This window comes from Stenotrophomonas sp. STEN063 (assembly GCF_056854515.1).
Genome location: NZ_JBXFWF010000027.1, coordinates 1 through 54,286 on the forward strand (window position 1 = coordinate 1; position 54,286 = coordinate 54,286).

Sequence of the window (54,286 nt, forward strand, 5' to 3'; positions counted from 1 at the left end):
CGGCTTGTCACTGCGCGCGCCTACCCCCTTCCCCTCACCCCACCCCCGCCCCCGCCGGGGGGAGAGGGGCCTATCCAATAGCAATAGCAATAGCCAAAGCCAAAGCCACAGCCACAGCCACAGCCACAGCCACAGCCACAGCCACAGCAAGTTCCAAGCGAAAGCAATCGCGCCATCTTCGCTGTCGGCGTGGTGTCATATGCAGCTAAAGGAGAATGCAATGAAGCTCTACCTGGTAATGGCAATGCGCAAGCCGTCGTTCGACGACGCAGTGATTGCCCCACACATAGCTTTCCTCAACGCACTCGTTGCGAAAGACCAGCTGCACCTGACAGGCGGCTTCAGCGACGGCACCGGCGGCGCCTACGTGCTGAAGAATGTCGACACCCTCGACGCCGCCAAAGCCATCGTCGCCAGCGACCCCCTGGCCATCCGCGGCAGCTCCGAGCTGACCATCCATGAGTGGAATACCCGCTGATCCCATGATCCAGACATCGTTCTCGCCGTTCACCGAACAAGCGCTGCCGCAGTGGCGCCGCGCCGTCCTCAAGGTCGGCAGCAGCCTGCTGGCGGCCGATGGTGGTGGCTTGACCCCGCGCTTCGCGCTTGGACTGGCGCAGTTCGTGTCGGCCAATGTGCTGGCCGGGCGCGAAGTGGTGATCGTCTCTTCCGGCGCAGTGGCCGCTGGCCGCGCCATCGTACCCAAGGCCGCCGAAGCCGGCGCGGCCATGGCGGCCAGGCAGGCCTTGGCTGCACTGGGCCAGGCGCAGTTGATCGGGCTGTGGCAGCGCTTCTTCGAACGCCCGGTGGCGCAGGTGCTGCTCACCCATGACGACCTGCGCAACCGCCGCCGCTACCTCAATGCGCGCGCGACGCTCAACGAGTTGCTGGCGCTCGGTGCGCTTCCGGTCATCAACGAGAACGACACCGTGTCGGTGGATGAACTCAAGCTCGGCGACAACGACAATCTCGCCGCCATCGTTGCGGCGTTGGTCGATGCCGATGCCTTGTTCATCGCTACCGACATCGACGGCCTCTACACCGCCGATCCGCGCAGCAATCCTGATGCAGAACCGATCAATGAGGTCACCGAGCTGACGCCGGAGGTCCTTGCCATGGCCGGCGGCAGTGGCAGTGCGGTCGGTACTGGAGGCATGCATACCAAGCTGCAGGCTGCTGCCAAAGCTGGAGCCGCGGGGATCGACACCTTCCTGTTCAATGGCCGCAGCGGCGATGTCGTGCGCGGGCTGGCGCAGGGGAGGTTGCATGGCACGCGCCTGCATGCCGGGCAGTCACGTATCGCCGCGCGCAAGTATTGGCTGAAGCACGCACCGCTTGAACCGGGCGCGATCCTGATCGACGCCGGCGCTGCACGTGCGCTGCGCGACAAGGGCGCCTCGCTGTTGCCCGGTGGCGTGGTGGGCGCGGAAGGTGAGTTCCGCCGTGGCGACATGGTGGAAGTGCGGTTGTTCGATCCGCACGGCCAGCAGCGCGTGGCACGTGGCGTCAGCCAGTATTCCGCCGTCGATATCCGCCGCATCAGCCAGCACCACACCAGCGAGATCGAATCCATCCTCGGCTACAACTACGGCGACAACGTGGTCCATCGTGACGACCTGGTGTTGCTGTGAGTTTTCCTTTGATCATCGGCAGGACAGAACATGAGTGATATCCGCACCCTTGCATTGCAGTGCCGCGATGCCGCACAGCAACTGGGCCTGCTTTCCAGCCAAGCCCGCAGCACGCTGCTGAAGTCGATGGCCGCTGCGTTGGAAGCCGATGCAGGCAGCATCCTCGCCGCGAATGCGCGTGACCTGCAGGCGGCGCGCGACAAGGGTGTGGGTTCGGCGATGCTGGACCGTTTAGCTCTGAATCCAGAGCGCCTGCGTGGCGTGGCCGATGCGCTGCGTGAAGTGGCCGCCTTGCCGGATCCGGTGGGCGAGGTGACCCGCGACTACGACCGCCCCAATGGTATCCGTGTGCAGAAGGTGCGGGTGCCGTTGGGGGTGATCGCGATGATCTACGAGGCGCGGCCGAATGTGACGGCTGACGCAGCAGCGCTGTGCATCAAGGCCGGCAATGGCGTGATCCTGCGCGGTGGCTCCGAGGCCATCCATTCCAATACGGCGATTGCCGCCAGCCTCAAGCGCGCATTGCGCGAGGCGGGCTTGCCGGATGCCGCACTTACGCTGGTCGAAGACCTGCGCCGCGAAATCATGCTGGAGCTGCTGCAGCTCAACGACATCATCGATCTGGCGATTCCGCGCGGTGGCGAGGGCCTGATCCGCTTCGTCGCCGAGCATGCACGGGTGCCGGTGATCAAACATTACAAGGGCGTCTGCCATCTATTCGTCGATGACAGTGCCGACCTGCAGTTGGCAGTGGATCTGTTGATTGATGGCAAGACCTCGCGTCCGGCGGCCTGCAATTCGTTGGAGACCTTGCTGGTGCATGGGGGCATCGCAGCTGAGTTCCTGCCATTGGCAGCGGTGGCGTTGCGCGAACGTGGTGTCGAGCTGCGGGGTGATGCAGCAACCCAAGCGCTGGTTGCCGATATCGTCCCGGCAAGCGAAGACGACTATGCCGCCGAATACCTCGACCTGATCCTCGCCATCCGCGTGGTGCCGGACCTGGCTGCCGCCGTTGCCCATATCCAGACCCATACCTCGGATCACACCGAAGTCATTGCCACCGGCAATCCGGCGCATGCCGAAACCTTCGTGCGCGCGTTGCGTTCGGCGGTGGTGATGGTCAATGCCTCCTCGCGCTTCTCCGATGGCGGCGAGCTGGGCCTAGGCGCGGAGATTGGCATCTCGACCACACGCCTGCATTCCTACGGCCCGATGGGTCTGGAGGCGCTCACGGTAGAGCGCTTCGTGGTGCGCGGTGAAGGCCAGGTCAGGCATCCGCTGAAGTAAGCCACTGCCGTAACCCGGGTAAGCGCAGCGCACCCGGGGTACGTAGCATTCGTTGACGCGTTGTTTCGATCCTTGCATTCCCCGGGTGCGCTGCGCTTACCCGGGCTACAACGGTCGGGATCGCTCTTTGTTTTCTGCAGTAAGCGTAAGCCGCGCAGTCTCCGCAGCTTCAGCGTGTACAGAGTTTCAATGCTTCCAACACCGTCAGCTTCGCGGCTTACGCCGCTCCCACAACGACCGGTCAGCCCCGGTGCTGGTGCGCGAGCACGAAAAAGCCGCCGAATCACTTCGGCGGCTTTCGTGTATCAGCAACAACTCATTTCCAGTGATCTTCCAGCTGCTGCGGTTTGCAGGCAAACCACGCACCGGTCAGCAGTACGCCGGAACAGCAGGCGAGGAAGGCAAACGACCATGCCCAGCCATCGCTCATGCCATGCAGCCAGCCGAACAACAGCGGACCCAGGCTGGCCAGGCTGTAACCCACACCCTGCATGAAGCCGGACAGCGCTGCCGAGCCGGCCTGGCTGCGGGTGCGCAGGTTGATCAAGGTCAGCCCCAGCGGGAAGGTTGATGGGCCAAGGCCAGCGATGACAGCCCATAGCAGCGGTGCGCTCATCGGCGCCCATAGCAGGCCGGCGAAAGCGATCATGTTCAATACGAACACCATCACCGCGATCGGGAAGGGGTTGCGCATGCGCACCGCCAATGCGGGCACCAGCAGCGAGGGCAGCAGGCCGATGGCCGAATACACCGCCACCATCACGCCGCCGAAGGATTCACTGGCACCGGCTTCCACCATTACCTTCGGCAACCAGGTGAATAGCGAGTAAGTGCCCAGCGAGGTCATGCCGAACATCAGTGCCATGCCCCAGCCGAGTTGCGTCTTCCAGACGCGACCAGCGGCGTGCTCGGTGCTGGTGGTGGTTGCTTCCGCGCGTGGGGCGCTGCGTGCCAGCAGGATCCAAGGCAGCAACGCGGCCAGCGACAGCAGTGACCACATGCCCAGCGAGATGCGCCAATCGAATTGATCAGCCACCGGCACTGCCAGCAGTGCCGGCACCATCGTGCCAGCCTGCAGCACGGTGATGTAGATCGTGCTCAGTGTGCCCACGCGGTCGGCGAAATACCGTTTCACCAGCGGTGGCACCACCACGTTGCCCATGCCCATGCCGGCCAGGGCGATCGCCGAGCCCAGCAACAGCATGCCGACGTTGCCGGAGAAGGCGCGCAGCAGCAGGCCGATGGTGGCCAGCACCATGGTCAGCATCGCAGTGCGCTCCAGGCCGATGGCGCGGGTGATACGTGGCGTGGCCAGGCCAAACACGGCGAAGGCGGCGGTCGGCATCATGCCGAGCACACCGGTCATGGTGCTGCCGAAATCGAAGATGTGGCCAAGCCGGTCCAGCAGTGGCGTCAGCGAGGTGACCGCACTGCGCAGGTTGGCCGAGACCAGCACGATGGCGATGAATGCCAGCAGGCGGCCCTTGAGCAGGGGGTGCCGGGGAAGGGGCTGGGCGGACGTGGACATTGCTTACTCCGACGCGGTGGGTGCCGTCGTTTGAAACCCACCAAAAACAAAAGCCGACCAGAGGCCGGCTTTTGTCAAATTGGTCGGGGAGACAGGATTCGAACCTGCGACCTCTACGTCCCGAACGTAGCGCTCTACCAGACTGAGCTACACCCCGAAGGAGCCGCCTATGATAGCGGTGAACCTCGTGCCCTGCAAGTTCTTTTGTTCAGCCAGCGCTGCCTGCAAGGCGTGGTGCGTTGGCTGCCGGTAATCATGTACCGGCGAATAAAAAGCCTGGACAACGTTGCCGTTGTTCCAGGCTAGTTTCGACCCTTTGGTCGGGGAGACAGGATTCGAACCTGCGACCTCTACGTCCCGAACGTAGCGCTCTACCAGACTGAGCTACACCCCGCGAAGGGAGCCGGAAAGATACGCTCAGTCCGGCGTTTTGGCAATACCTTCACGCAGTTTTTCAGCGCTTTGCATCGATCTTGTTTGCTTCGCGCGCTTCAAACCACATGCCGTTGAGGATGGCGACCGTCGCAGCGAGGCCAGCACCCAGAATCCAAGCGAAGTACCACATGAGTTGTCTCCTTAGTGTTGTCGTTGCGGATCAGTAGGCGTTCGGGTTTTCACCCATTTCTTCCAGCGTGGTCTTGCCCTTCAGTACGCGGTACACCCAGGTGGTGTAGGCGATGATGATCGGCAGGAAGATCACGGTGGCCAGCAGCATCACCCACAGGGTCAGGTGGCTGGAGGAACCGTCCCACACCGTCAGGCTGGAGCCTGGCTGGGTGGAGGAGGGCAGCAGGAACGGGAAGATCGCAAAGCCAACGGTGAAGATGATGCCGGCAATGGAGGCACCGGAGGCAATGAAGGCCAGGCCGCCACGACGCTTGCGCAACAACACCGCACTGGCCAGTGCACCCAGCAGGCCCACCACCGGCGCCAGGATCGTGGCCGGCATGGTGCTGTAGTTGTGCAGCCAGCCACCGGCCTGCGAGAACTCAGCCGTCTTCAACAGCGGGTTGCTGGCACCGTCGGTCACCACCTGCGAGGTGATCTGGTAACCCGGGAGGCCGAAGGCAACCCAGGCACCGGCAAGGGCGAACAGTACGAACGAGGCGATGGCGGCGATGCTGCCGATCTTTGCCGAACGCTCAGCGACCGGGCCGTTGGTCTTGAGCACCAGCATGGCCGCACCGTGCGACACCAGCATCGCCACGCTGACCAGGCCAGCCAGCAGGGCGAACGGGGTCAACAGGCCGAGCAGGTTGCCGGTATAGAACACGCGCTGGGTGTCATCGAAGTGGTACGGCACGCCAAGCAGTACGTTGCCAACCGCCACGCCCATGATCAGCGCCGGGATGAAGCCGCCGATGAACAGCGCCTTGTCCCAGTTGTTGCGCCAGCGCTGGCTGGGCATCTTGCCGCGGTACTTGAAGCCGACCGGGCGCAGGATCAGGGCGAACAGGATCAGGAACATCGCCAGGTAGAAGCCGGAGAAGCTCACCGCATACAGCGGCGGCCAGGCGGCGAAGATCGCGCCGCCACCGAGCACCAGCCACACCTGGTTGCCTTCCCATACCGGGCCGATGGTGTTGATCACCAGGCGGCGCTCTTCATCGGTCTTGGCCACGAACGGCAGCAAGGTGCCAACGCCCAGGTCGAAACCGTCCATCACCGCGAAGCCGATCAGCAGCACGCCAAGCAGCAGCCACCAGATCACGCGTAGCGTCGTGTAGTCCAGAAGAATGAATTCCATGTGTGTTCTCCTGCCTTATGCCTGGCCGTTGCCGGCGGCATTGGCGTGGTTGTTTGCGACGGCCGACTGCTGCAGCGAGGGCAGGATGTCGTCCGGGCCCTTGCGGATGGCCTTGAGCATCAGCTTGACTTCGATGACCAGCAGCACCGTGTACAGCGCGGTGAAGCCGACCAGCGTTGCCAGGATTTCGTAGACGGCCAGGCCCGAAGCGGCATAGAACGTCGGCAGCACACCATCAACAGCCCACGGCTGGCGGCCGTACTCGGCGATGAACCAACCACATTCGATGGCGATCCACGGTGCCGGCAGCGACCACAGGGCAACCCGCAGGAAGGTGCGCTTGTCCTCGAAGTTGTTGCGGCAGGAGTAGTAGAAGGCCAGGGCGAAGAAACCAATCATGTAGATGCCGAGGCCGACCATGACGCGGAAGGTCCAGAACAGCGGGCTTACCGTCGGCACCGTATCCAGCGCAGCCTGTGCAATCTGCTCGGGGGTGGCGTTCTCGATGTCGTCGCGGTAACGCTTCAGCAACAGGCCGTGGCCCAGATCCTGCCAATGACGGTCAAAGACCTCGCGGGCTTCAACGTCGTTCTTGTCGGCGCGGATGCGTTCCAGTGCGGCGTAGGCGATCTGGCCACCCTTGACGCGACCTTCGGCCTGCTTGACCAGGTCCAGGATGCCCGGGATCTCCTCATCCAGCGAACGGGTGGCGATCAGGCCCATCACGTACGGGATCTGCACTTCGAAGTCATTGCGCTGTTCCTGCTGGTTCGGGATGCCGAATGCAGTGAACGGTGCCGGAGCCGGATGGGTATGCCACATGCCTTCGATGGCAGCCAGCTTCATCTTCTGGTTTTCGGCCGTGGCGTAGCCGGACTCATCACCCAGCACGGCAACCGAGATGGACGCCAGCAGGCCGAACGCCGAAGCCACTGCGAACGAGCGGCGGGCAATGTCACGGTGCTTGCCGCGCAGCATGAAGAAGGCCGAGATCGACATCACGAACATCGCGCCGGCCACATAACCGGCCGATACGGTATGCACGAACTTGGCCTGGGCCACCGGGTTCAGCAGCACGGCGGCGAAGTCCACCACTTCCATGCGCATCGTTTCCGGGTTGAACACCGCACCCACCGGGTACTGCATCCAGCCGTTGGCGATCAGGATCCACAGCGCCGACAGGTTGGTGCCCAGCGCCATCAGCCAGGTCACGGTCAAGTGCTGCACCTTGGACAGGCGGCCCCAGCCGAAGAAGAACAGACCGATGAAGGTCGCCTCCAGGAAGAACGCCATCAGGCCCTCAATGGCCAGCGGTGCGCCGAAGATGTCACCCACATAGTGGCTGTAGTAGGACCAGTTCATGCCGAACTGGAACTCCATCACGATGCCGGTACCCACACCCATGGCGAAGTTGATGCCGAACAGAACGCCCCAGAACAGGGTCATCCGGCGCCAGACATCCTTGCCGGTCATCACATAGACGCTCTCCATGATCGCGATCATGAAAGAGAGCCCCAGCGTGAGCGGGACGAAAATGAAGTGATACATCGCGGTCAGCGCGAACTGTAGACGTGACAGTTCTACGACTGTTGAGTCGATCATGGCCTGGCTACCTCGTGGGAATTGGGCGTCATGGAGTGGCTGGGAGGGGTTCTATGGCAGCGATACTCCCCGTTCAGGCCTGCCAATGCCTTGATCTGGATCAATGTGGGCTGGCTGTCCAACGCCGATCGTGCAGGGCCGGCAGGCTGGGTACGGCTTGCTTACAATCACGTAGATCTCCTTCACCTGAGTTGTCAGTCTTGAGCGAAGTTCCACATTCCAACGCGGTGCAACAGCAACGCCGCGTACAGCAGCAGTGGCTGGCGGCTCTGGCGTCCGGGGCCCGGTCACAGCAGCGTTTGGCGGCCTTGGCCGTCTGTACTTCAGGTGCGCTGCTGATCGTGCAGGCTGGCGCCATTGCCTGGTTGATCCAGAGCATAGTCGTGGAAGGGCTGAATTGGGTACAGGTAGTTCACGGTTTCTGGATACTGGCGGCCGTGTTGGTGCTGCGCAGCCTGCTCGGTGGGGTCGCCCAGACCGCCGCCGGCAAGGTCGCCGACAGTGCCAAACTGGCGCTGCGTGAGCAGGTCTACCGGCGTCTGCTGGCACGCGGACCGCTGTGGCTGCGGCGCCAGCGCACGGGCGAGCTGGGCGAGCTGCTGCTGTCGCATGGCGATGCCATCGAGGGCTATTACGCCGGATTCCAGCCGGTGCGGGTGGAAGTGGTGGTGGTGCCGCTGCTGATTGCCGCCGCCGTGGCCTATGTCGACTGGGTGGTGGCGCTGATCTTCATCTTCACCGCGCCGCTGGTGCCGTTCTTCATGATGCTGGTGGGCTGGGGTGCCGAGGCCGCCGGTCGGGCACAGCTGGGCGAGCTGGCACGCATGAGCGGCCACTTTGCCGATCGCATCAAGGGCTTGGGCCTGTTGCGCCTGTACGGGCGCGGTGAGGCCGAGCTGGAAGGGGTTGCCGCCGCCGCTGATGGCGTGCGCGAGCGCACCATGAAGGTGCTGCGCATTGCCTTCCTGTCCTCCACGGTGCTGGAATTCTTCGCCTCGGTCAGCGTGGCGATGGTGGCCCTGTACCTGGGGTTGAGCTATCTGGGCCTGATGTCCTTGCACTCGGTGGTGCCGACCCTGGGCACCGGCATGTTCTGCCTGCTGCTGGCGCCGGAGTTCTACGCGCCGCTGCGCCGGCTGGCCGCGCATTACCACGACCGTGCCAATGCGTTGGCGGCAGCGGCCGAAGTCGAGCGCCTGCTGGCTGACGATCAGGATGCTGCTGCGGCAACTTCCGTCGCTGCGTCCCTGGTAGCGCCGGAGCCGGCGCAGTTGCACGCGCCGCTGGTGTCGGTGTGCAATGTCGTGCTGCGCCCGCAAGGCGCCACCCACGATGTGTTGAAGGATTTCTCGCTGGAGATCGGCGACGGTCAGCGCCTGGCCCTGATCGGCCCCAGTGGCAGCGGCAAGAGCACCTTGCTGGAAGCCCTGGCCGGCTGGCTGCCGCCGCGCGAAGGCCGCATTGTTGTCCGCGACGGCGTGCGCATCGGCTACGCCGGCCAGCGTCCCTATCTGTTCCATGGCTCGATTGCCGACAACCTGCGCATGGCCGACCCGGCAGTAAGCGCTGCGCGCCTGCAGGCGGTGGCTGAAGTGGCCCAGGTGATGCGCTTTGCCCAGCATCTGCCCTTGGGCTTGAACACGGTGATCGGTGAGCGCGGCTTTGGCCTGTCCGGTGGCGAAGCGCGGCGGATTGGACTGGCGCGGCTATTGCTGCTGGAGCCGGATCTGTTCCTGCTTGACGAACCGACCGCCTTCCTCGATCCGCAGACCGAAGCGGATCTATTGCAGGCCCTGGCGGCGCATACGCGTGGTCGCACGGTGCTGATGGCCACCCATAGCGAGGCGGCGATGCACTGGGCCGACAAGATCATCGATCTGCAGGACAGCGTGCTGGTTGCAGTGCAGGGAGCGCGCGCATGAGCCCGCAGAGGATGCGTGATGTATTCAAGCGCCACCGCTGGCGGCTGGCGTTGGCGACGGCGCTGCTGTTCACCACCATGCTGGCGGGGGTTGGCCTGCTGGGTTTGTCTGGTGGCTTCCTCACCGCCGCAGCGTTGGCCGGTGCCTTGGGCATGGGCGGCACTTTCAATTTCTTTTCACCGTCGGCCGGCATTCGTGCATTGACGATGGCGCGCATCGTGTCGCGCTATTTCGAAAAGCTGGTCGGCCACGATGCGACCTTGCGGATTGCGCGTGACCTGCGCGTGTGGTTTTTCCAGCGTGCACTGCCGTTGGCGCCTGCCCGACTGGGCAGCAGTCGTACCGGTGAGTTGCTGGCGCGGTTGATCACCGATATCGGCGAAGTCGATGGTTTGATGGTGCGGGCGATCAGTCCCTTGCTGGCCCTGGCGGGGGCCGCCGTGGCGAGCGTGGTCGCGGCCGGACTCATTTACTGGCCGGCGGCACTGTTGCTGCTGGTGCTCGCGGTGCTGGTTGGAATCGGCGTTCCGGTGTTCGCGGTGCGCCGTGGCGATGCGGTCGAGGCCGAGCGCGCGCAGCAGCGCGCCAGCCTGCGTACGTTGGCGTTTGAAGGTTTGGAAGGTGCCGCTGATCTCACCGCACTGGATGCCCGCGATGATTGGGCGTTGCGTGTGGATGCAGCCGCGCAGCAGTTGTCGCGCAGCGATCAACGACGGCGTGGCCGTCTGATCGGTGGCAACGTGCTGCATTCGGCGCTGGCGGGTCTTGGCCTGTTGGCGATGCTGTGGCTGGCGTTGACGGCGTTCCAGACAGGCAAGGTGGAGGCGCCGTTTGCTGCAACGCTGGTGTTCCTGACCGTTGCGCTGCTGGAGGTCGCAGCAGGCAGCGGCATTGCCTGGCAGGCCCTGCAGTCGGCGCGGGTGGCCGGCAAGCGTCTGCGGCAGATTGTTGATCAGGCGCCAGCCGTGCAGGACCCGGCCCAGCCCCGCGCCGTGGCTGCGGATGCGGCCGCGGTTGTGTTTGAGCAGGTGGTGTTTTCCTGGCCGGGCGAGACGCGGCGTCTGCTGGATGGCGTGGATCTGCAGCTGGCGCCGGGCGAGCGCATCGCCATCCGTGGCGACAGCGGCTGCGGCAAGACGACCTTGTCCGCCCTGCTGCTGCGGCTATGGGACCCGCAGCAGGGGGCAGTGCGCTTCGGTGGTGTCGATCTGCGTGAGTTCGCCCAGGATGATTGGTATCGGCAGATTGCCTGGTTGCCACAAGGGGCGCCGGTGTTTGCCGGCAGCATTGCGGACAATCTGCGCTTGGGTGATCCACAGGCCGGCGACGACGCGTTGTGGGCGGTACTGGCGCAGGTGCGCTTGAGCGATTGGGCGCAGCAACAAGGCGGGCTCGCCGCATGGGTGGGTGAGAACGGTGCCACCATGTCGGCGGGTCAGGCGCGGCGTTTGGCCTTGGCGCGTGCCTTGCTGCGCAACGCGCCGATCATGGTGCTGGATGAGCCGACCGAAGGCCTGGACGTGGATACCGCGCATGCGCTGCTACTCGATCTGGCGGCGGCGCTGGGGCAGCGCAGCCTGTTGATGATCACCCACGATCGACTGCCGGAAGGTGTGGTGCAGCGCGAGTACCGGTTGCAGCAGGGGCGTTTGAGCCTGCAGTAGCAAGCGTTGAGCCGGGTTGTGCCCGGCTTTGTAGACCTATGGGTTGCGATGCGCAGGCGTGCGTCGTCAGCTGCGTTTGTTTCTACGCAAGCGTTTGAAAGCGTAGGCGACAATGCTGGCTGTCGGTACGGTGATCATCGGCCCGAACAGGAAGGCCAGCCCATCCTGTGCATCGCGATGGCCGGTCACATCCCATACAAAGCGCAGGCCAAGATAGGGGGCGAGCAGGCCGCCGAGCAGGGCGGCAAGCAGCACCGCAATCCAGGTGCGGCGACACATGGCGCCAGCCGCCAAGCCAAGGCCGACGCTGACTACTATTGCGACCAGCCAGAAGGTCATGATGGGTTCCTGCTATGCGGAGTGTTGGTCGGATTGGTCATCATTGCGACTCACTGCATGGGCTGGCGGATGATGGTTTTCCACTTCTCCGGCGCGGCCCTTCTGATGTCACTCAGGTAGATTTCATGGTGCTTGCCGCGCAATACGGATCGCTCGCCGATGAACGCATGCAGGCGAGCGATCGCTGGTCCCTCATCGGCGAAGGGACCAACATGCAGCAGCTGCGCACATCGTCCTTCGTGAAACGTCTCGAAGCGCAGCTTTGACAGGCTGGCAAGTGACTTCCTCTGCAAGGCGGCGATCGCGGATTCCACGTCCTGCACGCACACGTCCTGCGGTTGCATGATCATCATGGTCCACAGCCAATGCTGCTTCTCATCGCGCTGGAAGGCCGCCATGTCATCGGCCCACCACAGCCCCTCCAGCGGCATCACGGCGTAGTCCAGTCGCCCGGCTTTCTTGAGTGCGAACTTGATGGTGTAGGCGACGGAGAACAGCGTCTCCACGGCATCCCTGTAATCCTGCGAGGTATTCGGATTGCCAGCGCCGTCGATCATCAGGAAGTTGAAGGCAGGCACGTCGACCTCGGCAATGGCCTTGGCCGAGGGCTGGTAGAGGTGCTTCAGCTGGCGCTTGAGATCGATCTTGTCCATGAGCACGTCCGGATCGGCTGGTACTGGGCGATGGAGAGGATGGGGCGGTCCCTAGCGGCTGCTTCCATCCACGTAGGGGCGCGATTGCAGGATGAGTATGTCATCGCCAACCACTGCCCATTCGATGTCCTGGTCGACTCCGCCCAATGCCTGTTTGGTACGGTTGCCTACGGCTGCCAGCCTCGCGATCAAGGCGTCGGTCAACACCTGGCGGGAGCCTGTCAACGCCACCTCGCGGACACCGCCGCTGGCATTGGCGACCAGTTGAGTGTCCTCCGCGGAGCGGCTGAGTACCTGCACGGCCTTGGACCAGTTCGAATACATCACCTGCTCGGCCTGTCGCTTGCCTTCCACCACGCGGATGCCGAGGCCGCGCTTGGCCGAGATATAGGTGATGTGGCGACGTCCTGCATCAAATGGGTCGCGGGTGATCATCACCCCGGAACTGTCCGAGGGCGCGGCCAGCTGCACCAGTACCGCCATCGCCACTGCATCCTGGCCCAAACCAGCAGCGCGGCGTGCTTCGTAGGCCTCGAAGTTGTAGACCGACGCCCATACCGTCTGCACTGCGCGCACCAGCGCATCGGCAGCGATCACGTTGGGCACGGTCGTATACAGGCCGGCGCCGCTGAAATTCGGCAGGTCCTCCGAGTTGGAAGAGCTGCGCACGAACACGCCGCGGCCCCGCAATTGGCCCTGCCACTGCGATTGCAGGCTGCGGACCAGTGCCGGGTCCGGGGTGGCGCCGCTGATCTGCGCCCGCAGCGCGGCCAGCGCCTCGCGGCGGACCTTGGCATCGCTGGCGAAGCCTGGCTGCTGCTGCAGTGCGGCCAGCCGTTCGCTGATGCGCAGTCTCTGCATTTCAGATTGATAATGCGAGAAGGGGACACAGAATCCATCCGGGACCCGCGCGGAGGGCGGCAATGCGGATTTCAATGTGCCCAGATTGGCCGCCTTGACCCCGCAATGGCTGCTGTCCCTGGCGCGAAGCGCCGAAAGCGGCTTCAGTGCGGTTATCGATGCGTCGGGCCGTGGCAGATTGCGCACGGCTGCCTGCGTGGTTGTGGAGGACGTGTTGGCCGGGCGAAGGGCTGGCCGCACCTTGTAGTCATTGTTCGTGACTTCCAGCTCGATCCATTGACCGTCGTAGACGCGCAATGCAGCCTGCGCGTCGCGAACATAGACGTTGGGGATACGCCACCCCTTGGCCAGCAGGTTGACGTGCGACAACAGCGTCGATGGGCGTTGGGTGACAAGGCCGGCTACCGGCGACAGCGAGATCGGAACTTCGTCCAGTACCACGATGTCCTGCGGCGACAGGTCGCTTGCCTGTTCGATCGAGCGGACGATGCGCAGGCGGCCCCGTGCGATACCCGTGTTCAAGGGCAGGAAGGACTGCTCGCGCAGCAGTGCTTCCTGGGTGATGAAGGGCAGGCCAGCGGAGCGGGCGGTTTGCTCGTGCAGCGTGGAATTGGTCTTGAAACGGATCGCCTCGTAGAACGATCCCCGCACCAGCTGATCGGTCTGCCTGAGCAGTGCGGATGTCAGCTGGTCGCCTTCCCAGAACTCGTAGGTATAGCCAGGCAGGTCGCGCTGCCAGCTAACCGTGCCGAACAGGAAGCGCCGCTGCGGGTCCTTGTACTGCGCGTTGAGCGTGGCCTTGTCCAGGTGCGGCAGCAACCGTTCGCGCCGCACGAAGTTCTCGTGCAGCTCGTAGCGCGGCGTATTGATGTAATGGATACGGGCCGGATCACGACGGTCGATGGTGAATATCAGGTGGGGCATCTCCAACGGCGTGCCCGGGTTGTAAACCCGGGCCAGACGCATGAAATCTTCACGGTTGGCAATGCGCGGAAGTTGCGCAGGGGCCTGGGCGTTGTCGACGGAGGATGCGGTGGTGCCCTGCCTGGCCTCGTAAGGCGAGGGCTTGCGTGCGGTTTGCGCCAGTGCGGTCGGCATCGTAGCGAGGAGGACGGCGCCGAGGGCGACAAGATGCAGGCAGGCGAGGCGGAGTGCGGACTTCATACGGGCTCGATCCATGATGCCGTGTTGGAGCTGGGGAGCGCAGATGATAAGCGACCGGTATCTGCACGGCGCGGCTGCACAGTCAGGCGATGATCGGTCTTTGGGCTGGAAGTCGCAGAATCCATTGGCATGGTCGGCGACTCCTGGCCCGGAGAAAGCGTTGCACCTGCAAGCCTGAAGATGCGGTGGCTGCTTTGGGTGCCCTGCCGGAGTTCCCGGGTGCGCTGCGCTTACTCGGGCTACGCTGGCATTGCGGCTGCGTGCTTAGTGGGGAAGGCTCAGTCTGCCGCTGGCAAGGAGCCAGATTGCGGTGACATTGAGCACGACCGTCAGCCAGAACATGACCTGGAAACTGGACTTGCTGGTCTTGTGGCGGAACAGCCCCTGGCCGATCAGCGCGCCCGGCCAGCCACCGAGCAGGGAGATCAGGTGCAAGGTGTTTTCGGGCGTGCGCTGCTCACCGCGGGCAGCTGCGCCCTTGTCGTAGAGATAGAAGCCCAGCGCTACGACGCTCATCCCGCCAATCACCGGCAAGGTCCAATCGGGTATCAACTTGGCAATCCATAGTCCCAGTACGCAGAGCAGGGCACATACGCCCAGCAGGACATGCGGCAGGCGGGCGGTGAACGGAGGACGCTTTGGCTTGGAAGTGACGGTTTGGGTGGCGCTTGCCGAGCGCACCGCGATGGCATTGAAACGGCCGCGTTCATCCTTGCGCAGCGCATAGCTGATCAGCATGCCGTCAGTCGGGCGTTGCGTACGCTGCTCGAAGGCCTTGATATGGACGAAGGCGCGGTCACCACCGCCGTTCGGAACCACGAATCCGAAGCCCTTGTCATCGTTCCAATCCTGCAGCCGACCTTGATAGCGCACTGAGCTTGCCCCTGCTTGTCGCCGCTATTGCAGCGCAAACATGGGTGGCTGTGAAGCCCTGTGCCTACACAGGGTCTGCTTTGTGGGAGCGGCGTAAGCCGCGAAGCTGGTGTTGCTGAGGCCCCAATGTGTCTGCGCCATCTGATGATGTGTCTGCTTCGCGGCTTACGCCGCTCCCACATGCAATGATTGCTTTGATCAGCGATCATCTCGAACCCGCAGGAAGCGCGGAAAGCGGGGCAGGCCGTGCACGGTCAGGCCGTTGTAGCGATAGGTCACCTGACTGCCGATCGGCGGTGGATCGGCACGCTGCGCATCACTCAGACCGCTGCCGAGGCGGAACTGTGCACCGCTGTCGGCACGCACCAGCAGCGCACCGACCATGCCGGCGTACTTGCCCTTGCCAGGTACATGGCCGATCACCCGCGCTTCGGCATCGTCATACAGTTTGAGTTTGAACAAACCAGCGCTGCGACCATCGCTGTAGCGATTGTCCTGATGATGCAGCATCAAGCCTTCGCCGCCGGCCTGGACGACGCTGCGCAGGTGTCGGTGCAGGCTCTCGGTATCGGGCAGGCGGCGTTGCTCTATGGCGAGCAGGTAGGGGTTGGATTGATTGGCGATGATCCGGCTGAGCTGGGCGTGGCGGCGGGCAAAGCCATCGGTTGCACTGGGCAGGTCAAAGGCCATGAAGCGCAGCTTGCGCCACTGTGCCTCGTCGGCCGGGCTGCTGCGGATGAGCGCACTGGTGGCTTCGAACTGGCCGCGCGCCATCCACAATTCGCCGTCGATCGCCTGCTTGGGCCAGCCCTCGGTAAACCATGCCGGCGTCGGGATGCGGTGACCGGCGCGGGTCCAGAGCGCGTGACCGTCCCAGCGTGCGCGTACGCCGTCGAGTTTCTCGCTGACCAGATAGAGGGATACATCCGGCCCGTCCTGCCAGCTGCTGGCCAGCATCAAGGGTGGCGCGGCAGCGAGCGCCGTGTTGAGCGAACTGGCCAGCAAGAAAAAAAGAATCAGGAGGAAACGTTGCATGCTCGGCCCCCGGTTGTCGGAAGCTCAAGCGTGCGTTGCAGTCAGTGCAGGCGACCATCAGCGGCCACCTGCATCCAAGGTCGGTGTGCTGGCTATGCGTTCGTCGGCAGTGCCTGCAGAAACTGCGCTACCGCCGGCCCGAAGCGGTCGTAGTCCACCAGGAAGGCGTCATGGCCCTGTGGCGAATCCATGCCGATGAACTGCGCGTCGGCGCCGCCTGCGCGCAGGCCGTCGGCGATCTGTTGCTGCTGTTCCACCGGGAACAGGATGTCGGTATTGGCGCCGATGGCAAGTGCGCGCTCAACGCGGATCTTCGCCAGCCCGGCCAGTACGTCGCCATCGGCGTATTCGGCCAGGTCGAACCAGTCCATGGATCGACCGAGGTAGAGATAGCAGTTCGGGTCGAAGTGGCGCACAAAGCGGCGGGCGTGGCCTTCCAGATAGCTCTCGACCTGGAATTCCAGGCCGAACGGGTCTTCGTCGGTCTGGTCCGAGTCCAGTCGCACGCGGCCGAAGCGGCCATCCCATTCCAGCGCCGAGCGATAGGTGATGACGCCGAGTTTTCGCGCCATGCGCATGCCCGATTCCGGGTAGTGCACGTCGTCGTAATCGCCGTTGTTCCATGCCGGATCGAGGCGGATTGCTTCGCGCTGCAGCGAACGGATGGCGATCGAGAACGGCAGGGCGCGGGCGCTGCCGGAGATGTTGATGTGGCTGCGGGCGATGCCCGGGTGTTGCAGCAACACCGCCAGTGCGGTCATGCCGCCCATCGAGTTGCCGATCAGGCAGGCCAGCTGGGTGATGCCAAGTGCGCGCACGACTTCGGCGGCGGCGTTGGCCACGTCTTCAATCGACAACTCGGGGAAAGACAGCCGGTAGGTCTTGCCGGTGGCTGGGTCCAACGAGGCTGGGCCGGTTGAGCCCTTGCAGCTGCCCAGCGAGTTCACGCAGATGACGAACCAGCGGTCGGTATCAATTGGCTTGCCGGGACCAAGCATCGGCTCCCACCAGCCGTTGGCGGGGTTGTCGGCATTGCTGGCGGCGTGTGCGTCCGGCGACAGGCCGGTGACGATCAGGATGGCGTTGCTGGCATCGGCGGCCAGCTTGCCCCAGGTTTCGTAGGCGACATGGGCGCCGACAAGGCTGCCCCCGCGCTTCATCGGGAATGGGGAAGACAGCGCATGGAAGCGGCTGCCGACAGGGGTGAATTCAGTCATCTGCCAATTTTAACGGGGATGCCGGCCGCATCTTCGCATGGATGATAACCAGTGGTTATCTGGGTATTGCTGGCGCGCTGCGACCGGGGGGCGCGCTCGGGAAGCAATGTTCCAATGTTGATTCCTGCCATCCCGCATGACACTGATGTCGCGAGCGGGCGTCTGCCTTTTGTGGGAGTGGCGTGAGCCGCGAAGCTGGCATTGCCTGAGCACATCGCAGCGCTGCCATCTGCTGGATGTGTTCGCTTCGCGGCTTACACCGCTCCCACAAAACAGCTTGCAGCGGGTTATTGACCCAGCATGATCGCCAAGGGCTTGTCAGTTGGCAGTTTGACCTTGACCGGTATCGACTCGACGTCGCCTTCGCCGCGCATCGCATTGCCACTGGCGGACAGCCGGGCGAATACCTCCACTTCCTGCAGCGCCGACAGCTTCTGCGTGGGCATCGGGCTGTCGCCGTCGTCGAGGGCGACGGTCAGCGGCGCTGCCTGTGCAGGGTGGCGCTCGACGGCGACCGGCATTGGCGGGCCGCCGGGGATGCGGGCGATGACGAACACGGTTTCCTTGCCGGAGGCGGCGCGCTCGGCCAAGGCCGGGGCCAGGGTTACCGTTATGGTGATGCCACCGCCAGCAGCGCTTGCTGGAGTCGCTGTTGTTGCCGCTGTGCCAGTCTGCGCGGTGGCCGGTGCCTTGCCACGGGCGATGTCGATCTGTGCCTGCAGCGCATTTGCGGCGGCGGGCTCCAGCCGAGGCAGCAGGCTTTCCCAGGTCTGCGCGGCCTGTTCGTTCTGGCCTTGCTGGCGCTGCACGATGCCGGTGAGCCAGATCACCCGCTCATTGTCCGGTGCGATCTGGCGGGCGCGGGCAAGCCACTGCTGGGCGGTATCGTCGAACAGGAATTTGGGATCGGCCTGGGCGCGGGTCTGTGCGGCTTCGAGCAGCAGGCCTGGTTCGTCCGGCGCCAGTTGTACGGCGCGCTGGTAGGCCGCGGCGGCATCGGCCACCTTGCCGATCTCCAGCTGCGAGCGGGCCAGCAGCACCCAGCCGTCAACGCGCTTGGGGTTCTGCTTCAAGGCGTCCTGCAGCTGGGCGATGCCTTCTTCGATGGTCTGCGGCGCGGCAGCGGCTTCAGGTTGCGGCTGCATTGCCGCCGGGGTTCCCAGCAACTGGTAAAGGCCCAGCGTGACGACCATCGCCATCGCAACCAGGCTGCCCCAGATCCGCCGTTTGCCGGCGCGCCATAGTGGCCACAAGGTGACGCCGCTTGCCACTACCGCCAGCACTGCAGCGCCTGCCATGAACCCGGTATTCACCATTCGCGTTCTTCCTGGCTGGCGTCGTCATTGCTGGCAACAGGGACGGTGCGGCCACGTCGCCGTACATGCACGATCAACAGCACGGCGCCGGCCAGCAACAACAGGCCGGGACCGAACCAGAGCAGGGCGGTGCTGGCTTCCAGTTGCGGGCGGTACAGCACGAACTCGCCGTAACGGTCGACCAGGAACTGCTTGATCTCGGCATCGCTGCGGCCTTCGTGCATCAGTTTGAGCACTTCGCGGCGCAGGTCGTGGGCAATCTGCGCGTTGGAATCGGCCAGCGATTGGTTCTGGCATTGCACGCAGCGCAGCTCGGCGGTGAGTGCGTGGAAGCGTACTTCCTCGGCGCGGTCGCGGTATTGCAGTGGGCTGGGGTCGCCGGCTGGCTGCGCGCTGACGGCGAACGCCAGGCACAGCCATAACAGGACCACAGCCCAGGCTCTCATCGGGCGGCCCCGAGGTCCGGTGCACCGTGTTTGCCACCGGCGGCGGCTTCGACTTTTTCCAGTGCCGGAATCAGCTGCTCATCCATGACCTGTTGGGTGATGGCGCCGCTGTACTTCCAGCGCACGATGCCGCTGCCGTCGACCAGGAAGGTTTCCGGTGCAGCGGCAATGCCCCAGTCCAGCGCGGCGCGGCCTTCCTGGTCGGCCAGCACCACCATGTAGGGGTTGCCCAACTGCTCCAGCCAGCGCAGTGCTTCGCTGGGCTCGTCCTTCCAGTTGTAGCCGATCACGCGCACGCGCTTGGTTTCGGCGAAGCGGGTGAGGATGGGGTGTTCATCGCGGCAGGTCGGGCACCAGCTGCCCCAGACATTGAGTAGATAGGGCGCACCACGCAGCTGCTTGTCGGTGACATGCACGCTGGGGTCGTGCAGCACGGGCAAGGAAAACGCGGGCGCCGGTTTGTCGATCAGCGCCGAGGGCAGGCTGTCGCGGTCAGGCTTGCCGGAGCGGCTGACGCCATACAGCATCAAACCCATCAGGCCGAGGAAGAACAGCGCGCCGAGCACGATGGCGACTGGTGGCAGGCGATGCTTGGTTTTGGATTCGGGTGCAGGATTATTCATTTCGATTTCTCAGGCAGCCTGCGGAAGCGGCGGTCGACGACGGTGATGAAACCGCCCAGCGCCATCAGCGCCGCGCCCAGCCAGATCCAGCGGACAAAAGGTTTGATCTGTACACGCACGGCCCAGGAGCCGTCGCCCAGTGATTCTCCCAGTGCGACATAGATATCGCCACCCAGCGTGCGGTGTATGCCGGCCTCGGTCATCGGCTGGCCGCCACTGGCGTACATGCGCTTTTCCGGGTGCAGGCGGGTAATCAGCGTGTCGCCGCGCAATACCTGCAGGTGCCCGCGGTCGGAGTGATAGTTCGGTCCATCGCTGGCATCCACGCCTTCGAACAGCAGCGTATAACCGCCGGCGTCGATGGAGTTGCCGGGTGCCAGCGCAACTTCATGCTGTACATGCAGCGCCTCCACCAACAAGGCGCCGACCAGGAACACGGCCACACCGAAGTGGGCGATCAGCATGCCCCAGGTTTCGGCATTGGGCCGGCCACTTTTGCGCAGACGCATCCACAGGTAATAGCCGGTGCCGCCAGCGACCCAGGCGGCGCTGGCAATGCCCATTGCAGTTTTGAACTTGCCTTGCGGGGCCATCCACCAGCCGATGATGCCCAGCACTACCGCCAATCCCGCCCACGGTGCGAGCAGCGCCAGGGTGCGAAGGCCTTGCTCGCGTTGCCAGCGGCTGAGCGGGCCGAATGGCAGCAGCACGATCATCGGTGCCATCAACAGCACGAACAGGGTGCCGAAGTACGGTGGTCCCACCGAGACCTTGCCCAGATCCAGCGCATCGGCCAACAACGGATACAAGGTGCCGAGCAGGACCATCGCGCAGGCGCAGCTGAGCAGCAGGTTGTTGGCCAGCAGCAGGCTTTCGCGCGAGTTGAGCGCGAACGCGCGGCGCGGGTCGTTGCTGTTGCCACCCATGCCGGGTGCACGTAGCGCATAGAGCAGCAGCGAGCCGCCCACCACGATGCCGAGGAAAATGAGGATGAACAGGCCGCGCGAGGGATCGGCGGCAAACGAGTGCACGCTGGTCAACACGCCCGAACGCACCAGGAAAGTGCCGAGCAGGGAAAGCGCAAACGCGGCGATCGCCAGCAGCAGGGTCCAGCCGACAAACACACCGCGTTTTTCGGTGGCCGCCTGCGAATGCAGCAGGGCCGCGCCAACCAGCCACGGCATGAAGCTGGCGTTCTCCACCGGGTCCCAGAACCACCAGCCGCCCCAGCCCAGCTCGTAATACGCCCACCAGCTGCCCAGCGCGATGCCGATGGTCAGGAAGCCCCAGGCTGCATTGGTCCACGGTCGGGTCCAGCGCAGCCAGCGCACGTCGATGCGGCCGTCGATCAATGCTGCAATGGCGAAGGCGAACGGCACCGCGAAGCCAACGTAACCGAGATAGAGCAGGGGGGGGTGGATGATCAGCCCGGGGTCCTGCAGCAGCGGATTGAGGTCGTGGCCTTCACCCGGTGCTGGCAGCAGGCGTGCGAACGGATTGGAGGTGAACAGCAGGAAGGCGAGGAAGCCGACGCTGATCATGCCCATCACCGACAGCACACGCGCCATCACCTCGGGTGGCAGCTGCCGCGAGAACGCGGCCACCGCGGCGGTCCACAGCGCCAGCACCAGCGACCACATCAGCAGCGAGCCTTCGTGTGCTCCCCATACCGCCGAATAGCGGTAGATCATCGGCAGCAGGGTGTTGGAGTTGTCGGCGACGTAGCGCAGCGAGAAATCCTGGCGCACGAAGGCAATCGTCAGCACCACGAAGGCGGCCAGCACCGTGCTCAGCTGCAGCATCGCTGCCGGGCGGGCGATCGCGGTGAGTGCGGGGATGTCGCGTTGGGCGCCGACAAGTGGCAGGACGCTTTGCAGCAGGGCTGCCAGCAGGGCGAGGATCAGCAATACCTGTCCGATTTCACCGAGCACTCAGGGCGTTTCCGTCGTTGGGGTGGTGGCCGGAACCTGGTGCTTGTCGTGCGCCACACCCATCTTGTCGGCCAGCTCCTTGGGCATATAGGTCTCGTCGTGTTTGGCCAGCACGTCTTCGGCGACGAATACGCCGTTGACCATGCGCCCGGTAGCGACCACCGCCTGTCCTTCGCGGAACAGGTCGGGCAGGATGCGGTCGTAGGTGACGGGCAGCATCGCGTCACCGTCGGTGACCTCGAAGCGCGCCAGCAGCGCACCGGGTTCGCGTTTGAACGAGCCTTTGGCCACCATGCCGCCAAGCCGGAAACGTGCATCCGGGGCAACCTGGCCGGCGTTGACCTCGGCTGGCGTGTAGAGATAGGCGATGTTACGTTGCAGGGCAGTGCTGACCAGGGCGACCGCTGCGCCTGCAACCAGCAGGACCAGCAACACCAGCAACAGGCGGCGGCGCTGGGTTGGGCTCATCGGCTCAGTTCCTCGTCAACGGCTGCTGCGCTGCCGCGGCTGGCACGAGTGATGCGCGAACGTGCCTCGCGCAGCTGCTGGCGGATCTGCAGGCGCGGCACGATGAAGTCCCAGGCCAATACGATGAAGAACACGGCGTAGGCCAGTGCCACGTATTTGAAATAGGTCATGCCGACTTCTCCAGCCGTTCGCGCAGCCAGGCCTTGCCGACTTCTCGGCGCAGGTTGTCGGCGCGGGCGCGCGACAGCAGCGAACCGACGAACCAGAATTTGGTGGCCAGCACCATGATCCACAGCGGCAGGATCATGCTGCTGTCCATGCTGGAGTCGCCGAACACGCGGATGGTCTGGCCCTGGTGCAGCGAGTTCCACCACACCACCGAGTAGCGGATGATCGGCAACATCACCACGCCGACGATGGCCAGCAGGCCGGCGGCGCGGGCGGCCGCGCGGCGGTCATCGATGGCGCCGTACAGCCCCATCACGCCCAGATACATGAACAATAGGATCAGTTCGGTGGTCAGCCGCGGGTCCCAATCCCACCAGGTACCCCACATCGGCTTGCCCCAGATGCTGCCGGTGAGCAGGGTGATCAGGGTGAACGCTGCACCGATGGGAGCGCAGGCCATGGCCAGGATCTCGCAGAGCTTGATCCGCCAGATCAGCGCGATTGCGCTGTAGAGGGCCATCAGCCCGAACACGAACAGGCTCATCCATGCCGATGGCACGTGGATATACAGGATGCGGAAGCTGTCGCCCTGCTGGTAGTCAGCCGGGACCACCGCCAAGGCCTGCCAGAGGCCGAAACCGAACAGAGGCAGCGCGGCGATATAGCACCAGGTGGACCAACGGGCGGCGAAGGTGTCGAAGTAGGGCGGTGAGCCCAGCTTGTGAAACCAACCAACTAAACCTTTGAACATCCGCTCGCTCGCTGAGGAAGACGATGACCGGGCCGCGATCAGCGGCCCAACCGGCTGGGCGGTGCGGGCTGCACCACCGTTGCTGTTTTCAGACTAGCGCAAGATACCGCAAATTCAGAAAACCGGCGGGTCGTGGCCGACGTGCGTCAGGCTGATCCGGTGCCTGCGGCGCGCCGCTGATCAGCAGCGTCGCAGGTGGGTGCATCTACACGGCAGGGTCATGCCTCGTGTCATGCGGCTCAAGGTGCTCACGCATGCCGTATCGATTCTGTTTTGATGCTTTGCACAAAAGGGGCGGGTGAGGATCGAGTCCCGCCCGCCCATCTTCCAATTGCTGCAGGTGCGTCGTTTGCTGGCGCGAGTGAAGCCGGCTTGGCATCAGTTTCGCGGCAGCGCACCGGCCATGAACAGACGGACTGCGTCTCGCGCCTGTTGTTGTGCCTTGGGCAGGTCACTGAGGACAACGCGCCCATTGACTGAGCGCAGGACCAGGCCGCCGATCACCAGCATGTAAAAGAAATGCGCGGCTTGTTCCGGGTTCTCGATATACATGCGCCCGGCGGCGGTTTCGCGGGCGAAGTACTGGCTGAGCAACACTTCCATTGGCGCCACGCCATGGGCGTGGAACCAATCACGCAGCGCGGGTTGGTTCATGCCTTCGGAAATCACCACGCGATGGCAGGCAAGGCGTCTGGGCGAGAGAACTTCCTCGGCCATCTGGCTGGCGGCGTCCTCCAGCGCCTCGGCGGGCGGCAACGGCGATTGCAGCAAGGTGTCCAGGCTGCGGCCGAAGTCGTTGATGCTCTGCTCCATCAATGCATGGATCAGGCCTTCCTTGTCGCCAAACGCACGGTAGAGGGTGGCCATCGAGCCGCCGGCGCGTTTGACGATGTCGGACAGGCGTGCCGCCTGGTAGCCCTTTTCGTTGAAGACCTCGGTGGCGGCCGCCAGGAACTTCTCCACCCGCAGTTCGCCGCGGCGTTGCAGCTCGACCACGGGACGGGGCGGCAAGGTAGGCTTGTCTACGCTCGGAACTTCCGTGTCGGGCCGCTCAGCCATGTGCTTGGTTTGATTTGTGAAGTCAACGTCAAGAATAGCGCTGTTTTGGGCTCAGGAGTTGGCGATGCGGATTGCCGCCGCAGCAGTCAGCGGGGCAAGCACGGCACTGACCAGCAAACCGGCCGCCAACATCAGCAGCGCACCGCTGGCATCGAAGCCTTGCGCCGCGGCGGCCACCGCGCCGGCCCCGAAGACCAGCACCGGCACGTACAGAGGCAGCACCAGCAGGGCAAGCAGGATGCCGGCGCGGCGCATGCCAACGGTCAATGCGGCGACCACCGCCCCGAGCAGGCTCAGCAGGGGCGTGCCCAGTGCCAGCGCGGCGAGCAGCACCGGCAGCTGCTCACGCGGCAGGTGCATCAGTTCGGCCAACAAGGGGCTGACCAGGACCAGCGGGAAGGCCGTGGTCAACCAATGCGAGAAGACCCGCACGGCGACCAGCCAGGCCAGCGGTACCGGCGACAACAGCCATTGCTCCAGCGAACCATCCTCGGCGTCGCTGCGGAACAAGGTATCCAGCGACAGCAGGCCGGCCAGCAGGATCGACAGCCACAGCACCGCCGAGGCAACGCTCTGCAGCAACCGGGGTTCGCCACCCAGTGCCAGCGCGAACAGCGCTACCACCAGCAAGGCGAACAGGATCGGTTGCGCGGCATCGCCGCGGCGACGCCACAGCAGCTTCAGGTCGCGGGCCAGCAGGGCGCGCGCGGCAGAGAACAACGTTGGTTGCGGACCGGGCAGGCTCATGCTGCACCCTCCGGTGTTGCTGCGCTGCCCAAGGTAAGCGTCCGATTGCGGACCGGTGGTGCCGCGTAGGCACCGTGGGTGGTCACCAGCGCACCGCCGCCGCCGCGCAGATGCGCGGAGATCATCCGGTTGACCAGGTTGATGCCATCCAGGTCGAGGTTGGCGTAGGGCTCGTCCAGCAGCCAGATCGGTGCCGGTGACAACCAGATACGGGCCAGCGACAGACGTTTTTTCTGGCCGGCCGACAGTTGCCGGACCAGGGTGTCCTCGTAGCCGGCAAGGCCGACGATTGCCAGGGCATTGCCCGGCATCTGCCGCGCGCGGCGGCCTTGCAGTCCGCACAGGAAGTGCAGGTTTTCCAGGCAACCGAGGTCCTGCTTGAGCGCGGTGAGGTGGCTCAGGTAAGCGATATAGCGGGAGCGGTCGGTGCTGTTGGCGGGACGGCCGTCGATCTCGATCCTGCCGTCGTCCGGGCGTAGCAGTCCGGCCAGCACACGCAGCAAGGTGGTCTTGCCGGCGCCATTGCTTCCCTGCACCAACAGCGCTTCGCCCGCATCAACGTGCAGGTCCAGTGGCCCGAATACCGGATCGTCATTGCGGGTGAAGCGCAGGCCGCGTGCATCGAGCAGCGGCAGGGTGTTCGCGGTGTCAATCATCGGATCGGGCGCTTCCGTCCTTGGAGAGGTGGCGCAGGCAGGGCGGCGCATCGGGCCGCGCAGTATAGCGCTGACAGGGTGCTGTCCCGGGGCCTGAGGGCACGGTTTGGGAAGCCTGGCGTGCCAGCTTTGCGTACACTCGGGGTTTTCTCCCCCGGCGTGTACGTACCCATGCATCCGCAGACCAAGTTGCCCAAGGTGGGCACCACCATTTTTACCGTGATGTCGCAGCTGGCCGCCGAACATGGCGCAGTCAATCTTGGCCAGGGCTTTCCGGACTTTTCCGCCCCGCAGCGCTTGATCGACGAAACCGCGAAGGCCATGCGCGAGGGCTTGAACCAGTACGCGCCGATGACCGGCGTGGCGCCGTTGCGCCAGGCGATCGCGCAGAAGGCGCTGGATTGCTATGGCGCACAGGTCGATCCGGACAGCGAGATCACCGTCACCTCCGGCGGCACCGAGGCGATCTTCAATGCCATCCATGCCGTGGTGCGGGCCGGTGAGGAAGTCATCGTGCTGGATCCGGCCTACGACTGCTATGAGCCCGCGATCGACCTGGCCGGCGCGCGCGCTGTGCATGTGCCGCTGGACCCGCAGACCTTCGCGGTGGATTGGGACCGTGTACGCGCGGCCATCACCCCGAAGACGCGCATGTTGATGGTGAATACACCGCACAACCCATCTGGTGCGATGTTGACTGCTGACGACATGCAGGCGCTGGCCGATGTGCTGCGCGGCACCGACATCTACCTGATCTCCGATGAAGTGTACGAGCACATCATCTATGACGGTGCCCGTCATGAATCGGCACTGCGCTACCCCGAGCTGCGCGAGCGTGCGTTCGTGATCTCGAGCTTCGGCAAGACCTATCACTGCACCGGTTGGAAGATCGGCTACGCCATCGCGCCGCCGGCAATGACCGCCGAGTTCCGCAAGGTCCACCAGTACAACACCTTCACCACCTACAGCCCGGCGCAATATGGCTTTGCCGCAATGATTCGCGATGAGCCGGAGCATCACCTGGAGCTGGGCGCGTTCTACCAGGCCAAGCGTGACCGCTTCCGCGAGCAGTTGCTGGGTACGCGACTGAAGCCGCTGCCGGTGCCGGGCGGTTACTTCCAGTTGGTGGACTATTCGGCGATCAGCGACCTGCCGGACCATGAGTTCGTGCGCTGGCTGACCATCGAGAAGGGCGTTACCGCGATCCCGTTGTCGCCGTTCTACGAAACCCCGCCGGCTGGCCAGCGTCTGGTGCGGCTGTGCTTCGCCAAGAACGATGCGACGCTGGATGCGGCCATCGAGCGCCTGCGCGCGCTCTGATGTTCGAAACCACCATGGATACCGGTTTGTTCGTTTTCCTCGTGGCGTTCTGCACGTTCCTGCTTGCGGGTGTGGTGAAGGGCTATCTGTTCCTTTCCGTGGTTCAACCTGGCTTGCAGGCGCGTGGCGTGTCGGTGGATGAGGGGCGCTTGGCGTTTCGTAGCAGTTTTGGTCGCTATACCCGTGAGTATCTGGCGTTGCTTGATGATGTCGAGCGGTGCCAGCCGGTCAATCGTTGGATTGCGCGGTTGCAGTGGTGGGTGCCGGTATTGGGCGCGGCCGTGGCGACCAGTGCTGTTCTTTCTTCATGGCTTTCAGGACGATGACGACAATGCAGGACCTGCGTATTTCCCTGGTGCAGGGTGACACCCGCTGGCACGACCCGGCGGGTAACCGCGACTATTATGGTGCGCTGTTGGCGCCGCTGGCGGGCAACACCGATCTGGTGATCCTGCCGGAGACCTTCACCAGTGGTTTTTCCAACGACGCGATTGACCAGGCTGAAGACATGGACGGCCCGACCGTTGCATGGATCGCCGAACAGGCCCGCGCGTTGGGCGCGGTAGTGACCGGCAGCGTGCAGCTGCGGGTGGATGGCAGCGTCTACAACCGTCTGCTGTGGGCCACGCCCGGAGGCGAGCTGCACTACTACGACAAGCGCCACCTGTTCCGTTTTGGCGGCGAGCATAAGCGTTATGCGGCTGGCAACGAACGGCTATGCGTGGAGTGGAAGGGTTGGCGGATCAATCCGCAGATCTGCTACGACCTGCGTTTCCCGGTGTTCTGCCGCAACCGGTTTGATGTGGAGCGGGCAGGGCAGATGGATTTCGACCTGCAGATCTTCGTCGCCAACTGGCCGTCGGCGCGTGCGTATGCGTGGCAGACCCTGGCGCGTGCACGGGCGATTGAAAACCTCTGCTACGTGGCAGTGGTGAACCGCATTGGCGTGGACGGCAATGGCCTGCATTATTCCGGCGACAGCGCGGTGATCGATTTCCTCGGCCAGCCGCAGCTGGAGATCCGCGAGCGCGAGCAGGTGGTCACCACCACCATCTCGGCGCAGGCGTTGGCGGCGCATCGCGAGCGCTTCCCGGCAATGCTGGATGCCGATGCGTTTACCTTGGGCGGGCCGGTGGTGCTTCGCTGAACGCCGGCCGCGCGTCGGGTCTGCAGGCTCTTTGCAAGGCGCAGGGGGGCTGTCAGGCTCGATGCCGGTTCAATCAAGCAGAGGATGCGCGATGAAGAAGATGATGGCGATGGCTGCAGTGCTGGCGTTGGGCCTTGCCCCGGCGGCGCAGGCTGCGGGCAATATCGACTGCGAGCTGCGCTACAACCTGAGTGGTTGGTCGGCGTTCTACAAGACTTCCAGCGGCACTGGCACGATCACCTGTGAAAATGGTGCAAGCATTCCGGTAAAGATCACCGCCAAAGGCGGTGGCCTGACGGTGGGCCGCACCACCATCACTGACGGTCGCGGCAGGTTTACCGGTGCTTATGCGCTCAACGACTTGCTGGGCACCTATGCGGCGGCCGAGGTGCACGCCAGTGCCTCACGGGCGACCGATGCGCAGGCGATGACCAAGGGCGATATTTCGCTGGCGCTTGCGGGTACCGGTCGTGGCTGGAGTCTGGGGATCGGCTTCGGAAAGTTCGTGATCGAACGCCGCTGAGGCCCAGGCGAAGAATGCCAGGATGGGTTTCGGGGGCGTTCGCCCCCAGCCGCCGCTGCGGGATACCTGCTCCCGCGTACGGGAGAAGGGAGAGCTTGGAAGCGGTGCCCAGGGCCGAAGCAATGGGCTGGCCCAATGGCCTGTTTTGGGTTTCATTCTTCAGCTGCAACGGGGAAAGCCTTGAGTGCCGCCCACACCACCGGCTTGGCCCACTCCGGCACCTGTGCAAACTCGCCCTGGCTGACCGGGCAGAGAATCCGCCCCTTGTCCATTTCCAGCACAAGCAGCGGCTCGACCAGGCCGTCGTGATCGGGCGGACGGCTGTTGTCATACACGTGCAGCGTCGTCAGGTGCGGCAATAGCTCGATCAGGTTGAGGCGCGAGCTGTCGTAGCGTTGGCGGATCTTGTCTTCGGGAATATCGTGGCCGCCGGCTGCAACGCGTTCGGCCACGCGTTGCAGGTGCAGTTCGATGCTTTCCAGGCCGCAGAACCAAACCGATACCTCATGCTGTTTGCAGGCTTCGTGCAACAGCTTGGGAATGGTGTTGGCGCCGAGCGTGGTTTCGAAAGCGTAGTCACGATCGGACTGCATTGCCTCGCGCAGGCGGCGGGTGCCTTCCTGCCATGCGGCTGCGTTGGCTTCTGCCAACGGCCAATCCCGTTCCACCAGTTGCCGGGTGAAGGCGTCGGGGTTGAACCAGGTGGCGCCATCATGCGCCAGCATCATGCCCAGCAGGGAGCTTTTGCCGGCACCATTGACGCCGGCCAGTACCAGGATGCGCGCCATCGATCAGCGCGACTGGCCCGGGGTGATCTTCAGGCCGCGGCGGCCAGGGCGACCCAGGGCTCTGCTCAAGGCCGTGCCGTCATCGAGTACGGCAAGATGGGCATCGAACTCGGCCTGCAGTTGCTGGAGTGACTGCGCGCGCTGCGCTGCCGCCGACGCGCCGGACGCCTGCGCGACCAGCCGCTGGTATTCCTCGGCAGAGACCACCACCGCTTGCGGATGGTTGTGGTTGGTAACCACCACGGCCCCGCGTTTGGCGACTTTGCGCATCAGATCAGGCCAGCCTTTGGCTTTGACGTCACTGGCGGGCGTCTTTTCCAGATCCAGCAGGTTCAGTGACAGGTCCATGGCGGTTTCCGGGCTGTGTGTTCGCAAAATATACCAAATTTCCCATTTTGGGTATTTTTGCCGGGGCGCGTTCATTGACCGTTCGTTTGCGGGCCTGAAACGCAAACGCCCGGTGCAAGGTGCACCGGGCGTTTGCTTGCGGCGTTGCGCGGTGAGGCGCGTCAGCTGCGTTGTGGATCAGGCGCCGCGCGGACCGCGGTTGCCGCCGCCAGGACGGCCGCCGCCACCTGGGCGGCCTGCGCCGCCGGGGCGGTTACCACCCGGACGCGGACCGCCAGAGGGGCGACCACCCGGGCCGCCTGGGCCACGGTTGCCACCACTCGGGCGGCCGCCGGCCGGGCGTGCGCCGTAGGGGCTGTAGCCCGGGGTGGCGTGATCGGAGGGGAAGCTCGGGGCATTGCCCGGGTGACCGTACGGATGCTTGCGCTGGCCCTGGCCTGCGCCCTGGCCGCCTGCGCCCTGCGGGCGACCCTGGCCGGGGCCGCCACGGCTGGCACCCGGGGCGCCGCCCGGACGCGGTTTGCCGTAGGGGCGTGCCTGGCCATCGGCGGCCGGGCCGCGACCCGGACCACGATTGCCGCCCGGGCCGCGTGCTGCGCCGGGACCTGCATTGCGGTGGCCGCTCGGGCCGGTGCTGACACCGTCCGGCACGTACCAGGTGCGGAACGCGGCCGGGTTGCCGTCCGGCAGGCTGCGGTCGCCTGCGGGCTTGCGCTGCTTGAACGGCTTCTGCGACTGCTTGGCTGCGGCTTCGCCGCTGACCGTCAGGCCGCCCTTGTAGCCGCCGCTGTTGCCACGGCCGCGGCCGCCGCGGTCTTCGCGCACGTTGTCGAAGCGACGCAGTTCGCGGCCTTCATCGGCAGTGTTGTGGCCGTTGACGTAGGCATTGCCGCGGCCGCCATCGCGCGACACGCGCAGGGTGGTCTTGACCGCCTTGCGCTGGCCGATCACCGGCTGCAGGGTCAGTGCCGACGGGGTGCCTTCTTCTAGCTTCAGCTGGGCGCGCAGTGCGTCGACCTGCTGGGTGGTCAGTTCCACCGACTTGCCGCGCATCAGGTCGCGCGGCAGCTCGATCTTGCCGTAGCGGGTGCGCTTCAGGCGGCTGACCTGGCAGCCCTGCGATTCCCACAGGCGGCGCACTTCACGGTTGCGGCCTTCCTTGACGACCACGCGGAACCAGTCGTGCGAATCGGTGCCGCCAATGCGCTCGACTTCGTCGAACTTGGCGCCGCCGTCTTCCAGCAGCACGCCGCGGCCAAGGCGCTCGACGATTTCGTCGGAGACCTTCTCTTCGCCTTCCGGCGCACGCACACGTACCACGTACTCGCGCTCGACTTCGAACGACGGGTGCATCATCGCGTTGGCGAGTTCACCGTCGGTGGTAGCCAGCAGCAAGCCGGTGGTGTTGATGTCGAGGCGGCCGATGGCGATCCAGCGTGCGCCCTTCAACGGCGGCAGCGCTTCGAATACGGTCGGGCGGCCTTCGGGATCGTCACGGGTGGTGACTTCGCCTTCGGGCTTGTTGTAGATCAGCACGCGCGACGGGTCGGTCAGCGCGCTGGCGACGAAGCTGCGACCGTCGAGGTCGATCTTGTCGCCGCTCTTGATCGACATACCGGTTTTGGCGACTTCGCCGTTGACCTTGACCAGGCCGTCGGCGATGCGCTGCTCCAGCGCACGGCGCGAGCCGAGGCCGGCCTGGGCCAGGACCTTGTGCAGGCGCTCTTCGAGCTTGGGCTGTTGGTCGGTGTCGGCCTCGCGCTTGAGCGAGAGCTTGTTCAACGAAGATTTACGCGGGGTGTCACTCATCTGTTTGGCTCCGGCCGGCGTTTTCCGCGTCGGCCTGTGGTTCGGAATCGGCTACATCAACAGCCACGGTCGTCGTCGCGACGGCGTTGTTTTCAGTTTTTTCCACTTCCGCCGCGCGCTCTCCCGGCGCGGCGTCGGGTTCGCCGGTGAAGGCGGTGTTGGATGCAGCTGCGTTCGAATCCGGGGATCCTGGCGTAGCTGCGGGTGTGGGGTCGCTGTCGTTGGCGGCATCCAGGCCTTGCGGCGAGGCGGCACCAGCGGCAAGCGGGGCAGCTGGTTGGCCGTCGCCATCCAGCGGTAGTTGCGGTTCCAGCTCGCCGATGTCGCGCAGTTCGGACAGCGGCGGAAGTTCGTCCAGGCGTTTGAGCCCGAAGTAGTCCAGGAAGCCCTTGGTGGTGCCGAACAAGGCGGGCTTGCCAGGCACGTCACGGTGGCCGATGACCCGGATCCACTCGCGCTCTTCCAGGGCCTGGATGATGTTGCTGCTCACTGCCACGCCGCGTACCTGTTCAATCTCGCCGCGGGTGATGGGCTGCCGGTAGGCGATCAAGGCCAGGGTTTCCAGCGTGGCACGGGTGTAACGGGTCTTGCGTTCGGTCCATAGCCGCGACACCCAGCCGTGCACTTCGCTGGTGATCTGGTAGCGGTAGCCCGAGGCCACCTCCGTCAGTTCCACGCCGCGGCCCGCGCAGCCTTCGCGCAGCAGTTCCAATGCCCGTTCGATGCTGCCCGGCGGTGCCGGCTCATCTTCGGGAAACAGCCCCTGCAGTTGCGCCAAGGTGACCGGCTGGCTGGAAGCAAGCAGGGCGCCTTCGACAATGCGGTTGATCAGCGGTTGATCCATGCGTTGGGTCGGTTGCTCAGGCGGGAGTGTCAGCGTCATCGAACTCGCTGGAGAACTGCAGCGGTGCGTTGGTGTTGCCAGTGGCCAGGGACTTCACATAAATCGGGGCGAGCGGGGCTTCCTGCACGATGTCGAGCAGTTGCTCCTTGGCCAACTCCAGTACTGCAAGGAAGGTGACCAGGACGCCGAGCTTGCCTTCTTCGGCGGTGAACAGACTTTCAAAACGGTAGAACTTGTCGCCCTCCAGCAGGGCGAGCACGTCACCCATGCGCTGCCGCACACTCAGTGCCTCGCGCTTGATCGCGTGGCCGCTGAACAGCTCGGCGCGCTTGAGTACGTCATGCAGCGCCAGCAGCATTTCCTTCAATTCCACCGGCGGCGGAGTCTTGACCAGTACACGCTCTGGCACGAAGGCGTGCGCCAGGCTGGTGTCGCGGTCCTGCCGGGGCAGGCTGTCGATATCCTCGGCGGCCTGCTTGAAGCGTTCGTATTCCTGCAGACGGCGCACCAGTTCGGCGCGTGGATCTGCTTCTTCGCCTTCGATGCTGGGTGGGCGCGGCAACAGCATGCGCGACTTCACTTCAGCAAGAATCGCCGCCATCACCAGGTATTCGGCCGCCAGTTCGAAGCGCAGCTCCTGCATGACATTGATGTATTCCACGTATTGCTTGGTGATCTCGGCGACCGGGATATCCAGGATGTCCAGGTTCTGCCGGCGGATCAGGTAAAGCAGTAGATCCAGCGGGCCCTCGAAGGCGTCGAGAATGACTTCCAGTGCATCCGGTGGAATGTACAGATCCTGTGGGATCTGCAGTACCGGTTGGCCATGCACCATCGCCAGCGGCATTTCCTGCTGCTGCGGTAAGGGATGCTGCGCTGGCGGGTTCGCGTCGTGCGCGAGTTCGGAAGTCATCAGGTCGACATTCGGGGTATTGCGAACCGGACGCGCCCCAGGTTCCCGCCCGGGAGCATTCCAGCCCATGTATTACGAGCTACTCGCGCTTGTTTGGCGCGCTTCCACACATGAACAACAAGGCGCGCCGCAGGATCAGCGGCAACGTCATTACGAGGAGGTCGTCTACGCGGTCCGGGAAGTGATGCGCTCCAGTGGTTGGGTGGCGGGCCTGGCCCGCTACCGCACCGGGCGGCTACTGGCCGGCTGCGTGCAATGGACTAAAGAGTAATCGCCCGGGCAGGGCGGTGTCCAGCCTTGTGACGCTAGACTTGGCATCCTTCCATTCAGCAGACAAGCGGAGAAAGGCCAGTGTGGTACGTAATCGAGGGCTATGACGGAGAGGATGTGCTGGCGGCGCGGTTGCAGGCGCGGGCGGCACACCTGGCGCGGTTGCAGACATTGCTTGACCAGGGGCGACTGCTTTTGGCCGGTCCCTGTCCTGCAATTGACGCGGAAGACCCGGGTCCGGCTGGTTTCAGTGGCAGCGTGGTGATTGCCAGCTTTGAAGACCTTTCCGCCGCAAGGGCCTGGGCCGATGCCGACCCGTATGTGGCTGCTGGTGTCTACACCCGTGTGGACGTGCGTCCATTCCGCAAGGTGCTGCCATGAGCCGGGTCGAGCGGATCCAGGCGGCCCTGCAGGCCGCTTTTGCGCCGCTGCAGCTGGAAGTGAAGGACGATAGCCACCGTCATGCCGGCCATGCCGGGGCCAGCGATGGACGTGGTCATTTCAAGGTCATGGTGGTCAGTGAGGCCTTCGCCGGCAAGGCGCCGCTCGCCAGGCATCGTGCGGTGTATGCCGCACTCGGCGAGATGATGGAGACGGATATCCACGCGTTGTCGATCAAGGCGTTGACGCCGCAGGAGCTGGGCGGGGCTGGCTGAAGGGAATGGGTCATTGCAGGGTTCCCGTGGAAGTGGTCGGGACAGATGTTGTCCAGGCGGGCCAAGTTCAGCTAACGAACTGTTTACAAATGCGTTTGAAAACGTTTACAGTCCGCCCGACCCTGTACTGCGGTGGGTAGGCCAGTGGCGAAGTCGGCAATAACGATCAAGGATGTTGCCCGTGAGGCGAATGTCTCCGTCGCAACCGTGTCACGTGCCCTCAATGGCCATGACAATGTCGCCGCGCCGGTCCGCAAGCTGGTGCTGGAAGTGGCCAGCCGGCTGCGCTACACCCCGCACGCTGCGGCCCGCAGCCTGAGCAGCCGCAGTACCCAGACAGTCGGTGTGGTACTTCCCGACCTGTACGGTGAGTTTTTTTCCGAGCTGATGCGCGGCATCGACGGTGTGGCCAGCGCCCATCGCCGGCATCTGTTGGTGTCCAGCTATCACGGCGACCAGCAACAGCAAGGTTCGGTGCTGCAGGCCATGCGCGGGCGCGTTGACGGCTTGCTGGTCCTTTCGCCTTACGCAGGTGACTCCGATTTCCTGGTCGACAACCTGCCGCCAGCGTTGCCAACGGTCTTGATCAACACGCCGTTGGCCAATGCGCAGTACCCGCTCTTCAGCATCGATGACCATGCCGGTGCGCTGAGCATGACCCGACATCTGCTTGAAGGCGGGCATCGCCGCATCGCCTTCATCTGCGGGCCGGCGCACAACCATGATGCGCAGCAGCGCCTGCTCGGTTTCCGTGAGGCGATGGCGGCGTTCGATGGCGAGGTGGAAGCTATCGAGCTGCCTGGCAATTTCGATGAAGCCTCCGGTCATCAGGCCGGATTGGCATTATTGGCAGGCGCTGCACTTCCTGATGCGGTGTTTGCCGCCAACGACATGATGGCCCTGGGGTGCCTGTACGCGTTCTCGCAGGCGGGCATGAAAGTGCCTGCGCAAGTGGCGCTGGCCGGCTTTGATGACATTCCCTTGGCGCGCTTTGTTCACCCTGCTTTGACAACGATGCAGGTCAGCATCGCCGAGTTGGGCGAGCGGGCGATGCTGCAGTTGGTGCAGATGATCGATAGCGGGCAGGCGCAGGCAGCGCCGGCCGTAACCCTGGTCCCAGCCTTGGTCGTACGCGACTCTACTGCCGCGCGCGACCTCCCTTGACCCGGCGATAGACCGGGATGGTTCCCCACAAAACGTTCCTCGCGGCCCATGCCGCCGCTTCGGGAGAGGTAAAGAATGAACAACAATGCTCGGAAATCCACCCCCACACGCAAGCTGCTCAGCAGCGCGCTGACTGCATGCCTGCTGCTGGGCGTAACACCCGCATTCGCGCAGAGCACCAGTGCGACCATCCGCGGCCAGGTGATGGCTGACTCGGCCCCCGCCGCGCAGGCGCAGATCACCGCCACCAATACCGCCACTGGTTTGAGCCGCAGCGTGCAGAGCAGCGGCAATGGCAGCTACTCGTTGGCTGGCTTGCCGCCGGGCACCTACAAGATCGACGTCAATGCCGGCGGCAAGACCAGCAGCCAGAACATCACCGTGCAGGTCGGCCAGACCGCGACAGTGAATCTGGGCGTTGGTGGTGTGGCTGAAACCGGCGGTGGCTCGGCAACCACGCTGGACGCGGTGCAGGTCACCGCGCAGGCGCCGATCGAGACCAAGACCTCGGAAATCGCCACCTACATCACGCCGCAGCAGATCCAGGCGCTGCCGCAGGGCACGCGTAACTTCCTGGCATTCGCCGACACCGTGCCGGGCATGGCGTTCGAGCAGAATCCGGCCAACGGCTCGACCAAGCTGCGTGGCGGCGTGCAGAGCGCCAACAACGTCAACGTTTACATCGATGGCGTGGGGCAGAAGAACTACGTCACCCAGGGCGGCATCACCGGCCAGGATGCCAGCCGCGGCAATCCCTTCCCGCAGTTGGCCATCGGCGAGTACAAGGTCATCACCTCGAACTACAAGGCCGAGTACGACCAGATCAGCTCGGCCGCGGTGACGGCGGTGACCAAGTCCGGCACCAATGAGTTCAAGGGCTCGTTCTTCTGGGATTACACCAACCAGGATTGGCGCGAACCGCGTGAGAGCGAGAAGAACGGCGTCGGCAAGACCCGTTCCGGTGAGAAGCAGTACGGCGCCAGCTTCGGCGGCCCCATCGTGCAGGACAAGGCCCACTTCTTCGTCACCTATGAAGGCAAGGAATACAACGCGCCGCAGGACCTGAAGCCGGGCGAAGGTCGCACGGCCAGCGATCTGCCGCAGGCCTGGCGCGACCAGCTCGGTGCCACTGCAACGCCATTCAAGGAAGACCTGTACTTCGGCAAGTTGGACTGGTCGGTGAATGATGCCAACCTGCTTGAGTTCACCTACAAGCGCCGTGAGGAAAGCGAGATCGGCAATGTCGGTGGGCAGAGCGCAAGCAGCTACGGCACCGATACCGGTGTGACCGAAGATCGTTACGACTTGCGCTGGCAGTACTCCAGCACCAACTGGCTCAGCGATTCGCACCTGACCTACGAAAAAGCGTTCTGGACCAAGGCGCCAGTGAATTTCGGCAACGGTGCCGTGCTGACCGATGGCAGTGGTGATGATGGCAAGCAGATCTACCGCATCGGTGCCGGCGATGGCGGCCTGCAAGACAAGGGCCAGAAGGGTTGGTCGTTCCAGAACGACACCACCTTCTTCGGTTGGGAAGGGCATACGCTCAAGTTTGGTGTGAAGTACAAGCAGGTTGATCTCGATACCATCGAGCAGCAGCCCTACAACCCGCAGTTCTATTACGACATCAACCAGGGCGGCGTCGTTCCGTACTTCGTGCGCTTCGGCAGCCCGGCTGGCGGCACTGATGGCGGTTCGGTCACCTCCAAGAACAAGCAGTTCGGCATCTACATCCAGGATGACTGGGATGTCACCGAACGCCTGACCTTGAACCTTGGCTTGCGCTGGGACTACGAGAAGACCCCGTCGTACCTGGACTTCGCCACCGCGCCGGATGTGCTGGCGTCGCTGGCCAGCCAGGACCCCAACGCCGTGGCCGGGCAGACCTATGCGCAGACGCTGGCGCTGGGCGGCATCGACGTCAACCGCTACATCAGCACCGGCAACAACCGCAAGCCGTTCAAGAATGCCATCCAGCCGCGTCTTGGTTTCTCCTATGACCTGAGTGGTGATGAACGCTTGGTGCTGTTCGGCGGCGTCGGTCGTTCCTATGATCGCAACCTGTTCGACTACCTGCAGCTGGAACGCAGCAAGGCGACCTTCCCGACCCGTCGCTTCAAGATCAACTCGCCGGGCCATGCCTGCGTGGTTGGCGGTGACTGCCTTGAGTGGAGCCCGCAGCTGCTTGATCGCGACTACCTGATGTCGCTGATCGATTCGACCGAGGCCGGTCGCGAAGTGTGGATGTTCGACAACAAGTTGAAGACTCCGTACTCCGACCAGTTCAGCCTGGGCATCCGCAGCAGCTTCAACCTGATCGGCCAGGACTGGAACAGCTCCGCCACCATCCAGCACACCCGTTACAAGGATGGCCTGCTGATCTCGCGTGGCAACCGCTATGCCGATGGTGGTGTTTTCGCTCCCAACGGCAGCCCGTGGAATGCGCCGGGCCTGCCGGGCCTTGGTTCGCTGATCGTGGCGACCAACGGTTTCGAATCGAAGAACACCGCATTGCTGCTGAGCCTGGACAAGCCGTATACGGCTGAAAGTCCGTGGAACATCAACCTTGCCTACACCTATACCGACGCCAAGCAGAACATCCACGAAAAGGATCCGGTCTACGGCTGGTACTTCCAGCAGGGTGGCTGGTTCGACGGCGCCTGGGCGCCGAAGCATCGCCTGGTTGTCAGCGGCTTCACCGATCTGCCGTGGGGCATGAGTGCGTCCGGCAAGCTGACCCTGGCCAGCAAGATCAAACGCTGGGACATCGACGGAACCGCTGCCTACGGCGGCTACGAGCGCCCGCACAGCTGGGAGCCAAGCGGCAGCTTGGGCTTCAAGCAGTTCGACATGTCGTTGACCAAGACCTGGGATACCGGCACCGACCTGAAGCTGAAGGTGCGCGCCGACGTGCTCAATGCCTTCAACTGGACCAATTGGGGCGGCTACGGCATCAACTGGGACACCGGCGCCATCAATAGTTGGGACCAGTACACCACCCGTACCTTCAAGCTGTCGTTCGGTCTGGACTGGTAAGCGGCACCGTCCCGGCCGATGCACCTTCGGCCGGGACGTTTCCCATATGCAGTACGCCTTCGCCACGTGAATGTGGTGCTATGTTTTCAAGATGGATGTCGCCTTGAGCAAGTCACGTACCTCGCAATTGTTGGCCTGTGTTCTCGCCGGTATGGGGCTGGCGTTGTTGGGAGGCTGTGGCAAGGCGCCGGAGCCGCCGATGCCGAAGGTCTTGCCGCAGGTGATCCTGATCGAGGCGGACCTGCCGCCGCGGCCGATGAAGCCGGAACTGCCGCCGTTGTTCGACGACATCGAGCGCCGCACTTTCCAGTTCTTCTGGGATACGACCAACGAACAGAACGGGCTGACGCCTGATCGTTATCCGTCGCGGCCGTTCGCCAGCATCGCTTCGGTGGGTTTCGCACTGACCTCCTACCCGATCGGCATTGAGAACGGCTGGGTCAGTCGCAACCAGGCGGTGGAACGCACCCTGGTCACGCTGAAGTTCTTCCGTGACCTGCCCAGCGGCCCGCAACGCACCGGCAAGGGCGGCTACAAGGGTTTCTACTACCACTTCCTCGACATGCAGCAGGGCCGCCGCTATGACAGCTGGGTGGAACTCTCCAGCGTGGATACTGCGCTGTTGTTGATGGGCGTGCTGTTTGCACAGAGTTATTACGACCAGGACGATCCGCGCGAGAAGGAGATCCGGCAGATTGCCGACACGATCTACAAGCGCACGGACTGGCAGTGGCTGCAACGCAACAAGCCGCTGGTGTCGATGGGCTGGTTCCCGGAGAGCGGCTTCATCCAGCACGATTGGATGGGCTACAACGAAGCGATGATGCTCTACATCCTGGCCCTGGGGTCGCCGACGCATCCGGTCGAGCCCGATGCGTGGACGGTGTGGACGCGTACCTATGACAACGATTGGGGTGTGTACCAAGGGCAGGAATACCTGTCGTTCGGGCCCTTGTTCGGCCACCAGTACAGCCATGTCTGGATCGACTTCCGCGATATCCAGGACCCGTACATGCGCGAGCGTGGCATCGACTATTTCCTCAATAGCCGTCGCGCTACCCTGGCCCAGCGCGAGTATGCGATTGAGAACCCGATGCAGTGGAAGGATTACAGCGCCAATGTCTGGGGTTTGACCGCAGGCGACGGCCCGCAGAACACCACCCAGGATTACAAGGGTGAGCAGCGCCAGTTCCGCCACTACTCGGCGCGCGGCGCCGGCCTGCGCGAGAACTTCGACGACGGCACCATCGTGCCATCGGCGGCGATCTCCTCGTTGCCGTTCGCGCCGGAAGTGGTGATCCCGGCAACGGTGGAAATGCACAAGCGCTACGGCGACTACCTGTACTCCAGCTATGGCTTCCTGGATTCCTTCAACCCCAGCTTCGGCTACGACATTCCGCTCAAGACCGGGCGTCTGATTCCGGAGCGCGGCTGGGTGGCCAGCGATTACATCGCAATCGATCAGGGCCCGATCCTCGCCGGCATCGCCAACTACCGCGATGAGTTCGTGTGGGAGGTAATGAAAAAGAGCCCCTACATCCGCAAGGGATTGGAGCGGGCGGGATTCACTGGCGGTTGGTTGGCACCGGAAGACAGCTTCCAGCCACTGCAGAAGGACGAACAGGCAGCATCGGCGCGGGCCGCAGGGATTGCCGAGTCGCGCGCCGCGGCAGCGGCCGGGCAGAAAGCAGCCAGTGAGCAGCCGGCAGCGCCTGCGGTCAAGAAGCAGTGATGTGCGACCAATGATCCGCGCGCTGGCCATCGTGTTGTTGATGCTGCTCGCAGGCTGTGCCAAGCCCGAGCAGGGCACCACCTTGCGGTTCTGGGCGATGGGCCGCGAGGCCGAGGTGGTCGGTGAGCTGGTGCGCGAGTTCGAGGCGGAGAACCCGGGCATTCGTGTCGATGTACAGAACATTCCGTGGACCGCAGCGCACGAGAAGTTGTTGACGGCGTATGCGGCTGACGGACTTCCCGATGTCTGCCAGCTGGGCAATACCTGGATCGCCGAATTCGCGACCTTGCAATCACTGACGCCGCTGCAGCCACTGGTCGATACGTCCACCGTCATCGATCAGTCCGACTACTTCGCCGGTATCTGGGATACCAATGTCGTCGATGGTCAGCTGGTCGGTATCCCGTGGTACGTGGACACGCGCCTGCTGTTCTATCGCAAGGACCTGCTGCGCCAGGCCGGCTACGCGCAGCCGCCGAAGACCTGGGCTGAATGGGAGCAGATGAACGCAGCGTTGAAGAAGGTCATGGGCGCGCGTGGCTACCCGGTGCTGATGCCCTTGAACGAGTTCGAGCCGCAGTTGTCGTTCGCGCTGCAGCAGGAGGATTCCCTGCTGCGCGATGGTGATACCCGCGGCAATTTCCGCAGCCCCGGTTTCCGCCGCACGCTGGCCTTCTACGACAACATGTTCGAGCAGGGCTGGGCGCCGAAGATGTCCGAGACCCAGATATCCAATGTCTGGGATGAATTCTTCCGCGGCTTCACCGCGTTCTACCTGTCGGGCCCGTGGAACATCCGCGAGTTCCGCCAGCGCCAGCCACCTGGCCTGGAAGGCGAATGGGGCGCCACGCCTTTGCCCGGTCCGGACGGGCTTGGTGCGGGCATTGCCGGTGGCACCAGCCTGGTGGTGTTCCGGTCCTCGCAGAAGAAAGAGGCAGCGTGGAAGCTGATCGAGTTCCTGTCGCGGCCGGCGATCCAGCAGCGCTTCTACAAGATCATTGGTGACCTGCCACCGCGCCGCAGCGCCTGGCAGTCGCCGGAGTTGCAGCACGATCCTTTGACAGACGCGTTTGCCGACCAGCTGGAACGCGTCAAACCCACGCCCAAGGTGTTGGAGTGGGAGCGTATTGCACAGCAGATGCGGGTGGTGACCGAGCAGGTGGTGCGTGGCGGCCTGCCGCAGGACAAGGCGGTCGAGCAACTGGACCAGCAAGTGGATGACATCCTCGCCAAGCGCCGTTGGATCGTCGAGCAGCCGGCCGGCGCAGCTGCGAAGGCGGCGCCATGAAGCGCGGCTCACTGGCTGGTTGGGTCTTTGCCGCACCGGCGCTGATCGTGATCGGCGTGTTCTTTGGTCTGCCTGTGTTGTCGGCGCTGGCCTTGAGCCTGACCGACTTCGATCTCTACGCCTTGGCCGACCCGCACAACCTGCGCTTCAACGGACTGGGCAACTACATCGACCTGCTGCAGACACCGATGTTCTGGAAGTCACTGGGCAATACCGCGTACTTCGTGGTCGCCGGGGTCCCCTTGTCGATCGCTGTTTCGCTGGGGGCGGCGTTGTTGCTCAACGCCCCGGCCGCGCGTTTCAAGGCGCTGTTCCGCACCGCCTTGTTCGCGCCGGTGGTGACCACGCTGGTGGCGGTGGCGGTGATCTGGCGTTATCTGTTCCACACCCGCTACGGGCTGGTGAACTGGGGACTGGGGCAGGTCGGCATCAATCCGATCGACTGGCTGGGTGACCCGAACTGGGCAATGCCGACCATCATCGGCTTCGCGGTGTGGAAGAACTTCGGCTACAACATGGTGATCTTCCTGGCCGGCCTGCAGGCAATCCCCAAGGACCTGTACGAGGCGGCGCGCATAGACGGCGCCTCGCGCTGGCAGCAGTTCCTGCATATCACCTTGCCGATGCTGGGGCCGGTGCTGCTGGTGGTCGGTGTGATCACCGTGTCCGGTTACTTCCAGTTGTTCGCCGAGCCCTATGTGATGACCCGCGGTGATCCGCTGCAAAGTACCGTGAGCGTGCTCTATTTCATGTTCGAGGAAGGCTTCAAGTGGTGGAACCTGGGGCGCGCCTCGGCCGTGGCCTTCCTGTTGTTCCTGATCATCCTGGCGGTGACCACGTTGATGTTGCGCTTCGGCAAGCGCAGGGAGCTGGTATGAGCCAGGCCGGTATGAGCCGCGAAATCGGTCAGTCGCGTTGGCATGCGTGGTGGGTGAATGGTGGCTTGTTGCTGTTGGCCGTGATCAGCCTGGCGCCGTTGGCGTGGATGTTGTCGGTGTCATTCATGCCCAGCGGGCAGGCATCGCAGTTCCCGCCGCCGTTGCTGCCGGCGCACACCACGGTGGCCAACTACCAAGCCTTGTTCGCCCGCACCGGCATGGGCAACAACTTCGTCAACAGCTTGCTGGTGTCGGTTGCAATCACCCTGGGGTCGTTGTTGTTCAACACCCTGGCTGGCTATGCTTTTGCCAAGCTGCGCTTTGCCGGCCGCGAGCGGCTGTTCCAGATGCTGCTGGCTGCATTGGTGATCCCGGCGCAGGTGGCGATGCTGCCGCTGTTCCTGCTGATGAAGCAGATGGGCTTGGTGAACACCTTCGGTGGCGTGGTGATTCCAGCCTTGGCCAGCGTGTTCGGCATCTTCCTGGTGCGCCAGTACGCGCGCTCGATTCCCGATGAACTGCTGGAAGCGGCGCGCATCGACGGCGCCAGTGAGGAACGGATCTTCTTCCAGATCGTGCTGCCCATGCTCAAACCGGTGCTGGTGACTCTGGCGATCTTCACCTTCATGGGGGCATGGAACGATTTCATGTGGCCCTTGATCGTGTTGACCGACCAGGAGCACTACACCTTGCCGGTGGCGCTGGCCAGCCTGTCGCGCGAGCACATCATGGATGTGGAAATGATGATGGCCGGCGCGGTGGTGACGGTGCTTCCGGTGCTGTTGTTGTTCCTGGTGTTGCAGCGCTACTACATCCAGGGCCTGCTGCTGGGCAGCGTCAAGGGCTGACGCGCCGCGGCCCGCAAGCAGGCTGTGGCGCTGCACTTCCAAACGAAACAAACCGCCGCGGATGGCGTTGAACTTTGCGAAAATCCAGCAGGTTTTGCTGGTGGTAAATCGGGACTTTGCTGATGAATATGCGTTTTGTGATTGGTCTGCTGAGCTTGTTGCTGGCGTGGGTGCCGCCGGCCAGCGCTGCAGTGCTCGCCAAGTTCGATGATATCGGTGCGTGGCAGCTGATCACCTCGCCGCAGGTCAGCGGTTCGCTGCGTCCAGTGGCCGGCAACAGCGGGCGTGCGTTGTGCCTGGACTATGACTTCCATGAGGTGTCCGGCTACGTCGGCATCCGCCGTCCGTTGGATGTGACCTGGCCTGAGAACTACCAGCTGTCCTTCGACCTGCGCGGCGATTCGCCGGCCAACGACCTGCAGTTCAAGCTGGTTGATGCCAGCGGCGACAATGTCTGGTGGGTCAATCGTCCAGGTTTCAACTTCCCGAAGAGCTGGACCCGCATCAGCTACCGCAAGCGGCATATCGAGAAAGCCTGGGGGCCGGACCCGGACAAGACCCTGCGTCGCAGTGCGGCAGTGGAGTTCACCATTTACAGCAAGGTCGGCGGCCGCGGCACGGTCTGTTTCGACCAGCTGACCCTGCAGCCGCTGCCGAAGGAAGACACTTCGGCGCTGACCACCACGGTGATCGCCGATACCGCCACCGCGCTGCAGCAGCGCATCGCCGACGGCAAACCGGACACGTTGTGGATCAGTGGCGGGGTCAAGCAGCAGACAGTCAGCCTGGACCTGGGCAAGGTGCGCGAGTTCGGTGGTGCGGTCGTGCAATGGGCGCCGGGATTGGAAGCTTCGCGTTACGTGGTGCGCTCGTCCGCGGATGGTCGCGACTGGAAAACCCTGCGTGAAGTCACCAGCGGCACCGGCGGCAGGGATTGGCTGGCATTGCCGGAGACCGAGGCGCGCTACCTGCGCTTCGATCTGGTCGATGGCCCGAATTGGCGCTATGGCATCCGCGACATCAGCCTCAAGCCGCTGTCGTTTGCCAATACCCCGAATGATTTCATCCGTTCTGTTGCTGCCGATCTGCCGCGTGGTTCCTTGCCGCGTGGCTTCAGCGGCGAGCAACCGTACTGGACCATCCTCGGCCTGGACGGCGGTCGCGAGCAGGCCCTGATCAGCGAGGACGGCGCGCTGGAGGCGATGAAAGGTGGCTTCAGCATCGAGCCGTTCGTCGTGCTCGATGGCAAGGTGATCGGGTGGGCGGAGGTGAAGTCCAGCCAGAGTCTGCAGGACGGCTATCTGCCGATGCCGTCGGTGGCGTGGGAGCACGATCACTTCGGTTTGAATGTCACTGGCTTCGTGCAGGGGCGGCCGGACCAGGCACAGCTGGTGGCACGCTATGAGCTGCACAACACCGACAAGGTCGCGCACGAGTATCGTCTGGCGCTTGCGGTGCGGCCGTTCCAGGTCAATCCGCCCAGCCAGTTCCTCAACACCGTCGGTGGCGTCAGCCGCATCGACAATCTCGCAGTGCGGACCGGGCAGATAAGCGTCAACGGTCAGCCGCGCGTGTATACGTCGCTTCCGGCCGATGCGGGCTTTGCCAGCAGCTTCGACAGCAAGTTGGCTGTCACCCACCTGGCTGACAAGGACTTGCCGATCACGCAGGAGGTTCGCGATGGCACCGGCTTGGCATCGGGCGCCTTGGTCTACAACTGGAAGCTGGAGCCGGGACAGCGTCGGGAGGTGGTGTTGGTGCTGCCGCAGACCGGCAACTGGCAGATGCCGGCCAAGTTCGATGCCGACAAGGCGCAGCAGCAGGTCGCAGCGATGTGGCGGCAGAAGCTCGATCAGCTCAAGCTGCGCGTGCCGGAGGCTGGCCAGCCGTTGGCCAATACGCTGCGCACCGCACTCGCACATATGCTGATCTCGCGGGTTGGGCCGAGCCTGCAGCCGGGCACGCGTTCCTACGCGCGCAGCTGGATCCGTGATGGCGCGATGATCTCCGAAGGCCTGTTGCGGATGGGGCGCGCCGATGCGGTGCGCCAGTACGTGGATTGGTATGCGCCATATCAGTTCGAGAGTGGCATGGTGCCGTGCTGCGTGGATGCACGTGGCAGCGATCCAGTGCCGGAGAACGATAGCCACGGTGAGTTGATCTACACAATCGCCGAGTACTGGCGGCACACTGGCGATACTGCGTTCCTGCAGCAGATGTGGCCGCGTGTGCAGATGGCATGGAACTACATGGAACAGCTGCGGCTGAGTGAGCGCACGGAAGAAAACCGTGCGCGCAATGCCGGCTTCTACGGCATGATGCCGGCCTCGATCAGCCACGAAGGCTATTCGGCCAAGCCGGTGCATTCGTACTGGGACAACTTCTGGGCGCTGCGCGGTTACAAGGACGCTGCCGACATGGCGGTAGCCCTGGGACTGGAAGCCGAAGCACTGACCATGGCTGCATCACGTGATCAGTTCCGTCAGGACCTGGACGAGTCGCTGCGCGCTGCGATGGCCGCGCACAAGATCGACTACCTGCCTGGTTCGGTGGAGCTGGGGGACTTCGATGCCACCTCCACCACGATCGCGTTGGCGCCGGGTGGCGAGCAGGGCAGGTTGCCGCAGCCCGCTTTGAACAATACCTTCGAGCGCTATTGGCAGCACTTCGTCGAGCGCCGTGACGGCAAGCGGCAATGGAAGGACTACACGCCATACGAGTGGCGCAACGTAAGCGCCTTCGTGCGCCTGGGTTGGCGTGCACGGGCCTGGGAGGCCACCGAGTTCTTCTTCAAGGACCGTGCGCCGCCGGCATGGAACCAGTGGGCCGAAGTGGTGTCATCGACGCCGCGACAACCGTTCTTTGTCGGCGACCTGCCGCATGCCTGGGTGGCGTCGGACTTCGTGCGTTCTGCATTGGATATGTTCGCGTACGAGCGTGATGTCGATGGTCCGATCGTGCTCGCTGCGGGCGTGCCCGCCAGTTGGCTGGCAGGCAAGGGCATCGCCATCGAGGATTTGAATACCTCGCACGGGATGTTGAGTTACTCGCTGCAGCGCAGTGACAAGCAGTTGACCTTGCAGGTGTCCGAAGGACTGCGTTTGCCGGCAGCGGGGCTGTTGCTGCAATGGCCTTATGAGGGCACGCCGGGAGAGGCGACGATCAATGGCGAACCGGCGCAGTGGCTGGGCAATGAGCTGCATATCGGCAGCCTGCCGGCGAAGGTCGAAATCGAGATTCCCGCCGAGCTGCGCCGCAGCGAGCGCAGCAGACGTTGAGGAGTAAAAACTGCGCCTCGAACACCGAGGCGCAGGCCAGTCGACGAGAGGGAGAGGAAGAACTTCCGTCGGATCTGAGAAAACAAATGCACCAGCCGTCCGTTGCCCGGCTGTAGTGCCGAGCCATGCTCGGCAGGAGCTTTCCCGGTGAATGCCTTTGGGAGCAGCGTCAGCCGCGAAGCTGATGATGCATACGGGCGACGCATCGCCAGTACCGACGCCCGTACCGAAGCCCGTACCGAAGCCTTGAGGATTGGAGGCAGGTGGTTTGGTTGCTGCCGGCTTCGCGGCTGACGCCGCTCCTACAACAACCTAGAAGCTGATTTGTGTCAGCCGGCGCGGGCTTGTTTGACGATGGCGGCGGCAGCGGCGGCGGACTTCTTCACTTCGTCCCATTGGCCATTGCGGATCCAGCTGTCCTGCACCATCCACGAGCCACCGATGCAGACCACGTTCTTCTGCGACAGGTAATCGCCTGCGGTGGCTTCGGTGATGCCGCCGGTGGGGCAGAGCTTGAGCTCCGGAATCGGACCGGCAACACCCTTGATCATCGCCAGGCCACCAACGGCGGTGGCCGGGAACAGCTTGCAGATGCGGAAGCCGCGCGCGACCAGCTCCAGCAGTTCGGTCGGTGATGCAGCGCCCGGAACCACCGGCAACGGCGCAGTCGCCAAGGCATCGGCCATGTGTGCGGGCGTGCCCGGGGTGACGATGAAGTCGGCACCGGCATCGATGGAGCGCTGCATCTGCTCGACGGTCAGCACGGTGCCGGCACCGACAACTACATCCGGCAGTTCGCGCTTGAGCATGGCCAGCGCTTCCATTGCCACCGGCGTGCGCAGGGTCAGTTCAATCGCGGGCAGGCCGCCTTCGAGCAGTGCTGCGCTGACGGAGCGCGCCTGGTCGAGGGTGTGCACGGTAACGACGGGCAGGATGCCGGCGGCGCTCAGCAGCTGCTCGGCGCGGTCCTGGTATTGGGCAATGTTCATGGAGTCCTCTTTGATAAAGGTGTACGCGAATCCTGGATCTCAGGCGTCGTTGGCTTCGTGTGGGGCGGCTGCTGCGGCATGGTCATGGCCGAGTTCGTATTCGGCGTCGTAGTCCCACAAGCTGCCGTCCGGACGGGCCGGGCCGCAGGAGATCGAGATCGCGCCCTGATCGGCCGGGCCGACGATGCGGCGGTTCATCGCGAACAGGTTGCGGCCCATGTCCGAGCCGGCCGGCGCGGTGTTGGCGGCAATGCCGCGGGCAGCCCATTCGGCGGCATCGACCAGTACTTCCAAGGTGCCGGCTTCACCATCCAGACGGATGATGTCGCCCTCGCGGATACGCGCGATCGGACCGCCGCGTGCTGCTTCCGGAGTAACGTGGATAGCGGCGGGGATCTTGCCGGAGGCGCCGGAGAGACGACCATCGGTGACCAATGCGACGCGTCGACCCTGGTTCTGCAGCAGGCCGAGCAGCGGGGCCAGCGAGTGCAGCTCCGGCATGCCATTGGAGCGCGGGCCCTGATAGCGCACCACCGCGACGAAGTCCTGCGGCAGGGCGCCAGCGGCGTGTAGTTTGTTGAGGATCTGCGGCGCATCGACGACCACGGCCGGTGCTTCAATCGTGCGGTACTGCGGCTTCACTGCCGACAACTTGATCAGCGAGCGGCCGATATTGCCACGCAGCAGGCGCAGGCCGCCCTGGGCTTCGAACGGATTGGAGGCGGGGCGTACCACTTCCTCGTCGCCGCTGACGTCAGCGGCGGGCACGTAGCTGACCTTGCCGTCGGTGAGACGTGGCTCCTGGGCGAAGGCGCGCATGCCACCCTCGGCAATCGTGGTCGCATCGGCGTGCATCAGGCCGGCGTCCATCAGTTCGCGGAACACGAAGCCGGGACCGCCAGCGGCAGCAAAACGGTTCACATCGGCTTCGCCGTTCGGATAGACGCGGGCCAGCAGCGGCACGATCTGCGAGAGCTCGTCCATGTCGTCCCAGGTGAGCACGATGCCCGCGGCACGGGCAACGGCGATCCAGTGGATGGTGTGGTTGGTCGAGCCGCCGGTCGCCATCAAGGCGACCACGGCATTGACGATGGCGCGTTCGTCGATCAGGTGGCCGAACGGGCGGAAGTCATTGCCGAGCGCGCTTATTTCCAATGCGCGTGCGGTGGCAGCACGGGTCAGCGCGTCGCGCAGCGGCAGTTCCGGGTTGACGAAGGAGGCGCCCGGCAGCTGCACGCCCATCGCTTCCAGCAGGACCTGGTTGGAGTTGGCGGTGCCATAGAAGGTGCAGGTACCCGGTGCGTGGTACGAGGCGGATTCGGCTTCCAGCAGTTCTTCGCGGGTAGCTTCGCCTGCGGCGTAGCGCTCGCGGACTTCGGCTTTCTTCTTGTTCGGGATGCCCGGTGTCATCGGCCCGGCCGGCACGAACACCGCCGGAAGGTGACCAAAGGCGAGGGCGCCGATCAGCAGGCCGGGTACGATCTTGTCGCAGACGCCCAGATAGATGGTGGCGTCGAACATGTCGTGGCTGAGGCCAATCGCCGTTGCCTGCGCAATCACGTCACGCGAGAACAGCGACAGTTCCATGCCGCCACGGCCCTGGGTCACGCCGTCGCACATCGCCGGCACCGCGCCGGCAACCTGGGCGGTTGCGCCCAGCTCGCGTGCGGCATTACGGATCAACTCCGGGTAATGCTCGAACGGCTGGTGCGCGGACAGCATGTCGTTGTACGAGGTGATGATGCCGAGGTTGGGCGTCACGTCACCGCGCAGCCGGTCCTTGTCGGTGGGCCCACAGGCAGCAAAGGCATGGGCCAGGTTGCCGCAGCTCAGGCGCGCGCGGAACGGACCTTCGCGCAGCGCGGCATCGATCCCGGCCAGATAAGCCGCGCGCGACGGGGCGCTGCGCTGGCGGATGCGATCGGTGATGGCTTGGATTTTCGGATGCATGGCTTTATGGCTGGAATGAGGAGGAAGGTGCGGCTGGCAAAGCGGCGGGCTTCGGACTCTGTTTCGGGAAGGACCATCTCCAGCTCTTGCGAGCGGCAGGTGAGGTCCATTCCCGGTTCCGGATCCGCTGGTTCCCGCTCAAGGACACCAATGCACGCGCAGCTTGTTGCCGGGCGCATTGATTGCAGCAAGGATCGGGAAGGTGTTCACGTCGCCGGAGGCAAGTGCGGCATTGAGCACCTCGAGCTTCTGCTTGCCGCGGACCAGCAGCAGGCGCTGGTTGGCCAACGCCAGGCCATGAGGGGTCAAGGTGATGCGCAGGGACCAGTGCTTGGCCACCGGGCAGCCGGTCGCATCCAATGCCGCATAAGGGTGTTTGCTCTGCAGTGCCTGCGGCAGGTCGGGCGAGCCGGGGAACAATGAAGCGGTATGGCCGTCATTGCCCATCCCCAGCACTACCAGACAGGGTGGCTGTGAATGCGTGGCGAGCAGGTTGGCGGTGTGTACGCATTCGGCGATCGGGAGGCCGACCCGGACCAGCGGGTCAAAATGCGCACCCTCGGCATGACGCAGGAAGCTGTCACGTACCAGCCAGGCATTGCTGTCCTTGTCCTGCGGCGAAAGCCAGCGCTCGTCGGCCAGGCCAACCTCAACCCGCGCCCACTCCAGGCCCTGGTCGGACAACAGTTCGTAGATGGGAGCCGGCGTGGTGCCGCCGGACAGCAGCATGCGGGCGCGCCCGCGCTGCTCGATCTCCGCGCTCAGCAGGGCTGCCATTTCCTTGGCGACACCTTCGGTCCAGGCCTCTTCGTCAGCATGGCGGACAAGTGTGATGCGGTCGGAAACAGCGGCGTTCATGCGGTCACTCCAGAATTGGCGCGCTGCATGTCCAGCGCATAAGCAGTGGCGCCCAGCAAGCCGGGGCAGGGATGGGTGATGGCCATCGACGGGATCTGCGACATGGTCGCGGAGAAGCGTCCCTTGCTTTCAAACCGTTGACGGAAGCCGGAATGCTGCAGCTGCTGCAGCAGGCGCGGTACCAGTCCACCGGTCAGGAACACGCCGTCCCAGGCGCCCTGTACCAACACCGCGTCACCGGCGACCGCACCGAAGATCTCGAGGAATACTTCGACCGCTCGACCCGCCAGCACATCACCTTCGGCAGCACGTGCGCTGACCTCGGCCGGTTGCAGCAGGCCCGGATCGGTACCTGTCATCTCGCAGATGGCACGGTGGATGTTGACCAGGCCGGGACCGCAGACCAGGCGTTCGTTGGACACCCGCCCGAATTGCGCCGACAGGATTTCCAGGATGCGGATCTGTTCGGGCGAGTTCGGTGCAAAGCTGGCATGGCCGCCTTCGGTGGCCAGCGGGTAGTTGCGACCATCGCGCACCACCAGTCCGCCAACACCCAGGCCGGTGCCGGGGCCAAGCACGCAGTAGTTGCGTGATTCGCCCAGCGCAGCGGGCTGCCAGCCAGCGCCGCCAACCTGCACGACATCGTCAACGCCGAGCAATGCGATCGACATGGCCTGGGCGACGAAGTCGTTGATCAGATGCAGCTGCTCGAAGCCGAGCTGCTCGGCAGTACGCGTGCGCGAGATGACCCACGGATGATTGGTGATGCGTGCTTCGTCACCATCGACCCGGCCCGCTACCGCGAACACACCGCTGCTGGCGGTCGCCCCACGCTGCTGCAGGTAGTGCGCGGCGGCGTCGGCCAGCGATGAGAACTGCGCCACCGGATACTCGTCGATGCTGCCCTGATCCAGCGGCGCGGCCGCGGCGCGGTCAGCCAGCGCGAAGCGTGCGTTGGTGCCACCAATATCCGCTACCAGTACCAGGTCGGTGCTGGGGATCACAGCCCCTGCTCCGGGCCTGCTTCGGCGGCAATGGATTCGGGCAGGAAGTCCTGTCCCAGACGCGGTCCCCAGCCGCCGGCCGGGTAGGGCTCCATCGGCAGGTCGGCGGCCTTCCAGGCATCGCTGACGCTGTCGATCCAGGCCCAGGCGGCACGGACTTCATCGTCGCGCACGAACAGAGCGTGGTTGCCGTTGAAGGCGTCCAGGAACAGGCGTTCGTAGGCGATGCGACGGTGCAGGCCGGTGGGAACGGAAAGTTCCAGTTCCAGCGGTTGCAGTTCCAGCGCTCCCCATTCCGGGCCGGCCAGCGAGCTCATCAGGCCGAGCTGGATGTTTTCCTGCGGCTGCAGCTGGAAGGTCAGGCGGTTGGGGGTGGCGTTCTTGCGGTCGGGGCGCTCAAACAGCCAATGCGTCACCGGCTTGAGGTTGACCTCGATGCGGGTGGTGCGTTCTGGCAGGCGCTTGCCGGTAACCAGGTGGAACGGCACGCCAGCCCAGCGCCAGTTGTCGATATGTGCGGTGACGCCGACAAAGGTCTCGGCCTCGCTGCCTTCCGGCGGCTGGTAGGCCTGCGCGGGCTGGCCATTGATGGTGCCCGCGGTGTAGCGGCCGCGCACGCTGTCCTTGGCCGCGTGCTTGGCGTCGAGCGGGCGCAGGGCGCGCAGCACCTTCACCTTTTCGTCGCGGATGCGGTCGGCTTCCAGCGATGCCGGCGGCTCCATCGCCACCAGGCACAGCAGCTGCAGGATATGGCTCTGGACCATGTCGCGCAGTGCGCCGGAGCGTGAGTAATACGAGTCGCGGCCATCCACGCCGTCGCTCTCGGCGACAAGAATGTGCACCGAGGCGATGTAGTTACGGTTCCATACCGCTTCCAGCAAGGTGTTGCCGAAGCGCAGCGCCATCAGGTTCTGCACCGGCGCCTTGCCGAGGTAGTGGTCCAGGCGGAACACGCGGTCTTCGTCGATCAGCTTGCCGATTGACTGCAGGATCTCCTCGGCGCTGTCGCTGTCCGAGCCGATCGGCTTTTCCAGCATCAAGCGGTTGGGTGCAGCCAGTGCGCCGCCCAGTGCCAGGCCTTCGCAGGTGGAGATGTACAGCCCCGGCGGGATCGCCAGATAGCTGACGCAATTGCGGTGGACCAGGTCCTTGACCGCTTCGGCGACCGAGTCGGCATTGCGCAAGTCGACCGAACGGTAGTCGATACGGTTGAGCAGGTTGCTGATGTCATCCTGGCTGGCGTGCGGCATGGCGGCTTCCAGGCGCGGACGCAGCAGGTCGCGGAATTTCTCGGTGTCATGCGGCGACAAGGCCAGCGCACGCACACGGAAATCTTCAGGGAGCAGGCCGTCGCCAAGCAGGCGTAGCAGGGACGGGAACAGGTAACGCTGGGCCAGATCGCCTGTGGCACCGAATAGGAAGAGGGTGTCGTGCATTGCGCGAGTTTCGGGTGCGGATGACATCGTTGTCAATTGTTCGTCTTCAAGGCCTGCGCCGCGATTGGGACGCCCGCGTCCTTCGGCGCGAGGGGGCGGGCGTGGGCAGCCTGGACTTGTGCATTGCAGCATGCCGCGAGGGCGGGAGCAGGTCCGTGCAGCGGAGCGCAGGTGCCGTGTAAGAGCGACTGTGATGGTGCCATATGAATATGCTTACCGTGCACAATGTTTCGGATGTATACGATTGCAGGAAACTGTTCTGTCGTTGTAACGCAAGTGTTCCCCAGCTCCAGGTTTCGACTCGCAACGAGGTAGTGATGGCCAAGGTTCAATTCGACAGTGTGCGCAAGGTGTATGACAACGGTCAGGTCGCCGTCGCCGGAGCCAGTTTCGACATCGCCGATGGCGAGTTGATGGTGCTGGTGGGGCCGTCGGGCTGCGGCAAGTCCACACTGCTGCGAATGGTGGCTGGGCTGGAGGAGATCAGTGCTGGTCAGCTGCGTATCGACGAGCGGCTGGTCAACGACGTTGCACCGAAGGATCGTGACATCGCCATGGTGTTCCAGAACTACGCGCTCTACCCGCATATGACCGTGGCCGAGAACCTGGGCTTTGGTTTGAAGCTGCGCGGCCACGACAAGGCCGAGGTGCAGCGTCGTGTGCGGGAAGCCGCCGATTCCTTGGGTCTGACGTCGATGCTGGACAAGTTGCCGCGCGCGATGTCTGGTGGTCAGCGCCAGCGCGTTGCGCTGGGGCGTGCGCTGGTGCGCGAGCCGGCGGTGTTCCTGCTGGATGAGCCGCTGTCCAATCTGGATGCAAAGCTGCGTCACTCGGTGCGTACCGAAATTGCGCAACTGCATCGCAAACTGGGCACCACGATGATCTATGTCACCCATGACCAGGTCGAGGCGATGACGCTGGGCCAGCGCATCGTCGTGCTCAATGAGGGGGTGATCCAGCAGATCGACACCCCCATGGCGCTGTATGACAGGCCGGTCAATCTGTTTGTTGCAGGCTTCCTCGGTAGTCCAGCGATGAATATGTTGCGTGGGCAACTGCGGCGTGATGAAGCAGGTTCGGCGATGCTGTGGTTGGACGAGGGGCTTGGTATTGCACTCGACGCCGTGTCACTGGGCGCGCAATGGTTCGACAAACCGCTGGTGGTTGGCGTGCGGCCCGAGCACTTGCAGCCCGGTGGTGGTGCAGCCGCGTTCAACGCGCACATCGAAGGGTTGGAGCCGGTCGGAAACGAGATTTTCGTCAATCTGCGCTACGGCGAGCAGGCGCTGATCATGCGGGTGCCGCCACAGCAGCTACCGCAGGTCGGGCAGGAGATCGCAGTTGAGGTGAGCGCTTCGAAGCTGCACTTCTTTGATGCGGGCAGTGGCAGCCGCATCGAAGCGGAAGCTTGATCTCTGTAGTGGGGGGCCCAGCGCCGCGCGGGGCGCGCCCCGAAGGGTGCCGACGCGCCCGGCGGGGCGGGCGCGGGGCTGGGGGAGCCCAGGGCGGCGCCGGCGGG

At 64.2% G+C, this 54,286-nt stretch carries 50 protein-coding genes and 2 tRNA genes; 20 read left to right on the plus strand and 32 right to left on the minus strand.

What is annotated here, in order from left to right:
- Positions 1-220 precede the first annotated feature (220 nt).
- From AC1VWL_RS09165 to AC1VWL_RS09175, 3 genes are read left to right on the plus strand one after another with little or no spacing between them, the layout of a single operon-like run.
- On the plus strand, positions 221-478 hold the full coding sequence (locus AC1VWL_RS09165) for a YciI family protein (RefSeq protein WP_482986456.1): 258 nt from the start codon (positions 221-223) through the stop codon (positions 476-478).
- 4 nt (positions 479-482) lie between these two features.
- Positions 483-1,631 (plus strand): glutamate 5-kinase, encoded by a 1,149-nt coding sequence (gene proB / locus AC1VWL_RS09170; protein ID WP_481533047.1) that lies wholly within the window; start codon positions 483-485, stop codon positions 1,629-1,631.
- Between the two features lie 30 nt (positions 1,632-1,661).
- Positions 1,662-2,918 carry a glutamate-5-semialdehyde dehydrogenase gene (locus AC1VWL_RS09175; protein WP_482986457.1) on the plus strand — a complete coding sequence of 419 codons (1,257 nt, stop codon included), beginning with the start codon at positions 1,662-1,664 and terminating at the stop codon, positions 2,916-2,918.
- Positions 2,919-3,234: 316 nt separating this feature from the next.
- Here the strand turns inward: AC1VWL_RS09175 and AC1VWL_RS09180 are convergent, their stop codons facing one another.
- The 6 genes from AC1VWL_RS09180 to AC1VWL_RS09205 all read right to left on the minus strand — a co-directional run bounded on the left by AC1VWL_RS09180 (position 3,235) and on the right by AC1VWL_RS09205 (position 7,795).
- The gene (locus AC1VWL_RS09180; RefSeq protein ID WP_482986458.1) at positions 3,235-4,446 is read right to left on the minus strand and encodes a CynX/NimT family MFS transporter; all 1,212 of its coding nucleotides are present in this window, start codon (positions 4,444-4,446) and stop codon (positions 3,235-3,237) included.
- 80 nt (positions 4,447-4,526) lie between these two features.
- Positions 4,527-4,603, minus strand: a tRNA-Pro gene (locus tag AC1VWL_RS09185).
- Between the two features lie 160 nt (positions 4,604-4,763).
- Positions 4,764-4,840, minus strand: a tRNA-Pro gene (locus AC1VWL_RS09190).
- Between the two features lie 60 nt (positions 4,841-4,900).
- On the minus strand, positions 4,901-5,011 hold the full coding sequence (gene cydX / locus AC1VWL_RS09195; RefSeq protein ID WP_282269734.1) for a cytochrome bd-I oxidase subunit CydX: 111 nt from the start codon (positions 5,009-5,011) through the stop codon (positions 4,901-4,903).
- Positions 5,012-5,041: 30 nt separating this feature from the next.
- Positions 5,042-6,193 (minus strand): cytochrome d ubiquinol oxidase subunit II, encoded by a 1,152-nt coding sequence (cydB, locus tag AC1VWL_RS09200; RefSeq protein ID WP_296251446.1) that lies wholly within the window; start codon positions 6,191-6,193, stop codon positions 5,042-5,044.
- A 15-nt stretch (positions 6,194-6,208) separates the two neighbouring features.
- On the minus strand, positions 6,209-7,795 hold the full coding sequence (locus AC1VWL_RS09205; RefSeq protein ID WP_482986459.1) for a cytochrome ubiquinol oxidase subunit I: 1,587 nt from the start codon (positions 7,793-7,795) through the stop codon (positions 6,209-6,211).
- A 191-nt stretch (positions 7,796-7,986) separates the two neighbouring features.
- On the opposite strand from AC1VWL_RS09205, the gene cydD reads away from it, so the two are divergent.
- Together cydD and cydC are read left to right on the plus strand one after the other, a co-directional pair.
- Positions 7,987-9,717 carry a thiol reductant ABC exporter subunit CydD gene (gene cydD / locus AC1VWL_RS09210; protein WP_482986460.1) on the plus strand — a complete coding sequence of 577 codons (1,731 nt, stop codon included), beginning with the start codon at positions 7,987-7,989 and terminating at the stop codon, positions 9,715-9,717.
- Positions 9,714-11,381 (plus strand): thiol reductant ABC exporter subunit CydC, encoded by a 1,668-nt coding sequence (gene cydC, locus AC1VWL_RS09215; RefSeq protein WP_482986461.1) that lies wholly within the window; start codon positions 9,714-9,716, stop codon positions 11,379-11,381. Before cydD ends, cydC begins: the two co-directional genes overlap by 4 nt.
- 66 nt (positions 11,382-11,447) lie before the next feature.
- On the opposite strand, the gene AC1VWL_RS09220 is transcribed toward cydC, so the two are convergent.
- From AC1VWL_RS09220 to ccmA, 16 genes are all read right to left on the minus strand, one after another.
- Positions 11,448-11,720 (minus strand): hypothetical protein, encoded by a 273-nt coding sequence (locus tag AC1VWL_RS09220; RefSeq protein WP_482986462.1) that lies wholly within the window; start codon positions 11,718-11,720, stop codon positions 11,448-11,450.
- A 50-nt stretch (positions 11,721-11,770) separates the two neighbouring features.
- Entirely contained in the window at positions 11,771-12,373 is a 603-nt protein-coding gene (locus AC1VWL_RS09225) for a GyrI-like domain-containing protein (protein WP_482986463.1), read from the minus strand.
- Between the two features lie 51 nt (positions 12,374-12,424).
- Entirely contained in the window at positions 12,425-14,398 is a 1,974-nt protein-coding gene (locus tag AC1VWL_RS09230; protein ID WP_482986464.1) for a PEP/pyruvate-binding domain-containing protein, read from the minus strand.
- 264 nt (positions 14,399-14,662) lie between these two features.
- Positions 14,663-15,271 carry a DUF1294 domain-containing protein gene (locus AC1VWL_RS09235; protein WP_482986465.1) on the minus strand — a complete coding sequence of 203 codons (609 nt, stop codon included), beginning with the start codon at positions 15,269-15,271 and terminating at the stop codon, positions 14,663-14,665.
- A 198-nt stretch (positions 15,272-15,469) separates the two neighbouring features.
- Entirely contained in the window at positions 15,470-16,306 is an 837-nt protein-coding gene (locus tag AC1VWL_RS09240; RefSeq protein WP_482986466.1) for a DNA ligase, read from the minus strand.
- A gap of 92 nt (positions 16,307-16,398) precedes the next feature.
- Positions 16,399-17,523: a homoserine O-acetyltransferase MetX gene (gene metX, locus AC1VWL_RS09245; RefSeq protein ID WP_482986467.1), complete on the minus strand. Its 1,125-nt coding sequence runs from the start codon at positions 17,521-17,523 to the stop codon at positions 16,399-16,401.
- Between the two features lie 287 nt (positions 17,524-17,810).
- Positions 17,811-18,839 carry a tetratricopeptide repeat protein gene (locus tag AC1VWL_RS09250; RefSeq protein ID WP_482986468.1) on the minus strand — a complete coding sequence of 343 codons (1,029 nt, stop codon included), beginning with the start codon at positions 18,837-18,839 and terminating at the stop codon, positions 17,811-17,813.
- The gene (locus AC1VWL_RS09255) at positions 18,833-19,285 is read right to left on the minus strand and encodes a cytochrome c-type biogenesis protein (protein WP_482986469.1); all 453 of its coding nucleotides are present in this window, start codon (positions 19,283-19,285) and stop codon (positions 18,833-18,835) included. The genes AC1VWL_RS09250 and AC1VWL_RS09255 overlap by 7 nt, the downstream gene beginning before the upstream one ends.
- Positions 19,282-19,908, minus strand: coding sequence for a DsbE family thiol:disulfide interchange protein (locus AC1VWL_RS09260; protein ID WP_296251480.1), 627 nt, complete (start codon positions 19,906-19,908; stop codon positions 19,282-19,284). The genes AC1VWL_RS09255 and AC1VWL_RS09260 overlap by 4 nt, the downstream gene beginning before the upstream one ends.
- Positions 19,905-21,839 carry a heme lyase CcmF/NrfE family subunit gene (locus AC1VWL_RS09265; protein WP_482986470.1) on the minus strand — a complete coding sequence of 645 codons (1,935 nt, stop codon included), beginning with the start codon at positions 21,837-21,839 and terminating at the stop codon, positions 19,905-19,907. The genes AC1VWL_RS09260 and AC1VWL_RS09265 overlap by 4 nt, the downstream gene beginning before the upstream one ends.
- Positions 21,840-22,307, minus strand: a complete 468-nt coding sequence (ccmE, locus tag AC1VWL_RS09270) for a cytochrome c maturation protein CcmE (RefSeq protein WP_296253201.1) — start codon at positions 22,305-22,307, stop codon at positions 21,840-21,842. It abuts the gene before it with no gap.
- The gene (gene ccmD / locus AC1VWL_RS09275; protein WP_482986471.1) at positions 22,304-22,477 is read right to left on the minus strand and encodes a heme exporter protein CcmD; all 174 of its coding nucleotides are present in this window, start codon (positions 22,475-22,477) and stop codon (positions 22,304-22,306) included. The genes ccmE and ccmD overlap by 4 nt, the downstream gene beginning before the upstream one ends.
- Complete coding sequence (gene ccmC, locus AC1VWL_RS09280) at positions 22,474-23,226, minus strand: heme ABC transporter permease CcmC (protein ID WP_482986472.1); 753 nt, start codon at positions 23,224-23,226, stop codon at positions 22,474-22,476. The genes ccmD and ccmC overlap by 4 nt, the downstream gene beginning before the upstream one ends.
- Positions 23,227-23,604: 378 nt before the next feature.
- Positions 23,605-24,237, minus strand: coding sequence for a TetR/AcrR family transcriptional regulator (locus AC1VWL_RS09285; protein WP_296253207.1), 633 nt, complete (start codon positions 24,235-24,237; stop codon positions 23,605-23,607).
- 99 nt (positions 24,238-24,336) lie between these two features.
- Complete coding sequence (gene ccmB / locus AC1VWL_RS09290; protein WP_482986473.1) at positions 24,337-25,032, minus strand: heme exporter protein CcmB; 696 nt, start codon at positions 25,030-25,032, stop codon at positions 24,337-24,339.
- Positions 25,029-25,688, minus strand: a complete 660-nt coding sequence (ccmA, locus tag AC1VWL_RS09295; protein WP_482986474.1) for a heme ABC exporter ATP-binding protein CcmA — start codon at positions 25,686-25,688, stop codon at positions 25,029-25,031. Before ccmA ends, ccmB begins: the two co-directional genes overlap by 4 nt.
- Before the next feature lie 171 nt (positions 25,689-25,859).
- Between ccmA and AC1VWL_RS09300 the strand changes: the two genes are divergently transcribed.
- The 4 genes from AC1VWL_RS09300 (at position 25,860) to AC1VWL_RS09315 (ending at position 28,678) form a co-directional block, all read left to right on the plus strand.
- Positions 25,860-27,008: a pyridoxal phosphate-dependent aminotransferase gene (locus AC1VWL_RS09300; RefSeq protein ID WP_282273094.1), complete on the plus strand. Its 1,149-nt coding sequence runs from the start codon at positions 25,860-25,862 to the stop codon at positions 27,006-27,008.
- Positions 27,008-27,334, plus strand: a complete 327-nt coding sequence (locus tag AC1VWL_RS09305) for a hypothetical protein (RefSeq protein WP_482986475.1) — start codon at positions 27,008-27,010, stop codon at positions 27,332-27,334. Before AC1VWL_RS09300 ends, AC1VWL_RS09305 begins: the two co-directional genes overlap by 1 nt.
- A 5-nt stretch (positions 27,335-27,339) precedes the next feature.
- Positions 27,340-28,155 (plus strand): amidohydrolase, encoded by an 816-nt coding sequence (locus AC1VWL_RS09310; RefSeq protein ID WP_482986487.1) that lies wholly within the window; start codon positions 27,340-27,342, stop codon positions 28,153-28,155.
- A 91-nt stretch (positions 28,156-28,246) separates the two neighbouring features.
- Complete coding sequence (locus AC1VWL_RS09315) at positions 28,247-28,678, plus strand: peptidase associated/transthyretin-like domain-containing protein (RefSeq protein ID WP_481533065.1); 432 nt, start codon at positions 28,247-28,249, stop codon at positions 28,676-28,678.
- A 152-nt stretch (positions 28,679-28,830) separates the two neighbouring features.
- Here AC1VWL_RS09315 and AC1VWL_RS09320 read toward each other — a convergent pair whose 3' ends face one another.
- The 5 genes from AC1VWL_RS09320 to AC1VWL_RS09340 form a co-directional block, all read right to left on the minus strand.
- On the minus strand, positions 28,831-29,466 hold the full coding sequence (locus AC1VWL_RS09320) for an ATPase (RefSeq protein WP_482986476.1): 636 nt from the start codon (positions 29,464-29,466) through the stop codon (positions 28,831-28,833).
- A gap of 3 nt (positions 29,467-29,469) precedes the next feature.
- A complete protein-coding gene (locus AC1VWL_RS09325; protein ID WP_482986477.1) occupies positions 29,470-29,814 on the minus strand; it encodes a type II toxin-antitoxin system prevent-host-death family antitoxin in 345 nt (114 codons plus the stop codon).
- 177 nt (positions 29,815-29,991) lie between these two features.
- Positions 29,992-31,623 carry a pseudouridine synthase gene (locus AC1VWL_RS09330; RefSeq protein WP_482986478.1) on the minus strand — a complete coding sequence of 544 codons (1,632 nt, stop codon included), beginning with the start codon at positions 31,621-31,623 and terminating at the stop codon, positions 29,992-29,994.
- On the minus strand, positions 31,616-32,467 hold the full coding sequence (gene scpB, locus AC1VWL_RS09335) for an SMC-Scp complex subunit ScpB (RefSeq protein ID WP_481533069.1): 852 nt from the start codon (positions 32,465-32,467) through the stop codon (positions 31,616-31,618). Before scpB ends, AC1VWL_RS09330 begins: the two co-directional genes overlap by 8 nt.
- Before the next feature lie 16 nt (positions 32,468-32,483).
- Positions 32,484-33,380, minus strand: coding sequence for a segregation and condensation protein A (locus AC1VWL_RS09340; RefSeq protein WP_482986479.1), 897 nt, complete (start codon positions 33,378-33,380; stop codon positions 32,484-32,486).
- Between the two features lie 67 nt (positions 33,381-33,447).
- Here AC1VWL_RS09340 and AC1VWL_RS09345 point away from each other — a divergent pair, with 67 nt between their 5' ends.
- The 10 genes from AC1VWL_RS09345 to AC1VWL_RS09390 all read left to right on the plus strand — a co-directional run bounded on the left by AC1VWL_RS09345 (position 33,448) and on the right by AC1VWL_RS09390 (position 46,530).
- Positions 33,448-33,651 (plus strand): hypothetical protein, encoded by a 204-nt coding sequence (locus tag AC1VWL_RS09345; protein WP_482986480.1) that lies wholly within the window; start codon positions 33,448-33,450, stop codon positions 33,649-33,651.
- A gap of 80 nt (positions 33,652-33,731) precedes the next feature.
- Complete coding sequence (locus AC1VWL_RS09350; protein ID WP_282270223.1) at positions 33,732-34,031, plus strand: YciI family protein; 300 nt, start codon at positions 33,732-33,734, stop codon at positions 34,029-34,031.
- Positions 34,028-34,306: a BolA family protein gene (locus tag AC1VWL_RS09355; RefSeq protein ID WP_481533071.1), complete on the plus strand. Its 279-nt coding sequence runs from the start codon at positions 34,028-34,030 to the stop codon at positions 34,304-34,306. The genes AC1VWL_RS09350 and AC1VWL_RS09355 overlap by 4 nt, the downstream gene beginning before the upstream one ends.
- A gap of 144 nt (positions 34,307-34,450) precedes the next feature.
- Entirely contained in the window at positions 34,451-35,470 is a 1,020-nt protein-coding gene (locus AC1VWL_RS09360) for a LacI family DNA-binding transcriptional regulator (protein ID WP_482986481.1), read from the plus strand.
- A 75-nt stretch (positions 35,471-35,545) separates the two neighbouring features.
- Complete coding sequence (locus tag AC1VWL_RS09365; protein WP_482986482.1) at positions 35,546-38,506, plus strand: TonB-dependent receptor; 2,961 nt, start codon at positions 35,546-35,548, stop codon at positions 38,504-38,506.
- A 199-nt stretch (positions 38,507-38,705) separates the two neighbouring features.
- Positions 38,706-40,238: a glucoamylase family protein gene (locus AC1VWL_RS09370; RefSeq protein ID WP_482986488.1), complete on the plus strand. Its 1,533-nt coding sequence runs from the start codon at positions 38,706-38,708 to the stop codon at positions 40,236-40,238.
- 13 nt (positions 40,239-40,251) lie between these two features.
- Positions 40,252-41,526, plus strand: coding sequence for a sugar ABC transporter substrate-binding protein (locus AC1VWL_RS09375; protein ID WP_482986489.1), 1,275 nt, complete (start codon positions 40,252-40,254; stop codon positions 41,524-41,526).
- Positions 41,523-42,404, plus strand: coding sequence for a carbohydrate ABC transporter permease (locus AC1VWL_RS09380; RefSeq protein ID WP_481533074.1), 882 nt, complete (start codon positions 41,523-41,525; stop codon positions 42,402-42,404). The genes AC1VWL_RS09375 and AC1VWL_RS09380 overlap by 4 nt, the downstream gene beginning before the upstream one ends.
- An 11-nt stretch (positions 42,405-42,415) precedes the next feature.
- Complete coding sequence (locus tag AC1VWL_RS09385; protein ID WP_482986490.1) at positions 42,416-43,252, plus strand: carbohydrate ABC transporter permease; 837 nt, start codon at positions 42,416-42,418, stop codon at positions 43,250-43,252.
- 128 nt (positions 43,253-43,380) lie between these two features.
- Positions 43,381-46,530: a discoidin domain-containing protein gene (locus AC1VWL_RS09390; protein ID WP_482986491.1), complete on the plus strand. Its 3,150-nt coding sequence runs from the start codon at positions 43,381-43,383 to the stop codon at positions 46,528-46,530.
- A gap of 329 nt (positions 46,531-46,859) precedes the next feature.
- Here AC1VWL_RS09390 and eda read toward each other — a convergent pair whose 3' ends face one another.
- The 5 genes from eda to zwf form a co-directional block, all read right to left on the minus strand.
- Positions 46,860-47,519: a bifunctional 4-hydroxy-2-oxoglutarate aldolase/2-dehydro-3-deoxy-phosphogluconate aldolase gene (gene eda, locus AC1VWL_RS09395; protein ID WP_481615692.1), complete on the minus strand. Its 660-nt coding sequence runs from the start codon at positions 47,517-47,519 to the stop codon at positions 46,860-46,862.
- 39 nt (positions 47,520-47,558) lie between these two features.
- The gene (gene edd / locus AC1VWL_RS09400) at positions 47,559-49,469 is read right to left on the minus strand and encodes a phosphogluconate dehydratase (protein WP_482986483.1); all 1,911 of its coding nucleotides are present in this window, start codon (positions 49,467-49,469) and stop codon (positions 47,559-47,561) included.
- Positions 49,470-49,607: 138 nt separating this feature from the next.
- A complete protein-coding gene (gene pgl / locus AC1VWL_RS09405; protein WP_481615693.1) occupies positions 49,608-50,327 on the minus strand; it encodes a 6-phosphogluconolactonase in 720 nt (239 codons plus the stop codon).
- Positions 50,324-51,331, minus strand: coding sequence for a glucokinase (gene glk / locus AC1VWL_RS09410; RefSeq protein WP_482986484.1), 1,008 nt, complete (start codon positions 51,329-51,331; stop codon positions 50,324-50,326). The genes pgl and glk overlap by 4 nt, the downstream gene beginning before the upstream one ends.
- On the minus strand, positions 51,328-52,899 hold the full coding sequence (zwf, locus tag AC1VWL_RS09415) for a glucose-6-phosphate dehydrogenase (RefSeq protein WP_482986485.1): 1,572 nt from the start codon (positions 52,897-52,899) through the stop codon (positions 51,328-51,330). The genes glk and zwf overlap by 4 nt, the downstream gene beginning before the upstream one ends.
- A gap of 185 nt (positions 52,900-53,084) precedes the next feature.
- Between zwf and AC1VWL_RS09420 the strand changes: the two genes are divergently transcribed.
- Positions 53,085-54,179 (plus strand): ABC transporter ATP-binding protein, encoded by a 1,095-nt coding sequence (locus AC1VWL_RS09420; protein ID WP_482986486.1) that lies wholly within the window; start codon positions 53,085-53,087, stop codon positions 54,177-54,179.
- The last annotated feature ends 107 nt before the right edge of the window (positions 54,180-54,286 follow it).

Excerpts from the sequence above, each read along its gene's own strand:
- AC1VWL_RS09165 (WP_482986456.1), top strand. The coding sequence starts at position 221 with ATGAAGCTCTACCTGGTAATGGCAATGCGCAAGCCGTCGTTCGACGAC.
- proB (WP_481533047.1), top strand. The coding sequence starts at position 483 with ATGATCCAGACATCGTTCTCGCCGTTCACCGAACAAGCGCTGCCGCAG.
- AC1VWL_RS09175 (WP_482986457.1), top strand. The coding sequence starts at position 1,662 with ATGAGTGATATCCGCACCCTTGCATTGCAGTGCCGCGATGCCGCACAG.
- AC1VWL_RS09180 (WP_482986458.1), bottom strand. The coding sequence starts at position 4,446 with ATGTCCACGTCCGCCCAGCCCCTTCCCCGGCACCCCCTGCTCAAGGGC.
- cydX (WP_282269734.1), bottom strand. The coding sequence starts at position 5,011 with ATGTGGTACTTCGCTTGGATTCTGGGTGCTGGCCTCGCTGCGACGGTC.
- cydB (WP_296251446.1), bottom strand. The coding sequence starts at position 6,193 with ATGGAATTCATTCTTCTGGACTACACGACGCTACGCGTGATCTGGTGG.
- AC1VWL_RS09205 (WP_482986459.1), bottom strand. The coding sequence starts at position 7,795 with ATGATCGACTCAACAGTCGTAGAACTGTCACGTCTACAGTTCGCGCTG.
- cydC (WP_482986461.1), top strand. The coding sequence starts at position 9,714 with ATGAGCCCGCAGAGGATGCGTGATGTATTCAAGCGCCACCGCTGGCGG.
- AC1VWL_RS09220 (WP_482986462.1), bottom strand. The coding sequence starts at position 11,720 with ATGACCTTCTGGCTGGTCGCAATAGTAGTCAGCGTCGGCCTTGGCTTG.
- AC1VWL_RS09225 (WP_482986463.1), bottom strand. The coding sequence starts at position 12,373 with ATGGACAAGATCGATCTCAAGCGCCAGCTGAAGCACCTCTACCAGCCC.
- AC1VWL_RS09230 (WP_482986464.1), bottom strand. The coding sequence starts at position 14,398 with ATGAAGTCCGCACTCCGCCTCGCCTGCCTGCATCTTGTCGCCCTCGGC.
- AC1VWL_RS09240 (WP_482986466.1), bottom strand. The coding sequence starts at position 16,306 with ATGCAACGTTTCCTCCTGATTCTTTTTTTCTTGCTGGCCAGTTCGCTC.
- metX (WP_482986467.1), bottom strand. The coding sequence starts at position 17,523 with ATGACTGAATTCACCCCTGTCGGCAGCCGCTTCCATGCGCTGTCTTCC.
- AC1VWL_RS09250 (WP_482986468.1), bottom strand. The coding sequence starts at position 18,839 with ATGGTGAATACCGGGTTCATGGCAGGCGCTGCAGTGCTGGCGGTAGTG.
- AC1VWL_RS09255 (WP_482986469.1), bottom strand. The coding sequence starts at position 19,285 with ATGAGAGCCTGGGCTGTGGTCCTGTTATGGCTGTGCCTGGCGTTCGCC.
- AC1VWL_RS09260 (WP_296251480.1), bottom strand. The coding sequence starts at position 19,908 with ATGAATAATCCTGCACCCGAATCCAAAACCAAGCATCGCCTGCCACCA.
- ccmE (WP_296253201.1), bottom strand. The coding sequence starts at position 22,307 with ATGAGCCCAACCCAGCGCCGCCGCCTGTTGCTGGTGTTGCTGGTCCTG.
- ccmD (WP_482986471.1), bottom strand. The coding sequence starts at position 22,477 with ATGACCTATTTCAAATACGTGGCACTGGCCTACGCCGTGTTCTTCATC.
- ccmC (WP_482986472.1), bottom strand. The coding sequence starts at position 23,226 with ATGTTCAAAGGTTTAGTTGGTTGGTTTCACAAGCTGGGCTCACCGCCC.
- ccmB (WP_482986473.1), bottom strand. The coding sequence starts at position 25,032 with ATGAGCCTGCCCGGTCCGCAACCAACGTTGTTCTCTGCCGCGCGCGCC.
- ccmA (WP_482986474.1), bottom strand. The coding sequence starts at position 25,688 with ATGATTGACACCGCGAACACCCTGCCGCTGCTCGATGCACGCGGCCTG.
- AC1VWL_RS09300 (WP_282273094.1), top strand. The coding sequence starts at position 25,860 with ATGCATCCGCAGACCAAGTTGCCCAAGGTGGGCACCACCATTTTTACC.
- AC1VWL_RS09305 (WP_482986475.1), top strand. The coding sequence starts at position 27,008 with ATGTTCGAAACCACCATGGATACCGGTTTGTTCGTTTTCCTCGTGGCG.
- AC1VWL_RS09310 (WP_482986487.1), top strand. The coding sequence starts at position 27,340 with ATGCAGGACCTGCGTATTTCCCTGGTGCAGGGTGACACCCGCTGGCAC.
- AC1VWL_RS09315 (WP_481533065.1), top strand. The coding sequence starts at position 28,247 with ATGAAGAAGATGATGGCGATGGCTGCAGTGCTGGCGTTGGGCCTTGCC.
- AC1VWL_RS09320 (WP_482986476.1), bottom strand. The coding sequence starts at position 29,466 with ATGGCGCGCATCCTGGTACTGGCCGGCGTCAATGGTGCCGGCAAAAGC.
- AC1VWL_RS09325 (WP_482986477.1), bottom strand. The coding sequence starts at position 29,814 with ATGGACCTGTCACTGAACCTGCTGGATCTGGAAAAGACGCCCGCCAGT.
- AC1VWL_RS09330 (WP_482986478.1), bottom strand. The coding sequence starts at position 31,623 with ATGAGTGACACCCCGCGTAAATCTTCGTTGAACAAGCTCTCGCTCAAG.
- scpB (WP_481533069.1), bottom strand. The coding sequence starts at position 32,467 with ATGGATCAACCGCTGATCAACCGCATTGTCGAAGGCGCCCTGCTTGCT.
- AC1VWL_RS09340 (WP_482986479.1), bottom strand. The coding sequence starts at position 33,380 with ATGACTTCCGAACTCGCGCACGACGCGAACCCGCCAGCGCAGCATCCC.
- AC1VWL_RS09345 (WP_482986480.1), top strand. The coding sequence starts at position 33,448 with ATGTATTACGAGCTACTCGCGCTTGTTTGGCGCGCTTCCACACATGAA.
- AC1VWL_RS09355 (WP_481533071.1), top strand. The coding sequence starts at position 34,028 with ATGAGCCGGGTCGAGCGGATCCAGGCGGCCCTGCAGGCCGCTTTTGCG.
- AC1VWL_RS09365 (WP_482986482.1), top strand. The coding sequence starts at position 35,546 with ATGAACAACAATGCTCGGAAATCCACCCCCACACGCAAGCTGCTCAGC.
- AC1VWL_RS09370 (WP_482986488.1), top strand. The coding sequence starts at position 38,706 with ATGCCGAAGGTCTTGCCGCAGGTGATCCTGATCGAGGCGGACCTGCCG.
- AC1VWL_RS09380 (WP_481533074.1), top strand. The coding sequence starts at position 41,523 with ATGAAGCGCGGCTCACTGGCTGGTTGGGTCTTTGCCGCACCGGCGCTG.
- AC1VWL_RS09385 (WP_482986490.1), top strand. The coding sequence starts at position 42,416 with ATGAGCCGCGAAATCGGTCAGTCGCGTTGGCATGCGTGGTGGGTGAAT.
- AC1VWL_RS09390 (WP_482986491.1), top strand. The coding sequence starts at position 43,381 with ATGCGTTTTGTGATTGGTCTGCTGAGCTTGTTGCTGGCGTGGGTGCCG.
- eda (WP_481615692.1), bottom strand. The coding sequence starts at position 47,519 with ATGAACATTGCCCAATACCAGGACCGCGCCGAGCAGCTGCTGAGCGCC.
- edd (WP_482986483.1), bottom strand. The coding sequence starts at position 49,469 with ATGCATCCGAAAATCCAAGCCATCACCGATCGCATCCGCCAGCGCAGC.
- pgl (WP_481615693.1), bottom strand. The coding sequence starts at position 50,327 with ATGAACGCCGCTGTTTCCGACCGCATCACACTTGTCCGCCATGCTGAC.
- zwf (WP_482986485.1), bottom strand. The coding sequence starts at position 52,899 with ATGCTGCAATGCACAAGTCCAGGCTGCCCACGCCCGCCCCCTCGCGCC.
- AC1VWL_RS09420 (WP_482986486.1), top strand. The coding sequence starts at position 53,085 with ATGGCCAAGGTTCAATTCGACAGTGTGCGCAAGGTGTATGACAACGGT.